The organism is Halobaculum sp. MBLA0147, from assembly GCF_041361345.1.
Lineage (GTDB): Archaea > Halobacteriota > Halobacteria > Halobacteriales > Haloferacaceae > JAHENP01.
Genome location: NZ_JBGKAD010000001.1, coordinates 1,954,844 through 2,012,514, shown reverse-complemented (window position 1 = coordinate 2,012,514; position 57,671 = coordinate 1,954,844). Strand labels below are relative to the sequence as shown.

Here is a 57,671-nt window from a genome sequence, read left to right as displayed (position 1 = left end):
GGCCAACCAGGTGAAGTCCGACCTCGAGGAGATCGGCTTCACCGTGAACATCAACCAGTTCTCGACGTTCTCGTCGTACCTCGACTACACGGACCAGGGGAAACACGACGCCTGTTTCCTCGGCTGGTACACGGACAACGCCGACCCGGACAACTTCATGTACGTCCTCCTGGACCCGAAGGTGGAGATGGACGCGGTCCCGGACGGCCAAGACTGGGTCAGCCGCGACACGGAGGGGTACAGCACCCTCAACGCGGCCGGCTGGGCCAACACGGAGTACATGCAGAAGGTGCGTGAAGCACAGTCGACGTACGACACCGAGACGCGCAAGCAGCTGTACCAGGAGGCCAGCCAGATCGCCCACGACGAGGCGCCGTGGCTGTTCCTCGACTACGCGCAGACGCTGCGCGGGATCCACCAGAGCGTGAACGCGGACTCGTTCACCGTGAGTTCCGTCGGTGGCCCGTACCTCGAACAGGTCGAACTGGAGGAGTGAGGACCGACCGCCCGCGGTGAGCGGGCCGAGCGGAGGCGCTTCGCTGCGGCGGGGGGACCGACCCACTCCGACGGCGGCGGGGGGAGACGACCCACTCCGACGGCGGCGGGGGGACCGACCCACTCCGACGGCGGCGGGCGGAGACGACGCACCCCGACGGCGGCGGGCGACGACGACCGCCCGCCGCGGGGTTGAAGTACACGACGACGGCAACCACACGACAGTAGATGGTCTCGAAACGCTTCGTCCTGCGACGCCTCCTGTTGTTGGTCCCGGTGTTGTTCGGGGTGGCGACGCTCGTGTTCGGGATCCTCCACTTCGCCCCGGGGGACCCCGCACGGGTGATCGTCGGGCAACGCGCCAGCGCCGAGCAGGTCCAGCAGGTCCGGGCGGAACTCGGACTGAACGACCCGCTGTGGGTCCAGTACGTCCGGTTCCTCGGCGACGCGGCGACGTTCGACTTCGGCGAGTCGTACCAGATCGCGAAGGGCGACCCCGTCCGCGAGGTGATCGCGGACACGCTCCCGGTGACGATCGAACTCGCTCTGTTCGGCCAGTTCTTCGGCATCGCGCTGGGGATCCCGCTGGGTGTCCTGTCGGCGGTGAGACAGGACACACTGTCGGACCACGCGACCCGGATCGGCGCCTTGACGGGAATCTCCGTCCCGATCTACTGGTCGGGGCCACTCCTGATCCTCCTGTTCTCGACGTACCTCGGGCTGTTCCCGGCCAGCGGTCGGATCGGGTCGACGATCTTCCTCGACGACTCGTGGCGACTGTTCGGGATGGAACTGCCGTTGACGGGGCTGGTGACGGTGGACACGCTCCTGTTGGGCGAGTTCGGCGCGTTCGCGTCGGCGGCCAGACACCTCCTGTTGCCGTCGCTGGTGATCGGGGTGTACTCGATGGCGCTGATCTCGCGGATGATGCGCTCGTCGATGTTGGAGGTGATCAGACAAGACTACATGCGGACCGCTCGCGCGAAGGGACAGGGCGCGAAGATCACCGTGATGAAACACGGGTTCCGCAACGCGCTGATCCCCGTCGTCACGGTGATCGGGATCCAGTTCGGCTCGCTGTTGGGCGGGGCCGTTCTGACCGAGACCGTGTTCGGCATCGCGGGCATCGGCACGATGCTCGTCGAGGCCATCGGCGCGACCGACTACCCGCTCGTCCAAGGTACCGTTCTCACGTTCGCGCTGCTGTTCACGCTGGTGAACCTCGGCGTCGACGTGACGTACAGCTACCTCGACCCACGGATCGACCAGTGACACGCACACACTCTCTCGCCGCGACGACCGACGGGGACGCCGAGGTGGCGGCGCCGAGCCGGGCGAACAGCGAGGCAGACGGACCGCTCGGACGGCGGACGGACACGGAGGCGCCCGACCGGAGCGGACGGCAGACGGGCACGGCGACGAACGATCAGCGGGGGCAGCCGACGACTCCGGAGACCGGCGGGAGGAAGAGATGAGCACGGACACACACGACGGCGGGACCGACCACGAACGTGGACTGATCGACCGTCTCCGTGCGTCGCCGTTCCTCTCGGAGTTGCTCGCGAACCGCCTCGCCGTGACCGGGTTGGCGATCATCCTCGGGATCGTCCTGATCGCCGTGGTCGCCCGGGTGACGCTGAGTTACGACGCTTTGACCGCCTCGCGGCTCGGCTCCACGGTGGTGTCGGACCGCGCGCCGCCCGGCTGGCTCGGGCCGGCGCCGGTGGACCAGCAGTTGTTCGGGACGGACGCCAGCGCGCGGGACGTGTTCCGGCGGTCGATGTACGGCGCGTGGCTGGCGATGAAGTTCGGCACCGTCGCCGTCGGTGTCTCGACGGCTGCGGGTGTCACGCTCGGCATCGTCGCCGCCTACTACAGCGACGTGGTCGACAACGTGATCATGCGGACGATGGACGTGCTGTTGGCGTTCCCGTCGCTGCTGCTCGCGTTGGCCATCGTCGCCATCTTCGGCGCCGGACTGTGGAAGGCGACCATCGCCCTCATCATGGTGTACACCCCGCGGTTCGCGCGTGTCGTTCGCGGAGCGGCGCTGAAGGTGTTGGAAGACGAGTACGTGGAGGCGACGGAGGCGCTCGGGGCGTCGGACCCGCGAGTGCTGGCTCGGCACGTCTTCCCGAACACGCTCGCGCCGATCACGGTCCAGTCGACGCTGAACTTCGGGTTGGCGATCATCGACCTCGCGGCGCTGTCGTTCCTCGGGTTCGGCGCGCAGGCCGGTGCCCCGTCGTGGGGGTTGATGCTGTCGCGTGGCGTCGAGAACGGCCTCCTGACCGGCCAGTGGTGGATGTCGTTCTTCCCGGGGTTCATGCTCGCCGTCACCGTGCTCGGGTTCAACCTCCTGGGTGACGGGATGCGCGACGCACTCGACCCGCGGATGCGGGACGCCGTCGACTGATCACGACCGTGTCTCGCTCCGACACTCCCGTCTCCGACCCCGCAGGGAGCGACGGCGGGGATCTGCCACCGCTCCGGACGGCCGTCCGCCGTCGGCTCCGGCTGTTCGCGAGCGGGCTCGTCGTCGGCGTCCCGGCGGCACCGCTCGGCGTGGCCGTGTTCGTCTTCGGTGCCGGACGCGGCGTCGTGGACGCGCTCGCGGCGACGTTCGCCGTCGGCTCGCTGGCGCTCGGGTTCGGCGTGCTCGGCTGGTCGGGGTCGATCCTCTCTGGACGCGGCATCGAGGCCGCACAGCGACACCTCGACACGGACACCGACTGGACGGAACGGAAGAGTCGCCGCGCCATGACGCGGATCTGTGCCTTCGGTGTCGGCGTGATGGTCGGCGTCTCCGTCCTCGAGGCGGTACTCGCCTGAGACGGGCGGAGACTGCCGCGAGGCGACCGCTCGACGGGACCTACTGGAGGTTGCCGGACGAGAGCTCTCGGTGGCTGCCGGACGAGAACCTTCGGCAACCGCTCGGCGAGAGTCGCCTCACTCGCCGTTGAGTTCGTGGAACTGATCGAGGAGCGCCTCCGTGTCGTCGTCGCCGTCGAACGTCACTTCGCCGCGGTACTCGTCCCGCTCGTCGTCGAAGTCGGCGTCGACACGCGTCTTCTCCGCCCGCCGCTCGTGTTCGTCCTCGTCGTAGGCACCCATCGACATGGTACGACTTCACTTACCACTACCCGGACATAACCTTGTCGCCGATTACCACGGGGAACGTAGGCGTACGGAGAGCACGGGAAGGGGGTCACGACGCGGCCGACACTCGCCCGTCGAGTCGTCGGACTCACCGTCCGTCGGGGGGTCGTCCGTCGCGAGTGGACCGTCGCCCCCGGCGGAGACACGGCGACGTGCCCGCAGAGTGTCCTACCGCTCGAGTTCGCGCGGATCGGCCCGAACCCACGCCTCGTCGTCGCCGTACCGCTCGGCGACCAACTCCTCGGCGCGGCGTAGTTCCGCGTCCGTCCACGTCTCCTCGGGCGGGTCGCCGGCCCACGTCGCGAGGGTCTCCTCTAAGGTGGTCACCACCTCGTCGCGGTCGGTGTCGACCAGCTCGTCGATCCCGCCGACGCGCTCGCGGAACGCGGCCGGTGTCGTCTCGGGGGCGGCGAAACAGTCGAGGTGTGCCTCGGCGTCGACGGAGACGGAGATCGAGCCGTGTTGGACGACGGCCTCGCCGCGGCGGTTCTGGGCGTTGCCGGCGAGTTTCCGTCCGGCGCCGCCGTCCGCGACCACGTCGTGGGCGGGGTTCAGCTTCCGGAGGTAACACGCCGGCTGGTGGAGAGCCGGGCGTTCGGCGTCGACGTAGTCGGCGTCGACACCTAACGCGCGCAACGCGGCGAGGATTGGCTCGCACAGGAGGTGGTACGACGCCATCAGGTCGTCCGGTAGCTCCGCGGCCGGTGCGACGATGGAGTACGACACGTCGCCGTCGTGGTCGTGGTAGATCCCGCCGCCGCCTGTCGCTCGCCGGGTCACGTCGACGCCCGCCGCCTCGCAGGCGTCCCAGTCGACCGTGTCGGGGTGTTGGTGGCGACCCAGAGAGAGACACGACGGCTCCCAGCGGTAGAGTCTGATCGTCCGCGGCCCGCCGGCTGCGGCCGTCTCCGCGGCGACCTCGTCGAGTGCCATCTGTGTCGCCCCGTCGCGCGACTCCTCGCGGAGCAGTCGCCACTCGCGGTCCGCCAACGGTCCCGGGTCGGTCGACATACGTTCCGGTAGCCCACAGGTGGGCAAGTGGGTTGCGACGCGCGAGTCACTCGGACGACACACCTCGTGACGCACGCGGCGGCGAGGACACCCAGCCGGAACGACGACGAGCGTACCCCGAGGACGCGACCGTGAGTCCCCGGACGACGCGACGCTCAGTCCGTCGCCGTGTCCGGAGACGCGTCCTCGTCGAGTCCGTCGGCGTCCGTAGTCGCCGCGGCGCTCGTCGCCGACTCGCCGTCCACTCGTTCGGCGTCGTCGGCTCGTTCGCGGTCGTCGACTCGTCCGTGGTCGTCGTCCCCGGCGGCGACACTCGTCGCCTCGGTGTCGGTCTCGTCCCCCGGGTGGTCGCCGAGCGGGAGACACAGCGCCACCTCGCTGCCGCGCGGCTCTCGCTCGCTCACGTCCAGCGAGCCGCCGACTGCGGTCACCGTCCAGTGGGCGAGCCACAGTCCGAGCCCGCTCCCGTGTCGGAGCGGCCGCTCGGAGCCGTCCTCCAGTGTGCGCCGCTCCATCTCCGGGATGCCCGGCCCGTCGTCGCGGACACACACCCGGACGGTGTCGTCGTCCACGTCGGCCACCACCGCGACCGTCGGCTCCGCACGGTCGTTGTGTTCGACCGCGTTCTCGACGAGGTTCGCCAGCGCGGTCTCGTAGGCCGCCTCGCTGCCGACGACCGCCCGGACGCCGGCCGGGACAGTCACCGAGACCGTCGCGTCTGGGTGCGACTCGCGGAACTCCCCGACGACCCGTTCCGTCGGTGGTCCGAGCGCGATCGCGACCGGGTCCTCGTGGTACTCCGCGAACGACACCATCTCGCGGGCCTTCTCGCTCACGTCGACGAGTTCCGTCCCCGTCGTCCGGATCGTCCGTGCCGCCTCGACGGCGGCCTCGTCGACCGCCGTCGACTCGATTCGCCGCGCGTGACCGACGATGAGGTTCATGTCGTTGCTCAGGTTGTGTCGGAGCACGCGGTTCGCGACCTCCAGCCGTTCGCGCGAGGCGTGGCGCTCCGTCACGTCGCGTGCGATCACCGCGTGACCGGCGGTCCGCCCTCGCTCGTCGTCCAACGCCGTCACGCGGAGGTCGTACACCCGCCGCCGGTTCTCGATCACTGCCGAGGCGAGTGTCCCGTCCAGTGCCGTCACGTCGGCGTCCTCGCTCGGGAGGTACGGGTCGATGGACTCGCCGACCGTCGGCGGCGGGTCGAGCGCCCGACGGACGATCTCGTTGACCTCGACGACGGTCCCCCGCTCGTCCGTGACGATCAACCCGTCGCCCACGTCCCGCATCGCGCGTCGCTGCGCGGCCGGCGCCCGGTCGAGCAGGTCGAACTGGAACAGCGCCAGTGCCCAGACCGTGCTCGTGAGCGTGAACGCCAGCGGTGTCGTGTCGAGGTTCGCGACGGGACTGACACCGAGCGTGTACGAGAGGTTCGCGACCAACGGCGGCACCGCCCCGGCGGCCAACAGCGACGCCTGTGTCGTCAGCAACGACGACTGCGACCGGATCAGTCGCCCCACGAGCAAGACACCGATCCCGACCAGCACGTACGAGTACGCCGCGTGGACGAAGAACGCCGGCCCGAGCGTCACGTCGACGACAACCGACGGCGGGGTGTCTGTCCCACCGGCCACGAGCGTCGCTGCGGAGCCGAACACGGGGAGCGACTCGCCGAGTGGGGCGATCCGCGGCGCACCGAACAGTAGTTCGTGGCGGCCGTCCGTGACGGCCAACAGCGCCACGACCGTCGGTTCGACGGCCGACACCGCCAGCCACCGTCGGTCGAGTCGGTCACCCTCACCCGCGTACTGCAACGCGTACAGGAACCACAGCGTCGGGACGACCGCACCGACGGCGATACCGACACGGAACCACGTGATCTGCCGCGTCGCGTCTGCGAACCCCCACTGGACGCCGTAGGCACCCGCCCACAACGCGAGTGCACCCATCATCACGACGAACGTCCGTGTGTACGGTTCACGTCGGGTCCGTGCCGCGAGGACCCCGAGGACGGCCGAGAGGCCCGCCGCCGCGAACGCCGCTACCGAGTACCCCGTCAGTGTCCACCCCATCGGCGTTCGCACAGACACGCTGGGGCACACTTCTGTGTTCGGTGTGTGTCGTCACTGTACACACCCGTTCGGTTCCGGGTGAGGCCGTGGCTGGAGCCCCGCCGTACAAGTCGCCGCCGTCCCACAGGTCTGGTATGGCCACACACGACGCCGAGCAGGTGACGCTCGCACGACTCCCGTCGGGGGTCGCCGTCGAGACGACGGTCCACACGTACGGGGACGGCGAGCCGACGGTGTACGTCCAGGCGGCCCAGCACGGCCGCGAGATCAACGGGACGGCGGTGTGTCGACGACTCCACGACCGCCTCGCGGCGGCATCGCTCGACGGGACGGTCGTCGTCGTCCCGGTCGCGGACCCGCTCACGTTCGACCGCGTGAGCTACACGACGCCGGAGGGGTTCGACTCCGTGAACCCGAACATGAACCGCTGTTGGCCGGGCGACGACGAGGGGACGATCCACGAGCGGATGGCCGCGGCGCTGTGGGCGTACGCAGGCGAGGCCGACGCCGTCGTCGACCTCCACACCGGCAGTCCGGACATGCTCACCCACACCGTCTACCGACAGGGTGACGACGACTGCCGGCGGTTGGCGGAGGCGTTCGGGACGGACCTCCTGTTGGCGGAACCGGCCGGCGAGGACGCCGACGAGGAGTGGGCCGCCCGCGACTTCGGCGGGAAGTTCCGCGTCGCCGCCACACGCGAGGGAATCCCGGCGATCACCCCCGAACTGGCACACAACAAACACCTCGTCGAGGCGGCGATCGAGACCGGCGTCGCCGGGACGGAGCGCGTGCTCCGCGAACTCGGGGTGTTGGCCGACGACGGCGACGTGCCAGCGTGGGACGGCACCCGCGCCCGCAACCACCTCGGACGCGTCCAGGCGGCCGACTCCGGGCTGTTCCGCCCCGACCCCGACTTGGAACTCGGTGACACCGTGGCGGAGGGGGACCGCGTCGGGGAAGTGTTCGATCCGACGACCTACGAGACGCTCCAGACGGCGACCGCCGAGCGTGCGGGTGTCGTCTACTCGATCGCCCGCGAGGCGACGGTGACGGCCGGCCAGACGCTCGTCGGGGTCGCCGTCGAACTGTAGCGCCCCGCTCTCGGGTCGAGTGTCGCGTCTCGACGGCCGCGTCGAGTGTCGCGTGGTCGCCCACGTCGAGTGTCGCGTCTCGACGGCCGCGTCGAGTGTCGCGTGGTCGCCCGCGTCAGGTACCGAGTCCCTCGAAGAAGCCGATCCCCTCGGCGCTGGAGGTGACGAGCGGGACGGCGGCGAGGCCGGCGAGGACGCCGACGCCGACGAGGTACGCGAGGAACCCGACGTACCAGTCGAGCCCGAACAGCCCGGGTGTGCCGGCCAGGACGGTGCCGAGCTGTGCGCCGGCGGCCTGCGACAGCAGCGCCACGACGAGTGCCGCCATCCACGCCCCGGGGAACACCCGCGCGACGGCCTCGAGGGACCGCCCGGAGACGAGGTGGCCGACGGCGAGCCCCACGCCCGCCGGGACGTAGAGGAACCCACACCCCAACGCCACCGCGACGAGTGTCGCGCCGCGACCCAACCCACCGACGGCACCGACGAGCGTGAATCCGCCGACGAGGGCGAGTGTCCCACCGAGTGCTCTGGCGTGGCCGACCTGTCGCCCGACGACGTGGGCCGCCAACGAGAGCAGCACGACCGCGGCGCTGGCCGCGAGGAAGAACAACTCGTACAGTCCCGCCGCGCCGATCGGTGTCACTGTCGAACGGCGCTACGGCCGATGTCGTATAAACGCTACTGCCCCCAGTATCGTCGTAGATAACGTCCCCCGGGTCGTCCGGGGGCTCGTAGGGTCGATCTCCGTCGATCCGGGGGTCGTATGGGTGATCGCGAGTCGACGGAGACGGTCACCTGGGATGCGGTGACCGATTCTCGAGTCCCCGCACGGAGCACGGTTCCAGACGGACCCGTCGTGAGACCGAGCCCACCCGCCCGGCCGCGGGCTCGGAGCACCGCGGCCGAGATCTCGGAACCACCCGGTGACACGCCAGATACGACCACTTTCGAGAAAAGACCACACCCCACCAGCCGATCTTTTTCTCTGTCTTGTGTATGTTCCTTCTGTGAAGACTTAACTACCCCACTCCCGTCCGTAAGCTCGATGTCGGCACGACAGACATCCGCACACACGGCAGAGACGGAGACCGACCTGCGAGCACAGTTCGACGCGGACTTCGAGACGGACGACGAGATGAAGGCGATCGAAGACCCGTCGATGAGCTGTACGGTGCTGTGCTCGACGGGCTGCATCTGAGCGGTCTCGCGACACCGAGCCACCACTCGACGCGGACGTGACGCGAGCGAGCCACCCCGGTGGGGCACTCCCGCCGCGGGCCACTGCGGTGCGACGCGGACGACAGTTCTCGACGATGGACACAGCGTGTGACGACGTGACGACGGACGAGGCATCGGTGTTCGACGACGAGACGCGACGCGACCTCGCCGGGCGAGCGCGGTCGCTCGCGGCGCGACTCCGCGACCCGGACGCCGCGGTCCCCGCCGAGACGGACGGACCAGACGCCGACGCGGCCCTGTCTGCGTGGCGGGAGTCGGTGGGTGGCGAGGCGGCGTTCCAGACGCGACTCGATCGACTCGGACTCGACGAGGCGACCTGTCGACGCCGGATTCGGCGGCGACGACTGGCTCCGGACGAACCGCTCCCCGACTGGATCGCGACGGTCGAGGCACTCGCGGCACACGTCGCCGACACCGATCCGGCGACGCTGCCCACGCGACTCGACGAAGAGACGCCAGACGCCGGGCCGACGACGCTCCCCGGTGACGGAGACCGCTGGTTCGGGCGACTGTCGGCGGCCGTCGCGACGTTCGCTCGCGAGCGCCTCCTCGCCGACGACACCGCGGCGGCGGTGTTCGACCGGTCGAGTCTCGGTCCGGCAGCCGAGTGGCTCCGCCTCCGATTCCAGCACCACTTCGTCCGGCCGCTGTACGTCGAGGCGAAGACGTTCGTCGCCCGTCGGGACCGAGCGCGTGCCTTCGCCGATCCGGACGACGTCGACGATCCGCCGACGGAACACTACGAGGCGTTCGTCGCGGACCTCTTCGACGGGGGGTTCGTCGACTGCTGTCTGGAGTACCCGGTGATGGCGCGACTCCTCGCGACGCAGGTCCGCCAGTGGTGCACGCAGTTCCGCGAACTGGCCACACGGATCGAGACGGATCGCGAGGCACTCGCGGAGACGTTCGGCGGCACAGTCGAGGGAGACGCCGACGGAGCCGACGGCACCGGGACCGAGCCCGGCGCCGAGGGAGCCGGCGACGGCGACGCGTTCGGGCGGGTGCTCGCAGTGCGTCCGCTGGCGGACGACACACACCACGACGGGCGCGCGGTGACGGCGGTCACGTTCGCGAGCGGGACGGACGACGCGTCGACGGTGGTGTACAAACCGCGCTCCGTCGAGCCGGAGGCGGCGTTCGCGGAGTTGCTCGATCGGCTGGACGACACACTCCCGTCCCCGTCGTTCCGCACCCCGACACACCGCTCGCGGGACGGGTACGGCTGGGTCTCGTGGGTCGACGCCGACGAGTGTACCGACGAGGCGGCGGTCGACCGCTACTACCGGCGTGCGGGCCGCCTCGCCGCCGTCGCGTACCTGCTCGAGTTCACCGACTGTCAGTCGGAGAACCTCCTCGTCGCCGGGGAACACCCGGTCCTCGTCGACGCCGAGACCCTGGGGCACCCACACGTCCGCGTCGGACGACGACCGCGCCGCCGCTCGATGGCCCCGTTCGAGACGGACTCCGTCCTCTACACGACGCTGCTCCCGTTCGACGTGGCGAACTCCGCAGTCGGGGAGCTGTCCGTCGCCACCGCGGGGATCGGTGTCAGTGACGAGGCGACGGTGTTGAGCGACGTGACGGAGCCACGGGTGCGCGCACACGGGACCGACGTGATGCGTGTCGACGAGACGCCAGTGACCGTCGAGTCGGACACGACGCTCCCGACAGTCGACGGGGAGCCACGGCACCCGTCCGACTACCTGGACGCGCTCGTCGACGGGTTCGAGACGGCGTACGACCACCTGTCGGCGGCACACACGGGGGAGAGTGTGTCTGGGGACTCGCCGACGGCAGACACGTCGAGTGGCAGGTCTGGAGACTCGCCGACGGCAGACACGTCAGACACCGCGTCGCTCTCGGATCTCTCGGAGGCGGTCTCCGGGTTCGACACGCGGGTGCTCTACCGTCCGACGGTGCGGTACGCGTCGCTGTTGCGCTCGCTGTCGGCGCGCGACTGTCTCCGCAGCGGCGCGCGGTTCGGTGCGACCGTCGAGGAACTCGCGGCACCGCTGTGTGACGACTGCGTCGACGACCCGGTCCCGTGGGGGATCTACGAGGCAGAGCGTCGGGCACTGTGGCGACTCGACCCCCCACGACTCACCGTCCCGGCCGGGGAGACGACGGTCCACCACGACGGGGAGCCACTCGACGCGAGCGTCGACACGGCCGGTGTCGACCGCGTCCGCGACCGCCTCGCGGCTGCCTGCCCCGCGGACAGACGCGAGCAGGTGGAACTCCTCCGTGCGTCGTTCGGTGCCTCGCCGTCGGACGTGTCGACGCGAGTGCGTGCGACCGACACGGAGCCGCGACCCGTCTCGGACGAGCGACTCCGCGAGACGGCGAGCCGACTGTTCGACCGGGTGCTGTCGGCGGGGACCGTCGGGCCAGACGGGGTGCCACACTGGAGTTCGCCCGCGCCGACCGGCGAGCGTGACCGACTCACACTCCGCCCGACGGACGAGTCGTTGTACGCCGGTCGGCTCGGTGTCGCGGTGTTCGCCGCGGCGCTGGCGCGCGTCCGTGACGACCGCCGCGCCGAGACCGTCGCGACGGCGGCGCTCGAACCGATCCGGACGAGGATCGGGTCTGAGGAGGTCCCGCCGTCTGTGACCGACCACGGCGGGACCCGAGGACTCGGCGGCGTCGTCTACGGCCTCGCCGTCGTCGGCGACCTCCTCGACGACGCCACGGTGATCGACGACGCGATCGCCGCGGTCGACGCCGTCGGACTGGCTGATCACGGGGCCCTCGACACGCCCACCCCGGGCGCCGACGCGGGCGAGCCGCGCGACGGCACGCTCGGGGGGAGCGCCGACACGGCCGACGACGGACCACTCGCAGACACGCCGCTCGCCGCCCCCGAGAGCGTGGACGCGACGGACGGGCTCGCCGGGACGCTGTCGGGACTGCTCGGCCTGTACGAGCGCCGGTCGGACCCCCGGGTGTTGGCGGCGGCCCGGCGCTGTGGCGAGGCACTCCTCGACCGTCGCGTCGCGGCGCCCGACGGGACGCCGGTGTGGGACACCGGCCGCGGAGACCGGCCACTCTTGGGGTTCGCACACGGACTGGCCGGCGTGACGTACCCACTCGTGCGACTGAGTGCGGCGACCGACGACCCGCGGTTCCGGCGGGCGGCGTTGCCCGCGCTCCGGTACGAGTCGGCCGCCTACGACGAGACGGCGGCGAACTGGCCCGACCGTCGTGCCGTCGGGTCGGCGTTCCCGGACCGCTGGTGTCACGGGCGGACCGGGATCGGACTCGCGCGACTCGCGGCGGCGCGGTACGCCGACGACGAGCCGGTCGTCCGCGACGCGACCCGCGCCGTCGAGGGCTCTCTCGGGACCGGACTCGCGGGTGTCGACAACCTCTGTTGTGGGACGGCGGGCCGCGCGTCGCTGCGGCTCGCCGCCGCCCGTGCGGACGCGCTCCCGGCCGCGACACGCGGTGCGGCCGACGGCACCGCTCGCCGCCTCCTCGGCGGGACACTCGCTCGCGCCGACGCGGTCGGCGCCTACTCGCTGCCGGCCGAGACGGACGCCGTCACGGTCCCGTCGCTGTTCGACGGACTCGCAGGGATCGGGTACGCCGCACTGCGCGTCACCGCACCCGACACGCTCCCGTCGCTGCTCTCGTGGGCGTAGGTGGGTCGCGGCGGCGCGTTCCGTCGACCCCCGGGGGGTCTGGGGGTGATTGCGGGTCGACGGAAACAGTTACGTGGGATGGGGCAGTACGGGTGCTCAAGTGCCCGGTCAGGGCACGGTTCCAGACGAACCCGTTGTGGGGTTGAAGCGCGACCGCCAGCCCACCCGGAGGGACGTGGACCGCCGGTTCCAGACGAACCCGTTGTGAGGTTGAAGCCTCAAAAAGGGGACGGCAGATATCGATCAAGCGACTGGTTCCAGACGAACCCGTTGTGGGGTTGAAGCCGGCTCACGCCCTGGGCGCGTCGCGATCGGCCAGAGTTCCAGACGAACCCGTTGTGGGGTTGAAGCCCGCTCCACACGGCGCAGTCCGTCGCGCCCGATCTCGTTCCAGACGAACCCGTTGTGGGGTTGAAGCCTCAACAGCGACCATCCCCACGCCAGTGGCCCGGTTCCAGACGAACCCGTTGTGGGGTTGAAGCGGTGTTTCGGCGTACCACATGGGGTACTTAAAGCCCCGTTCCAGACGAACCCGTTGTGGGGTTGAAGCGACTGTAGACGGCGACTGTCTCCTCGTCGGGCGGGCGTCCCAGACGAACCCGTTGTGGGGTTGAAGCGACGTACTCGTCGCGCAGTGCGGTCATACCGTCGTCGTTCCAGACGAACCCGTTGTGGGGTTGAAGCTCGTCGTCGTCGGGGTCATCCAGTTCCTCACCGGGAGTTCCAGACGAACCCGTTGTGGGGTTGAAGCATAAACCGCTCCTCGTCGGCTTGGGACCACCGGAGGGGTTCCAGACGAACCCGTTGTGGAGGTGAGGCAGCCAGAAGCGGGGCGGCCGCGAGACGGTGGAGCGCTCCAGCCGACCCCGTCACGGGAGCGCCCCCGACACGACTCGTCCCGCGACCGACGGCACGCAGCGCCGGTGATCAGGCCTCGTTGGCCCACGCGACGGCGGCCGACAGGGAGTTGAACGTCTGGATCTCCTGGGACACGTCGAGGTTCGCGGAGACGGCGTGGGCCTTGATCCCGTCGGAGACGAAGGCGATCCGCTCGATGTCGGCCTCCTCGGCCTTCGCGCTCCACTCCGTCGCCAGGTGCTCTTGGGTCTCGCGGCCCAGGTTCACCCCGTCGCCGAACTCCGTCACCGCGCCGGAGATCCCCGCCCGCGAGGCGTGGTCGAGCCACTCGGACTCGACGGCGTCCATCTCTTCGACCTCGCCGTCCCACGCGGTCAGATCCTGCACGACGACCTCGCCGTCGATCTCGTGACTGAACGCGAACGGGACACCACTGGACCGCGTCGAACCGACTGCGCTGGCTCGTGACATACACGGACCGACGCACCACGGCACCCTACAACCCGGTGCTAACATGTTCGTCCCACTCGTCGACAGCATCTAACAGAGAAGAGACGGGAGGATCGGACACCGCCACACGGACACCGCCGGTCACCGCGAGCGCCGACACACGAGGCGGATACACCGACGACCGGGGAGCGGCTCGTGTGCCGGTAGAGACTACGAACGGGCTTTTAGCCACCGGTACGCTCTTTGTCGAACGATCCTACGCACCGCCGATGCCCTCCACAGACAGACGAACGGTGCTGACAGCCGCGGTACTGGCGGTGAGTGGGACACTCGCCGGGTGTAGCGGTGTGACGAGCGGTGGATCGACCGAGGCGACCGGCGGCGGTGCAGAGTCGGGGAGCGAGTCGACCGGAGCGACCGGGACCGAGAGCGGGCGGATCGCACTCGAGTCCGTCGTCACGGCCGGCGACCTCCCGTCGGGGACGGTGCCACTCCGCCGCGAGGGGACGGTCTCGCTGGTCAACTTCTTCGCCACGTGGTGTGGCCCGTGTAAGGAGGAGATGCCGGCGTTCCGGAAACTGCGTGCGAAGTACGACCCCTCACAGCTCCACATGGTGTCGGTCACGCCACAGGTGGACGAGGCGGCCATCGAGGCGTTCTGGGAGGAGTACGACGCGACCTGGCCGGTCGTGAGCGACGCGTCCCTCGCCGCCACACAGCGGTGGGACGCGGACAGTTACCCGACGAACCTCCTGTTCGAGCGGGACGGCGAGCCGGCGAGCGACACGGTGACCTCCGGGTGGCGCAGCGGTGTCAACGCGCGGTCGTTCGAGGAACTGGACGAGCTGATCGCACCACTCGTCGAGGAGGGTCGGTCGTGACCGGGCTGACCCTCGCCACGCTGGTGCCGCTCGCCTTCTCCGCGGGGGCGAGTACGTTCTTCGCGCCGTGTGCGTTCCCGTTGCTCCCGGGGTACCTCTCCTTCTTCGCCGAGCAGTCGACGGGCGCGACCGCACCCGACGGCGGCGACGTGGCGAGTCGGAGCGCCTCGCCGCTGGCGCGGGCCGGACGAGCGCCGCTGGAACGGCTCCAGCGGCCGGTCGCACGAGCGCTCGTGATCGGTGTCGTCGCCAGTCTCGGGATGGTGGTAGTGTACGGCGTCCTCGCGGGCACCGCGGTGACGGTGGGTGCACGGGCGCTGGCCGACGTGTCCGTCTTGGAGCTCGTCGTGGGCGGTGTGTTCCTCGTCGGCGGCGGACTCATGGCGACCGGGTGGACGCCGAAGCGGACTCCCGTCAGTCTCCCGGAACGACGCCGTTCGATCGGCGGCGTGTTCGTGTTCGGTGTCCTCTACGCCGTCGCGGCCGCCGGGTGTACGGCGCCGCTGTTCCTCGCGGTCGTCGTCAAGGGGATCTCGGTCGGCCCGGCCGCCGGTCTCGGTGTCGCGGTGGCGTACGGTGTCGGGATGGGGAGTGTGATGCTCGGCGTCGCCGTCGTCTCGGTGTTCGGGTCCACGACGCTGCGTCGTCTGGGCGGGTACACCGGTCGCCTCCACCGCGTGACCGGCGTGTTGCTCGCACTCTCCGGGGTGGCACAGGTGTACTACTACTTCCACGGCTTCGCGGCGGTGGTGCCCGCGTGATCGACCCACGTCGCGTCGCCGCGCTCGTGCTCGTCGCGGCGCTCGTCGTCTCGGCCGGCTGTGCGGCCGTCCAAGACGCCACCGGGGACCGAGCGTCCGACGCGGTCGAGGGGCCACCGCCGGGCGTCTCTACGGAGAACGTGACGGACGCCACGGCGCTGGTCGGCGCTCACGTCGACGCACTGTCGAACCGGTCGTTCACGGCGGTCGTCACGAGTGAGCGACGCTCGCCGGGCGACGAGGAGACGATCTCGGCGACGCGTCAGCGGTGGCGACTCGACCCGACGGGGACGGTCCGTGGGACGTGGTCGTTGCGCGTCCGCGAGGCTCCGTCGAGTGAGGGAGACGACGCGGCGCCACAACGCCCCACGCGGATGGTGTCGTGGCGCTCGGGTGACACGACGTACCGCCGGGTCGAGAACGGGAGCGTCACCGTCCGGTCGGTGCCGGTGTCACAGACGCGTGTCCGTCTCGCACCGGCACTCTCGCGGCGGTCGATCGTCGCGCTCGGCGACGCTCGGAACGTCTCCGTCTCCCGGACCACCGTCGACGGCGCCACACGGTACGAGATCACCGGCGACTTGCCGGACACTCGGTTCCGCTCGAACCGGACGGTGACACTCTCCGTGGCGCCGAGCGGACTCGTCAGAGAGATCCACGTCACCTACCGGAGCGAGTTCCGGTCGGCGATCGCCGTCGAGCGGACCGTCCGCTTCACCGCGATCGGCGAGACGACGCCGGAGCGCCCCGACTGGGCCGACGGCACGACGAACGCCACCGGCTGATCGGCGACCGAGCACGGGCTGGGCGTGAGGAACCCGACCCGTCGCCCGTCTCGACACGCTCCGACGAGCCGAGACGGCAGCGCCGACCGCACTCTGTGGCTGTGGTTCGGCGACAGGGTCCGGGACGGTACCCCCGGAACTCACTCGCGGAGTTCGCGCACCCGCTCGACGTTCCACGCGAAGCTCTTGCCGTCCTCGGTGGGCGTCTCCAGTACGAACGGCAACTCACGCAGGTCCGGGTGGTTGACGATCCGGCGCATCCCGGCCTCACCGATCTTCCCCTCCCCGACGTGTGCGTGTTCGTCCTTGTTCGTCCCGCAGCCGTGTTTCGAGTCGTTGAGGTGGAGACAGTGGAGGTGTTCGAGGCCGACCACGTCGTCGAACTCGGCGACCGTCTCGTCGACACCCTCGGGTGTCGAGAGGTCGTAGCCGGCCGCGAACGCGTGGGCGGTGTCGACACAGACGCCCAACGCCTGGTCCGACCGCTCCAACACGGCCGCGAGGTGTTCGAAGTCGCCGCCGAGCTTCGTCCCCGACCCGGCGTCGGACTCGACGAGCACCGTCACGTCGTCGGGCACGTCGAGTTCGTCCAGGGCGCTGGCGGCGTTGTCGAGCCCCTGCTCGACACCCGCGCCGGTGTGGGCGCCGAGGTGGACGTTGACGTACTCGACGCCGAGTTTGGCGGCGGCGTCGACCTCCTTCTGCATCGAGTCGATCGACTTCCGCCGGAGGTCGTCTTTCGGTGTACAGAGGTTGACGAGGTACGACGAGTGGATCACCCACGGGCCGACGCCGTTGTCGGCGGACCGCTCGCGGAACTGTGCGGCCTCGTCGTCGCCGATGTCCGGGTCCTGCCACACCTGCGGACTGTGGCTGAAGATCTGGCCGCAGGTCCCACCGATCTCCACCTGCTCGTCGACCGCGTTGTACGCGCCGCCCGCGATGGACGTGTGCGCACCGATCTGGACGCTCATGCGAGTGTGGTAGAGCGGGACTCTCAAAGCGGCGTCGGTCGCGGCGTGTCGGTGGTCGCGTGTCGGCGTCTCGTCGTCCGACACTCGTCGGTGGCGGAGGAGTCTCTCACCCTCGTCACCGCAGTGCGTCGTCGAACCACGTCCGCGTCGCCGCCCACGCCGTCTGCCGGCCCGCGGCGTGTGCTCCGGGTGTACCACCGCGTGCGACCCGGTCGTCCGGGCCGGCGGGCCGCCACGTCGTCGGCAGGCCGGGCGGTCCGAACGCGTGGCCGGCGTCGTGGTACACGCGGTGGTCGACGGGGAACGTCACGTCGCGGGCGTCACACCGCGCGAGCAGCGCCTCGCCGGCCGCGGTCGCGGGCCAGGTGGCGTCGTCGGTCCCCGACAGCCACAGGACCGGTGTCCGGATCTGCTCGGCTGAGATCGTCGCCGCCCGCCGTCGCTCTCGGTCCGTCGCCGCCACCATCGCGTGGAACGCCGTCCGGCGGTCGCTCGCTCCGCCGGTCGACGACGCGAACCGATCCGGCGGCGCGTCCGGGACCGCCGTCGTCGCCACCGGCTCCCCGTCGCGCGTCCACGGTGCCGTGTCGCCCCCGGCCGGGAACACGTGGAGACTCCCACTGTCGACGACGACGGCGTCGACCGACACGTCCGGCTCGCTCGCCAACAGCGCCGCGAGTTGCCCACCCATCGAGACGCCGTACAGGCCGACCGACCCGGTCGTCGCCGGGTGTGCTCGCAGCCACCGCACGGCGCGCCGGGGGACGGACAGCGGCACCTCGACGGGTGTCTCCGGGAGGTCGTCGACGCCGAGGTACTGCAGAGCGAACGCCACGTAGCCACGCGAGGCGAGCAACGCCGCGTGTCGGCGGAGCGGGACGCCGCCGCTCCCGTGACACAACACCACTGCCGGGTGCGGGCCGTCGCCGGTCGGGGAGTAGCAGTGCCCCGTCGGTGGCTCGACCGGCGTCTCCGACGGACCGCTCGTCCCCGCACCCCCATCCGACCTCCCGGAACGCTCGCTGGGCTCGTCACCGTCGTCTGCGTCCTCCCCACCGCCGACGTGTCGGTGGGTGACTCCCCGCTCGTGGACGACGGTGGTGGTCGTCGTGGCCGTCGCCACCTCCCGTCCCGCCTCGTCGCGGACGACGGCCCGGTAGCGGCGCTCGTGGTCGCCGTGGGGTGCCGTCGGGAACCGTACCGGGTCGCCGTCGACCGGCGCGAGCGCCCACGCGAGTCCCGCAGGCGACGGGTCGGTCTCGTCGGCGTCGACCGGATCGTGTGCCGCGAGGTCGACGGCGCCGTCGACCGGCCGGTACCTCCGGCTCGCACGCCACGTCTGCCCGGTGTGATCCGTCGCCGTCAGGTCGACGACGACCGTCGTCCCGTCGGGGACACCCGTCGCGCGCGGTCGAGCCCGCTCGTCAGCGAGCAGCGTCTCCGGCCCGTCGAGTCGGACCGCCGCTGCCCCGCCCGTCTCCGTCCCGTCGGTGGGTCTCTGCCCGTCCGCCTCGTCCCCGTCGCCGGTGTCCTCGCTCGTCACGCGAACCGTGTAGCGGCCGCGAGCGCAAATATTCTTTGTGTATCCAAGAGAAAACTACTCACTTACAGAGTCGAACGCCCGGGATTTCAACGTTGGGGTCGAACCGGCTCATCCGAACGCTACCGGTCGGTGCTCGCGAGTGGTTCGCGCGTCTGCCGAGCGGCCGCGTCGACCACTCGCCGGTCCGCCGGCGTGTCTCGGGACCAGCGAGTGCCCGTCGCGTTTTTGTCGGCGTGGGGCGTCGGTCGGGACGATGACGGACCCCGACACGCTCGGCGAGCGGTTCGAGACGCTGGAGACGGACCAGTTGCCGGAGAGCGTCGACCGAGCGGCCGTCGAGCGGCTCTCGACGGTCGCGTACCTCCTCGACGAGTGTATCGAACTCCCGGGTGGCGTCTCCGTCGGGCTCGACCCGCTGGTGAGCGCGGTGCCGGGCGTCGGGGACGCACTCTCGACGGGGCTCTCGCTGTACGTCGTCGCGGAGGCGGCGTACCTCGGCGTCTCCTACGGGACGGTCGTCCGGATGCTGGGTAACGTCGCCGTCGACACCGTCGGCGGGTCGGTCCCCGTGGTCGGGATCGCCTTCGACGCGCTGTGGAAGACGAACCGCATGAACCTGGAGTTGCTCGTCGCCGACCTCGCGGACGACGGAGCGGGCGCGGACACGCCGGGCGAGACGGCGGTCGAGGGCGCGACGGGCGAGGACACGGCGACCGGCGACGCCGACGACACGGACACGACCGACGGTCACGGGGACCCGGCGACGACCGATCACGACGACACGGCGACGGAGGTCGTCGAGATCGCCGTCACTGGGCCGGACGAGTGACGAACCGGTCCGTCGGCTCGGCCGATCGACTCCACAGGTTCGACCGAACCGCTATGCTGCTGGCGCTCCTGAGACGACACGCATGACACAGCGACCGGAGGCGGCGGCGGGTGTGGCGGACGCGGATCTCGACGGGACGACGGCGCTCGTGACGGGATCGACGAGCGGGATCGGCCGCGAGGCGGCACTGGCACTGGGGCGACTCGGAGCGGAGGTGTTGGTCCACGGCCGCGACGAGGCGGCCGGCGAGGCGGTCGTGACGGAACTGGAGGGTCTCGGCGCGGACGCGCGCTTCCTCCCGGCGGACTTCGCCGACGTGGGTGCCGTCCGGACGCTCGCGGATGTGGTGAGCAGTCACGTCGACGAACTGGACGTGTTGGCGAACAACGCGGGCGGCTACTTCCGCGAGGGGCGCCTGACGGACCTGGGCGTCGAGTACACCTTCCACGTCAACCACCTCGCCGGCTACCAACTGACGGCGGATCTGCTCCCGGTGTTGGCCGACGACGCGCGCGTCGTCACCACCTCCTCGGCGGCCCACCGCGGCGACCAGATCGACCTCGACGCCGTCGAGTCCGTCGACGACTACAGCTCCTTCGGCGCGTACCAGCGCTCGAAGCTCGCCAACGTCCAGTTCACGGCCGAACTCGGCCGGCGGTTCGAGGCCGCGTCGGGGACCCGGACGGCCAACTGTCTCCACCCGGGCGCGATTCCGGGCAGTGGGTTCTTCCGGTCGCTGCCCGGTCCGCTCCCGCGACTCGTCAAGTCACTCGGGAGACTCCCGTTCGTCACCTCGCCGGCGGACGGCGCGGCGACGTTGGTGTACCTCGCCGTCGCCGACCGCGTGGCCGACACGACGGGCCGCTACTTCGCCGACTGCGCTCCGGAGACCCCCGCGGATGTCGCCCGCGACCCCGAGGCGCAGCGGCGACTGTGGGAACGCAGTGCCGACCTCCTCGGGATCGACGAGCCGCTCGCCCAGGCTGTCGCGACGGACGCGGACGCCGACCCCGCTCGCGCCGACTGAGGCCGGTCGTCCCGACCACCCTGCCCGCGCCGACCGAGGCAGATCGTCCCGACCACCCCACTCGCACCGACTGGGGCCGGCCGTCACGACCGCCCGACTCGTCTCCGGTCGAGGGGCGTTTCGTCCGGCGACGCCAGCGTCTCCCACGGCGAATCGGAACACACTCGGGGCTCGCCGGGGGAACGCGGGTATGGATCTGACCGACCGGCGGATTCTGGTCACCGGCGGTGCAGGGCTCATCGGCTCGCACCTCGCGGCTCGACTCGCGGCGGACAACGACGTGGTCGTCGCCGACGACCTCTCGAAGGGGGCACGCGACCGCGTCCCCGAGGCCGCGACGTTCGTCGAGACGGACGTGACGGACCCCGACGACGTGGCGGCGGTCCTCGACGAGTCCGTCGACACCGTGTTCCACCTCGCGGCGATCACGGACACGAACTTCGACGACGACCGCGTCATGTTCGAGCGGAACACGGAGATGACACACACCCTGCTGGAACGAGCCCGCGAGGTGGGCGTCGACGAGTTCGTCTTCACCTCCTCCTCGACGGTGTACGGCGAGGCGCCGCGTCCGACGCCGGAGGACTACGCCCCGCTGGAGCCGATCAGCGTCTACGGCTCGAGCAAACTCGCCGACGAGGCGCTGCTGTCGACGTACGCCCACAGCTACGGGATCCAGTCGTGGGTGTTCCGGTTCGCCAACATCGTCGGCCCGCGCCAGCGCGGCACCGTCGTCCCGGACTTCATCGAGAAACTACAGGACGATCCGGAGACGTTGACGATCCTCGGCGACGGCCGCCAGGAGAAGTCGTACCTCCACGTCGAGGACTGTGTCGACGCCATCTGTCACGTCGTCGAACACGCCGACGCCACGCTCAACACCTACAACCTCGGGGCGCGGACGACCACCTCGGTCAACCGCATCGCCGACGTGGTGAGCGACGTGATGGGGCTGGACCCCGAGTACGAGTACACCGGCGGGGACCGCGGCTGGACGGGTGACGTGCCGAAGATGCGCCTCTCCGTCGAGAAGTTGGCCGCGCTCGGCTGGGAACCGCCGCGGTCCAGCGACGAGGCCGTCCGACGGGCCGCCGAGGAGCTGTACGAGGAACTGCGCTGAGACGGACGGCAGACACCGCCCGGTTTCTCCGACTCGCTCGCGTGCTCGGCCTCAGGTGCCGGTCCGCTCGTCGCTCACAACTCGACCGTCCGCTCGTCGCTCACCGCGAGATCGGTCGCCGCGAGTTCGCCGCGGATCGTGTAGCTGCCGGCCGGTGGATCGGGCCACTCCCCGTCGAACGTCGCCGTCTCGCCGGGTGCCAATTCGAGCGTACCCAGCGCCTGTCCGAACATCCGACCGGCAGACCACCGCCACACCTCGTCGCCATCGCGCGTCGCGACGAACTCGACGCGCTGTGCGTCGCGGAACTGTGCAGTGACCGGTTCGTCACCGTCGTTCTCGACGGCGAGTGTCAGTGCCAGCGCGCCGTCCTCGTGGCTCGTCGTCAGTGTCGCCGTGACCATACGCATCCGTCCGTCGCCAGCGACAAGAATTCACTGGGTACGTGCCGAAACCGTCGTCCGGCGGAGCCGTCGCTCGCGGGCCGTGGTCGAAGAAGTGTGTCTGGACACGTAGTGTCGGACGAGTCGTCCGACGCGTCTGCCCGATCAGGTGGAGTCGCTGGAGTCGAGACCGGCGGCCGCGGCGGCGTCGAGCAGCCCGTTGCCGGACTCGTTGCTCGCGAGACCGACGTCCTCGGCCGTCGAGGTGAGCGTCGAGCGGACCTCGCTGGCCGTCTTGCCGTTCGCCATCAGGATGCCGGCGGCGCCGGCGACGTGGGGACACGCCATCGACGTGCCGGAGTACTTCTTGTAGTCGCCGGTGATCGTCGAGAGCACGTCGACACCCGGCGCGGCGAGCTCGACCTCGGGACCGGTCGAGGAGAAGTTCGCGAGGGTGTCGCTGGAGTCCGTCGCGCCGACGGCGACGACCTCGCTGTAGGCGGCCGGGTAGCCGACACAGTCCGTACACGGCCCGGAGTTCCCGGCCGCGGCGACCAGGAAGACACCCTCACTCGCGGCGTACTGGACGGCGTCTTTCAGCGCCGAGGAGCCGCTGGAGCCACCCAGCGACATCGACGCCACGTCCCAGCCCTGGTTGGCGGTGTACTCGATCCCCGCGGCGATGTCCGAGAACGAGCCGGAGCCACACTTGCCCAGCACCTTCACGGCGTGCAGCGTCGCCTCCGTCGCGACGCCGACGACACCCTCGGTGTTGTCGACGGCGTCGGCGGTGCCCGCACAGTGGGTACCGTGGTTGTTGTCGTCGTCCCACGTCGCCTTACAGGTGTTGTCGGCGGGCTTGGCGCCGTACCGACAGCCGCCCTTCGTGCTACAGTCGACGAACGACTTCCCGCTCCCGAGGTTCGCCTGCAGGTCCGGGTGGTCGGCGTCGATCCCGGTGTCGATGATCGCGATGTCCGCGCCGTTGCCGGTGTCGCCGTTCGTCCGTGTCACGTCCGCGTCGACACGGTCGATGCCGTACGGCTCCGTCTCGCCGAGTGCCTGCATCGTCCCGTTCTCCTCGACGTAGCGGACGTTCGGGTTGTTCTCCAACCCGTCGGCGGCCGCCTTCGGCATCCGTGCGGTCCCCGCGTCGAAGTCGAACTCCCGTACGACTTCGTCGGACTTCCGGCGGAAGGCCCGTGCCCCGGCGTCGTTCGCGAACCCGACGTTCACTTCGACCTTCTCCCCCGGGTTCGCGGAGGCGAGCCCCGACACGCCCGCCGCGCCGGCCGCCGCCCCGATCGTACGCAGTGCGCCCCGTCGTGACACGTCACTGTCTGACATGCGACTCCGAGTCTGGGGCGACCCCACAAAAGATTTGCTGAATACAATTGCAGCTTTTCCAGATTCGTGCGGATACCTAGTGGTAACGAGAGTATTTTTGCCGTGGTCGAGAGAATACGGATGCCAGTCGAGTGGGTGGTCCGCGGATCAAGTGGAGTCGCTGGAGTCGAGACCGGCGGCCGCGGCGGCGTCGAGCAGCCCGCTCCCGGACTCGTTGCTGGCGAGGCCGATGTCCTCGGCTTCGGTCTTCAGTGTCGTCTCCACGTCGGAGACGCCGTCGGCGGCGAGCAGACCGGCGGCACCGGCGACGTGGGGACACGCCATCGACGTGCCGGAGAACTCCGTCGTCCCGCCGGGGACCGTCGAGAGCACGTTCTTCCCGGGCGCGGCGAGTTCGACCTCCGGCCCCGTCGAGGAGAAGTCCGCGAGGGTGTCACTCGACGTGGTCGCGGAGACGGCGATCACCTCGCTGTAGGCGGCCGGGAAGCCGACACAGTCCGTACACGGCCCGGAGTTCCCGGCCGCGGCGACGAGCGTGACCCCCTTGTCGGTGGCGTACTGGACGGCGTCCTTCAGCGCGGAGGAGCCGCTGGAGCCGCCGAGACTCAGACTCCCCACGTCCCAGCCCTGGTTGGCGGTGTACTCGATCCCCGCGGCGATGTCCGAGAACGTCCCCGAGCCGCCACAGTCCAGCACCTTCACCGCGTGGAGTGTCGCCTCCGTCGCGACGCCGACCACGTCGCGGGCGTTGTCGACGGCGTCGGCGGTGCCCGCACAGTGGGTGCCGTGGTCGTTGTCGTCGTCCCACGACTCGTTGCAGTCGTTGCTGTTGCCCGAGAACGCACAACTCCCCGTGAACCCGCCGGTGCCACACTCGACGAACGCCTTCCCGCTCCCGAGGTTCGCCTGCAGGTCCGGGTGGTCGGAGTCGATCCCGGTGTCGATGATCGCGATGTCGGCACCCTTGCCGGTGGTCCCGTTCGCTCGCGTCACGTCCGCGTCGACGCGGTCGATCCCGTACGGCTCCGTCTCACCGAGTGCCTGCATCGTCCCGTTCTCTTCCACGTACCGGATGTGTGGGTTGTTCTCCAACCCGTCGGCGGCCGCCTTCGGCATCCGCGCGGTGCCGGCGTCGAAGTCGAACTCCCGTACCACCTCGTCCGCCTTCCGGCGGAAGGCCCCCGCTCCACGGTCGTTCTCGAAGCCGACGTTCACTTCGACCTTCTCGCCCGGATTCGCGGAGGCGAGCCCCGACACGCCCGCCGCGCCGGCCGCCGCCCCGATCGTGCGCAGTGCGCCCCGTCGTGACACGTCACTGTCTGACATGCAAGTGTGCCTCTACCACGCAGGCACAAAAGATTTGCCGTATCTGATCGCAGGTTAGTTGCGTTCGTGTGAATCACTACTACTGGCGAGAGTATGTTTCGCAGAGACGCGAGGAAGTAGCGGGCGAGCGGTGTGAGTGGTCGGAGAGTGGCGGACGTGCAGTCGGGTGTCGCCGGGGCCCAGTGTGTGTAGTGGAGAACGCGGTCGGGAGCGAGGAGTCGTGGTGGAGCGAGCCCGCCGTCGGCAGCGGACGGCGAGGCCGTCGGTGTCGTCGGCGGGTTCGTCGGCGGGACGTGGACCGCGAGTTCGTCGGCGGGACGTGGACCGCGAGTTTGCCGGTGTGGACGCGACCCACCGGTTCGTCGGGCCGACGCACACGCCGCGGTGCGAGGTGTCGCGGTCAGTCGTCGTCGCTGCCCAGACCGGCGAGGCGGGCGACGGCGGCCCACAGCCGGGCACGGGCCCACAGCGGCAGGAGGTCGGCGACGGTCGCGAGGCGGGCGACGGGCCCGACGGGGTAGCGGGGTGCAGGGTCGGTCGAACTCGCGGCGGCGACGATCTGGTCGGCGACGGCCGTCGGCGGCACCGACAGCGGCCCGTCGCCGCCGACCGCACCGTAGTCTTCGAACAGCCGGTAGACGCCCTCGTAAGCGTCCGAGCGGTCGACGCCGTCCATCTCCGCCTCCGCGCGGTCGGTGAAGTTCGTCTCGACCGGGCCGGGTTCGACCTCCACCACGTCGACCCCGTACCCCGACACCTCGGCGCGCAGCGCCTGGTCCTGTGCCGACAGCGCCGCCTTCGTCCCGCTGTAGACCCCGCCGCCCGGGAACGGGAGCCGTGCGGCGACACTGGTCACGTCGATCACCGTGCCGTCCTCGCGGCGGCGCATCTCCGGCAACACGGCCCGCGTGAGGCGGTGCGGGCCGAACACGTTCACCTCGTACTGGTCGCGGACGGCCTCCGTGGGCACGTCCTCGACCGGGCCGAGTTGGCCGTAACCGGCGTTGTTCACCAGACAGTCGACCCGTCCCGTCTCGTCGATCATCCGCTCGACGACGCGGTCGACGTGTTCGTCGACGGTCACGTCCAACTGGTCGACACGACAGCCGTCGCGACCCCGGAACTCGTCGAGGTCGTCCGGATCGCGAGCGGTCGCGTACACCGTCCAGTCTTCCTCGAGGAACCGTTCGACGGTCGCACGGCCGATTCCAGAAGAGCTCCCCGTCACCAACACCGTCCGTTCCATGTCCGACCGGTGGAGGCGGTCGGTGTAAGGCGTGGCGGAACGCGGCCGGTCGTCACTCGACGGGTGAGACCGTCGCTACTCGACGACGTCGGCGTCTCCCGCCACTGGACCACGCGGGCGCCGCTCGGTGGTCACCGGGGTGTCTCCCGTCACTCGATCACGGCCGTCGCCCGCAAGAGCGCCTCGCGACCCCCCTCCGCGAGCCGGGTCCGGTACGTGTCGGCGAGGAACAGTCGCTGACGCGGGCGGCCGACCTCCACGGGGACGTTCTCCGTCTCGATCACGCCGTCGGCTTCGAGCCGGTTCTTGTGCCGAGAGAAGGAGGCACTGGAGGCGACGCCGCTCGCGTCGCCCCACCGGCAGAGGTCGTACAGCAGTCGCTCTCGCTCGGCGCCGACGACCAGCGCCGCAGGGACCGGGTGGAACGCCGTCGGATCGTCCAGCGACGCCGCGACGGCGACGGCCTCGTCGAACGCGTCCCGGAACGACTCGCCGAGGTGGTCCGGAGCCGTCGATCGGTACGCCTCGCGAGCGGGGGCGCGGAGTCCGTACACCTCTGCGTCGTCCCACAGCGCGGCACACCGATCCCGGAGGTGACCGAGGAACGCTCCCTCGTGGAACGGCGCCGACGCGGCGTGACTGTCGACGTGTAACAACGGCGCGGCGCCCCCCGGGCCGACGGCCAGCGGTGTCTCGCGGTCGCAGTCGTGACGACGAATCGCGAGTCGGTCTGCCTCGACTGCACTCTGCAACAGCGTCGCGTTCGGGAAGTGGTCGCGGAGCCACGACAGCGGGCCGGTCTGGGCGATCACGCGGAGCCGCGCCGGCACCGCCTCCTCGCGACACAGCGTCGCGAGTGCGTCGAGGTACACCCGCGGCGGGTCGAGCAGCGACACCGCTCCGTCGCCGTCGACGGCCGCCAGCGTCTCGCGGAGTGCAGTCGCCGGCTCGATCGTGTCGAGTGTGGGTCGCTCGTCTGGCATCCGTACCTCTCGATGGACGACACCGCGACAAAATTGGCCAGCATCTGGACAAGTGCAAAACCACTAGCACTAAATCGCACGGCGTGTAGGGACCGGTAGATGAACCTCCGTACGGAGCCGGATCGACTCGTCGCCATCGATCAGGCACGCCAGTCGGCAACGGTCGCGTTACGCCCCGACGAGGCCGACACCGACGACGTAGCGGCCGACGATCTGTACGCCGACCGGTCGTTGTCACTGCGGACGGACCGCACGACGGCGTACGACACGACGACGGCGACGACCGTCGAGACGGACTGGGTGTCGACACCACCCGTCGGTGTGACCGTCGTGGAACCGGCCTCGGGCACGCACACGCAGATCCGGCGCGAGGAGGCAGTCTCTGTCGGCCCGGACACGCTGGTGGTGCTCCGGACGCCCGTCCTGACGCTGCTCCGGCCGGCCGCCGAGGGGACGGTCCGGCGTGGCGAGCGTGTCGCGGTGACGTTCCCGGAGCCGACACGGATCGCGGTCGGCTTCCAGAGTACGGCGGACTTCGCCGAGCGGACGGTACGGGTCACGGAGACGGCGGACGGCGTCGCGGCGGGGATCACCGCCCTCGGGTGTGCGATCGAGACCACGTCGCCGGACCGGACGTGGCCGAACATCCGCTCACACCCGCCGGCACTCGCGTTCGTCGACGACGACCACGAGCAGACCGCGGCACAGTTCGAGACCCCGGACACGGCGATCGAGGTGGTCGTGCCACGGGAGGACGCACTCGCGTACCTGTTGCCGACGGCGCCGCTGGCGCACTACGTCGGCGCGACGGTGCGCGTCGAGTCGGGGGCGACAGCACGTCTCCGTGCCGGCTCGGTCGAGTGGGAGCTCGGCGAGACGCCGGTGGCGGCGGACCAGACGGCCTCGCGGCTGTTGCGGCGGACGTTCTACCTCGACTGTCTCGCACGGAGTGCGAGTCCGTACGGCGACGAACTCGCGAGTCACGACGTTCTCACCGACGCCGGGTTCCAGGCGGCGCAGTTGTACGACGCGAGTGTCGCGGAGCGCGTCCAGCAATACCTCGCGCTCGACGAGGAGACGGCCGAGCGGGTCGACGAGGCGCTGCCGGCGTGGCACCTCGGCGTCCACGTCCAGCCGTCCACGACGAACGCGTTGTCGTTGCCGCACCACCTCTCGCGGCTGGCGGACGTGTACTCGCCGGAGGCGGCGACGCTGGCGTCGATCGCCGAGCGGTACGAGTGGGGCGAACAGCGGCGCGTCCGCGGAGCGGCGGCGGAGGCGAGCGGCCCAGACATGTGGGTGAGTCCCGAACAGCGTGCCGCGACGGTCGGCTGGGAGGCACCACGGCGGGCGCTCGGTGCGTTCAACGTCTGTGGGACGCCGCGGCTCCACCCGTTGTCGGAGACGGAGCTGTCGATCACCGTCGTGCAGGCGACGCTGGACTACCCGGGCGAGTCGGTGGCCGACCACTACGAGGACCGCGACCTCCCGCTGTCCGTCTCCTTCCACCGCGGGATCGAGAGCGAGCAGTTGGCGTCGCTGATGGAGTCGTCGGGTGACCTGCTGCACGTGATCGGGCACCACGAGTCGAGTGCGGGGATCGAGTGTCAGGACGGGTTCTGCTCGCGGACGACGGTCGACGAGTGCGGGTGGGAGGCGTTCTTCCTGAACGCGTGTGGCTCGTACCAGTTCGCGGAGTGGCTGGTCGACCGCGGCGCCTCGGCGGGTGTGGCGACGACGCGGACGGTGTCGAACGACAGCGCGGCTCGTGTCGGCGTGAACTGGGGCCGACTCGTCTCCCTCGGGTGGAGTGTCGAGCGCGCCCTCTCGTTCGCGCGCCAGGTGGACGACCCGAGCGGCTACGTCGCCATCGGCGACGGGGCGTACCGACTGATGCAGTCGGACGCACCGGTTCCTGCAGAAGCGCGTGTCACGAAGTCGGGTGATGATCAGTGGGAAGTCGCACTCACCCACGATGGACCCAGACAGATGGGGATACAGTTCACGAACAGTCTCACTACGAATCCGTACCTCGGGTGCTCGACGGGAGAGTGGGAGGTACCTCGGGATGAACTCGAGGAGTTCCTGGATTCACGGGATAGTCCAGTTCTTCACGATGGGGATCTCCAGTGGGATATGGATCTTTGACCGGAGACGATGGTGGCGGTGTTCCGACGAGCGGTGTGAGTGGCGCGCGAGAAACGCGCGAGGGAGGAGCGAGCGAAGCGAGCGACGAGGCTGGGGAGGGTGAGGTGCTGTGCGGAGCGGTTTCGGGTGGGGCTGGAAGGGGCGATCCGCTCGCGTTCACTGTAGTCGTCTCGGCGACCCCTATCGCGCCGGACGGTGCCGAGAGGCGCGATATGTCGCCGAGCGACCGCGAGCGGATCGGGGCTTCCCGGTATCTCCGTCTCCCCGATGTACCATACCTGAAGACTACCGTGAGTCAGGGTAGAGGGGCCTAGCCGTCGTCGGGCTCGGTCGGGCCACCGTTTCCAGCCCCCGTGTCGAACGTCCCGACGTCCGTGGAGTCGCCGAGCGTCACGTCGCCCACGACCACACCACCGTCGAGTGCGGCAGCCGTGCCGGCACTGGCGAGGAACGCGGTCGTCACGAGCAGCGACACGACGAGACGCGGGCGTGTGGCGAGCGTCGTCTGGACGCGAGCGAACACGGAGCGCATACTCTGGCGTACGTCTCGCGGGATTTTACTCTTGTGTTTGGGCGGCGTCCGGGTAATAAGATAAGCAAGCTATATAAGCTGACGAATATTTGCTCTGTACGAGATGGATACTCACGCGGGAACACAGAAGGAACTGCTCGCAACGTTCCTTCGACGGGTGGACGAGCCGATCGTGACGCTGCCGTCGCGGGGGCTGGCGTACGACTGTGCCGAGGCGCTGGCGGAACGAGACGACCACGGGCCGGTGCAGGTGCTGCTGGGCGAGCACGTCGAGTCGGACCTGCGCTGGACGACGCGGGCGCGGCTGGCCGACGTGCAGGCGTCGGATCGGGGCGCGGTGCGCGTCGGGACGGTGACGGACATCGTCGTCGCGGGACGACGGCGGGTCGCCACGCTGGATCGCGGCGTTCGACCGTCGATCGGCTACGTCGGCCGCTGTGACGCCCGCGGCGTCTACGAGCGGCGGTGGGACGCCGCGGAGTCGGCGGCACTCGACACCTGCGGGTTGGAGACACTGTCGGCGGAGGTCGCGGACGCGTTCGGCCCGACGGCCGCCGAGGTGGCGACGGACGTCGTGTCGCGTCGTGCGCGTGGCGTTCCGGACCCCGTGTCGCTCCTCGTGTGGGTCGGCGCCGTGGCCGAGACGACCACCCAGCGCGTGATCGAGGTCGCCGACCGCCTCGGGGTGGCGAGTCGGCGGACGGTCCACCGACGCGTCGAGGAGTTCCAGTCCGAGGGGTTGGTGCAACCGGTGCCGACGGAGAGCGACGGGTTGGGACGGCCGGAGCGTCGTCTCCACGTCGCCGTTGAGTTGCCCGAGGAACAGCGGACGCCCGAGCCGTTGGTGTCCGCGCTGGCGCAGTGAGCAGGGATCAGAAGAGACTTAGAATCTGGCCCAACGGGCCGGCGTTGAACGTATCCTCGGCACGGTAGCCGTCGACATTAGCGTTGTAGTCGTAGTACTCGGGAACACTGTCGAGATGCATCTGGCGGTTCATGTGGTGGTCGGTGCCGGGGCCGAGAACACGGTACTCTTCAGGTGGCTCTTCACCACGAGCGAGGTACGAGTCTCGAATCTGACAGCGGAGGTGATAGTCGAGGAATTCGGGGAATTCGGCCCAGTCGAGGTCGATCACGACGTGTTCGAGCCGGCCGTCTGGATGCCGGTCCGGATACGGATCCTCTCCTTTCAGGAGTCGGTCGTCACCCTTTCCAGCGTAGTACATCACGTGGATGCCAGACGTAGCCTCAATCTCTGTCTCCGTCTCGTCGAGGTAAATATCGAGTTTGTACTCGCGGTACTCGTTCATCGCGGCACCACGAGGGACACGACCAGTCGCCGGCTGCGTGATGTCTCGGTCGTACTCCCCAGCGAGTTGACGGTAGTAATCCCAGAAGTGCTCACGAAGCTCGTTTTCCTCGCACATCGAGACCAGATCTTGAATCTGTTCAAGACGTTCCGTGTCTAGATACCACGGGACCGTATTGTGCTCACGGTGCTGTGCGACGTACCACTTCGCGTAGTCACGAGCACTGTCGACACTCTCGTTTGCTGTTGCATCTCTTTCAGTTGCATCGTCTGGATACGCATTTTGTTCGTGATACACTACCTCACCGTCGTGGAGGAGTGTGAGCTTGTGAACGGCACCGTCGTTGTCGGTTACCTTGACGCCGATCGCGTCGTTCTCTTCTTTCGCTATTTTCGCTTCCATTTGGATCACCACACCCCCCCGGGATCATCATCAGAGTCAGTATCGTTGCTCCTGTACTGTTCAGCCTCAGACTTGAGTCCGAGGATTTCCAGCACCTGTTCACGGTTGGTGTAGATAGCCTGAAGCGCGGCACCGCTGAGCGCGCCGAGCACGCCACCGAACGGAACGGGAGACTCCTTTCCGAGTTCGGTTGCGCCCATCTTGATCGCTTCACCGGTGCCGGCGTTGCCCATCTTCTCGAAGATGCCGCCTTCGACGGCGACCGACAACTCCTCGACACGAGTCGCGATTTCCCGTTGATTCTCGGCGAGCGCGTTTAGACGTTCGTTCACGCCAGACGCGTCTCCGAGTGACTGAGTGTCGAGGCTCGTCTCGTCGGCGCCGACGCCGCTGATCATATCCAGTGCCGACGACAACCGACCTCTGATCGATCGCTGAATATGAACGTCGGAGTCAGAGAGATTCTGGATGCCGAGCTTTCCGCCACTCATCACACGCTGTGCGGTCTCCTCGGCTTCGCGTTCCAACTCGGGATCGAGATCGATCTCCAGTTGCACGTCCTCTTCGGGGAGCATCGAGAGATCGCCACCGATCTGTCGCGACCCTCCACGGCATCCAACTGCCATCGTGTACCCACAGTTATCGCTACAGGAAAAGTAACTACGGATCAGTTGTACGAACGGAGAGGGTGTATTCCACGTCAGTTAGTGACGAGACCCCTCGATCAGATCGTGTCCAGCACGTCGGGATCGTCGTAGCGTGGGTACATGTCGAGGAACCGGTAGGCGACGACGGACTCGAGTCGGCCGCTCCCGATCACGCGGAACTGTTCGGGTGGTTCCAGCCCCATTCGGACGTAGCTGTCACGGATCTGGCACTTGAGGTGGTGGTCGACGAACGCGCGGAACTGCTCGAAGTCACCCGGATCGACTGGCGCGAGCTCGAGTGTGGCGTCCGGTTCGCGGTCGAGTGGGTCGGTCTCGGGGCCCAGCACTTCGTAGTCGCCGCCGTCGATGTAACTCGCGTACAGCGGTGAGACGGCGTCGACGTACGTCTCTCCCGAGAGGTCTACGTCGCGGTCGACGAGCGTCTCGCGGAGGTCGTCGGTGAACGCCTCCCAGCGGTCGAGGACGCTCTGTGACTGGTGGTCGACCGCGTGATCGTCGTTCGAGAGGTCGACATCGTGGGTCGCAGCGATGTCCTCGGCGACGGCGGAGACCTCGGAGTCGAGGAGATCGACACCGAGGTAGATGTCCGTCCGGTACAGCATGTGGTCCGCACCGGGTGCCTCACGCGGGATCGACATCGCCCGCGGCGTGTCGTCGTGGTAGCTCGCCATCTGCTGGTAGAGATCACCGAGCAGGTCGCGAGCACGCTCGTCCGAGAGGTTCTGGAGGGCCGTCCGGACGGCGTCGAGGCGCTCCGGATGGTACTGCGGATGGGCCGTGTCGTATCCGCGTTCCTTGTAGACGTAGTAGCGGGCGAAACGACGTGTTCCACTGAACCGTTCGTTGTCCTCGTCGGTGCGATCAGTCGGTGCTTCGGCGTACCCATCCGAGACGTGATGCTTGATTTCGCCATCGAACTCCATCTCGATGACGTGCTCTTTACCGGCGTTATCTCGTAGATTTACACCGACTCTCTCATCATTCTCTCCAGTTATGACTGCCTTCATTAGACATTGCCTCCTTCGCCCACACCTTGTGTATCGCGCGTCTGGTAGTCGCTACCAAAGATGGATTTGAGTTTCTCTTCGATGAGTTGGTCGAGGTAGCTCCTCGTATCGTCGACCTGCTGGTTGACGGCGGCAGTGGCGTCGTCGAAGTTCCGTTCGTAGACGGCACCGGCTGCTCCACCGAGTGCACCACCGACGACGGTGCCGACAGCCTGCCCTGCGACTGTGCCGACACCGGGCGCGAGAGCAGTCCCGATCACACCGCCAGCCACACCACCGAGGGCACCCATCGTTCCTTTGCCTGCCTCGACACCGAGTTTCTTGTCGGCACGGTCAGGTGCCTGGAGTTCGTTCACGTCACGACGAGGATTCGTACTTGTGCTCTCGCCACCCTCACTTCTACAGGTCGAAGACGGTTCGTGCGCTCTATACATAGGTCTAGAATAGGTTCAGAATCTGGCCGAACGGGCCAGCGTTGAACGTGTCTTCGGCACGGTAGCCGTCGACACTGGCGTTGTAGTCGTGGTAGTCGGGTAAGTGATCACGTGTCATGTACCGGACCATCGCGTGATCCGTCCCAGGTCCGAGCACACGGTACTCTTCAGGTGGCTCCTCGCCGCGAGCGAGGTACGAATCACGAATCTGACAGCGGAGGTGGTAGTCGAGGAATTCGGGAAAGTCGGGCCAGTCGAGGTCGATCACCACGTGTTCGAGTCTGCCGTCCGGCCGACGGTCGGGGTACGGGTCTTCGCCCTCGACCAGTCGACTGTCGTTCACGTCGGCGTAGTACATAGTGTGGATACCGGATGTGGCCTCGACAGTCGCTCCGGACTCGTCGAGATACACGTCCAACTTGTACTCGCGATACTCGTTCATCGCAGCGCCGTGTGGCACTGCGTCGGTGACCGGCTGCGTAATCGTCGAGTCGTACTCTCCTGCCAACTGTCGGTAGTAGTGACCGAACAACTCCTCTAACTCCTCGGAGGACTGACTGATCGCCTGCCTCACGCGTGTCAGTCGATCAGTATCGAGGTACCACGGAACAGTGTCGTAGTCGCGGTGTTGCGCCACGTACCACTTGGCGTAGTCTCGAGCCCGATCGACACACTCGTTCCCCTCGTGGTCACGTTCCGCTGGATCGTCAGGATACCCATCTTGGTCGTGGAATTCGATGTTTCCATCGAACTCGATTTCTAACCAGTGTTCGACATCGTTGTTGTCCGTTACGTACAGTCCGACCCGCTCGTCATTTTCCCCAGTTATATTAGCACGCATTCTATTTCCCAAGTTCGTCGGCCTGAGAGCTACCGTCACCGGTCAGTTGTCCACGCTCGTCGACACTGTCGGCTTTGATACCAAGAGCCTCGAGTACCTGCTCACGGTTGTTGTAGATTGCCTGTAGAGCGGCACCAGACAGTGACCCGAGGAACTCTCCGAACGGGAGGCCGGACTGCTTTCCAGCCTGTGTCATCCCGATCTTGATGGCTTCACCCGTACCGGCGTCCGCCATCTTCTCGAAAATGCCACCCTCAACGGCCATCGACAGCTCTTCGACACGGTTCGCAATCTCCTGTTGATTCTCGGTGAGAGCGTACAAGCGCTCCTCCACTCCAGACGTGTCCCCGACCTGTCGGACATCCAACTTCGTCTCGTCAGACCCGACGCCACTGATCCCATCGAGCAGAGACGAGGCTTTCCCTCTGATCGACCGCTGAACGTGTACCTCGGAGTCCGAGAGTTTCTGGATGCCGAGTTTCCCGCCGGCCATCACACGCTGGGCGGTTTCTTCGGCCTCTCGCTCCAACTCGGGATCGGGATCGATCTCCAGTTGTACATTCTCCTCCGGGAGCATCGAGAGATCGCCACCGGTCTGCTGGCGGACGTGCGCCAACTCGTGAGCCAGGACGTGCTGTCCCTCCGCGGACTCGGGGTCGTACTCGCCAGCGCCGAAGGCGACGTGATTCCCGACGGTGAACGCTCGCGCATTGATTTGCTCTGCTGCCGCAGCAGCTTTCGGCCCGGTGTGAATCCGTACGTCACCCAACGAGTCGCCCATTCGCTCCTCCACAGCGCGCTGGATCGAGGTGTCCAGCGGCCGACCGGGGGAGGAGATCACCTCACGCACGGAGTCGGGAACGCCAGCCTCCCCGTCGGGACCGCGGCGTCGGTCTCTGTTGACTTTGCCGGTGTTGTCCATCCGGGAGAGACGGTTGAAGTGTTCGATGTCCCAGGGGACGGGCGTCCCTTTCCGGTCGCGGAACCGCTGCATCTTGGTCTTGTGCCCCATCGCGGCGATGGGCATGCCCTCGTCGATCCATCGCAGAACCTGCCCACCGTACCCCTTCTCTAGCCGCTGGAGTTCTTGAAGCTCGTCGACGCTCGAGATCTCCCGGCCGTAGTACTCCTCGATGTCTTCTTTGGTCGTCGGGCCGACCGTAGTCGGGCCTACGTCGGCGCGCGACGGCCACCGTTGCGGGCCGTCGCTCTCCTCGGACTGTCCACTGTCCGTCTCGGTCACCTTCCCTCGATCACGTAGTGCCTGGTGTCCCATCGTCTCCGTTGCTCGACACACCTCTCTCGCTCCGTATAACTGTTGTCCCATCATATATTGGGTATGGTTGATCGGAACTACTACAGAACCAGGCCGATATGGGTGCAACGACCCACCGATGTCCTACGAGTCGAGCCACGCTCACCTGTTGGACGAACTCGACCGCCTCCGCGTCGCGCTCGAACACTACGTCACCGACGGGCGGTCCGAGTCACACACCCTCGACGAGACCACCGATGGGCCCGTCGACGACCTCACCGCACTCTCGATGGCCGTTCCCGACGACGTCCGGGACCGACTCGGTACACGTCGCGAGACGATCTCCGAGGAGCGTGCAGCCACCGAGGACGTGACCCTCCGACTCGAACTCCTACAGAAGCGGTTCGACCTCTCGCGGAACCACCTCGACGTTCTGTTGTTGGCCGTCGCACCCGAAGTCGACGACGAGTTCGGGGAGTTGTACGCGACCACGCACGAGGCGCGGGCGGTCCCGAACCCGACCGTCCAGTTCGTCGAGTCGTTGTTCGGCGTCGACGAACAGGACAGCCTCACGGCCTTCGGCTTGGTGGACACCGACTCGCCACTCCGTCGCCACGGACTGGTGGAGGTCACCCCGACCACAGACAAACCGGGTGGCGACCGGTACCGTGTCGTGGAACCCTCGGACAGAGTCAGGAGCTACCTGAAGGGAACGGGTGGGTTCGATCGGGGACTTGCCGACACGGCACGGGTCGTGACGGCGGAGACGGTCGTCGACGAGCTCCGTCTCGACGCGTCGACCACCGAGCGGGTGGAGCGTCTCCGCACGACACCGGACAGCGAGAGTCGCGTCTACTACTTCCACGGATCGGCAGGCTCGGAGAAGCGGCGTGCAGTGGAGGCCCTGGTTGACGGTGAGCTCCTCCGTGGTGATCTCGACCGACTACTCGACGAGGGACTCTTGGAGCGGTTCCGTCGTGAGGCGTTGTTACAGGACTGCCCCGTTCACCTTCGGAACGTCTCCGCAGCCACGTCAGACCCGGGGGACGCGACGCCGGCGGACGTACCGGACCCCGAGGAGCGCCCGACCGTGGAGGACGTACTCGACACACTCGCGGCACTGGAACGCGACGTGTACCTCACTGGCGAAGAGTCGTGGACGCCCACGTCGGGGCGACGCGACACCGCGTACACCCTCGTCGAGTTCTCAGACCCGTCGTTCGAGATTCGCCGCGACATCTGGGAGGGGTACCGCGACGACCTCGCTGCCGAGGTGGACCCGACGACACTGGCGAGTACGTTCGAACTCACACAGGGGCAGATCGACGACGCGGTCACCACCGCACGGGCGCTCGCCGACGATCCAGACGAACCCCTCTCGTTGGAGACGATCCGCGAAGGCTGTACCGCACAGTCTGCGGAAGGACTCGAGGATCTGGCGGAGAAGATCGAGCCAGACGCCGACTGGGACGAGGTCGTCCTCACCCGTGACACCGAAGCGGAACTGCGCGAAGTCGCGGCGCGAGTCCGCCATCGCGGCACGGTGTACGAACAGTGGGGCTTCGAAGAGCGCTTCTCGCGTGGGACGGGTGTCGTCGCGCTGTTCGCTGGTCCCTCCGGAACGGGAAAGACGCTCTCGGCGGAGGTGATCGCCGCCGACGCCGGCATGGATCTGTACAAGATCGACCTCTCCAGCGTCGTCAGCAAGTACATCGGCGAGACGGAGGAGAACCTCGAGCGCATCTTCGACGCCGCACGCGACTCCAACGCGATTCTGTTGTTCGACGAGGCGGACGCCGTCTTCGGGCAGCGGGCGGGTGTGAGTGACGCCACCGACCGCTACGCGAACGTCGAAGTGAACTACCTCCTGCAGCGGATCGAGAGCTACGACGGCGTGGTGCTGCTCACGACGAACAACGAGTCGCACATGGACGACGCCTTCGTGCGCCGCATCCATCAGACGGTCCAGTTCGAGCGCCCGCAGGAACGGGAACGACAACGGATCTGGCGGGTGATGTTCCCCGAGGACACGCCGACGGAGGGGATCGACTACGATCTGTTGTCGCAGTTCGACATGCCGGGCGGGAACATCCGCAACGTCGCCCAGACAGCCGCGGTCCTCGCCGCGGACGACGATGGGGTCGTCCGGATGAAACACGTCGTCCGCGCCACCGAACGCGAACTGAACAAGATCGGGAAGTTACTCAACCCGCCCGACTTCGGCGAGTACCGTCGCTACCTCCGGAGTACCAGCGACTCCGAGCCGCCGGCCGAGGAGGAGAGAGACGACGAGCCAGTCGACGACGCGGCGACACGCGAGTCGGTCACCCGGAAACTCGGGGGAGACCCGTCGGCAGGCCAGGACGAGTCGGACGAGAACGGTGCGATCCCGTCGGACGGCACGACGAGTGATGATCGGGCGACGGGTGACGAGCGAGCCACGGGGAACGACCGGCGAAACGGCTCGAAGGCCGACAACATGGGCGTCCAGACCGTGACAGAGACGGTCGAGACGGACGAGTGGGCCAAACGGTACCAAGACGACGAGGACGGCGAGAACCGGCCGTCACCGGAGAACGTCGTGATGGGGTTCTTCGACGACCTGCTCGACGGCGACCGCCGAGGAGCTCACGACCGGTTCCACTCCGAGGGATACGCTGATCGGTTCTCCGACCGTGACGCGGCGATGCTGCGGGATCGCCACCGCGGGCTCTCCTCGTTCGAACGGATCGTCGACACCGACCGCCGTGTCGTGCTCCGCTTCGATCAGCGATTCCCGGACCAGTCGGTGACACTGGAGTACGAACTCCGGACGGAACGCGGCCAGTGGCGCATCTTCGACTACGGCCGTGCCGGGAAGCGGTGACGCTCGGTCTGGTTCTCCACCGTCCACGAGTCGGTCGCAGGGTCGGGCACGGCAGTGGCCGACGACGGTCCGATACACACCCGTCGTCGAACTCGACAGACAGAGCGAAGACCGTGAACCGCCTCGGGGGCAAGTCGTTCGAGACTCCTCGGTTCTCGTGATCCCGAACACCTCTGACTTTCGGACGACCCCGAGGCACTCGGCCTGCCCCGCCTGTAGACGAGCCGTGCGACACGTCGAGTAGAGTGGGTGATCACCGTCGCGTCCGCAGTCGACCCCGACTCACCGCCGCGACAGGAGCCCGGCAGCGAGGAGCGTGGCAATCAGTCCGGCGAGCAGGCCGACGCCGGGTGTCTCGACGGCGATCCGCTGGGGCGTCCTCGTGTCGGTGCTCGTCGCCGCGTCGGTCGGTGACGGCGACGCAGAACGGGTCGCGGAGCGCTCCGTCTCGGTCGGTGTCGGGGACGGCGTCGGCGTCGCCGCGGCGACGAGCGGGGTGTGTCGGATGTCGCCCGTAGGGAACCGTCCCTCGTCGTCGTCCACACGACCGTCGCCGTCCGCGTCGAACACGAGTCCAACGTCGACGGGCTCGCCGACGGCCGCGAGGCTGGCGTTCGCGACGAGTCGCCGGTCGACCGCCTCGCCGGCCGGGACGACGGCCGTCGCCACGGTACCGCTCTCGTTCCGGAGGACGAACAGCGCCTGCTCCGGTGCACGGACGCGTGCGGAGACGACGAGCCGCGATTCTCCGTCGACCGGGGTGATCCGAGCGGTCAGGTTCCGGACGAACGGGGGCCGGTCGTCGAGGATCGTGTGGGTCCGGAGTGTGAGTCCCTCGTGTGAGATGCGCAGCGTGACGCGGTCGGTGCGGTTCGTCGGGACCGCGAGCGTCGCCTCGGCGACCGAGACCTGGTCGCCGCCGCGACGAGTGGTGACGCGCCGCCGATCGTAGACGGTTCCGTTCGGACCGACAGTCGCGAGGACGGCTGGGGTTCCGGGCAGGAGGTAGGTGTCGACGGACACCGAGAGTCGCCGTGGGAGCGGATCCAGGTGGGTGTAGGGCGGGTCGTTCAGTGTCCGATTGTCCGCGGACAACCGAACGTCGGGCACTGAGAGACCGAACTCGAGTCGTTTCGTGGCTGCTCCACCGTTCGTCGTGGGCGGGTCGACGACGAGGTCATAGTCCCCCCAGAGTCCACTCAGCACCTCCCCGTCGTGTGTTGCCACGCGAGCGGCGTTGGACAGGTTGACCGCGACGTACACCGTGTCGTTTCGCTCGTCGACGGCGACCTGTGTGTTCGACTCGTTCAGTCCGAGTTCACTTACCATGATCTCCGGAGCGAGGACTTTGTCGACGGCGAACTCGAACGCCGTGCGGTTGCGTGCCTCGAAGAAGCGATCCGTCGGCGTCCGTCCGTCGGCGGTGGTGACCGCGCGCACCGTCGCCGCCGACTCGACCCGGACGAGCAGCGTGTTGTCGGTCGGAACGGAGTCGTCGACTCGTACCGCGTCGGCCCGAATCTCACGCGCGACTCGCTCGCTCTCGTTCAGCGACGAGAACGCCGCCCCGTCGGCTCGGTACACGTCCACCGACACGTTCCCCTCGGCGGTCGGTGTCGGCGTCTCTCCCGTCTCGGCGGTGGCCGGGACGACGGCGCCGCCGAGGAGACCACTCGACAACAGTAGTGCCGTCGTCACGGCGACGACTGCCGGGTTCACACCTCGCGCGACGACGACTCGACGCAAGTACTTTGTGGACGTATCCGAGCTGGTGTTTCTCTACGGTGTGAGATTGTATCGGGCCGGATCGCCGACAAGTTCGAGGACGACCCCACTCGACTCAGAACGCGCGCAGGTCCTCGAGCACGGCCGCGGCGTCGCCGTCTGCGATGGCGGCGCGAGCGCGCTCCAACCCGGTGTCGAGCGAGCCGGCGTCCCCGCGGGCGTAGATCCGGAAGGCGGCGTTGAGCGCGACGGCGTCCGCGAAGTGGTCCTCGCGCTCGCCGGTGACGACCGCCTCGGTGATCGCCGCGGAGTCGGCGGCCACGTCGTCGACCTCCAGGTCCCCCTCCTCGAAGTCCATCCCGTACTCCGGCGTCTCGATCTCGTAGTCGTCGAACGTCGACTCGTCGCTCGTCGCGCCGGCCGACTCCCACTCGGCGACCTTCGTGTACCCCGGGCGGATGTCGTCGTACCCCTCCATCCCCTGGAACATGATGACGCGGTCGAGGTCGTGGTACTGGCTCGTCTCGAACGTCTCGACGATCTTCTTCGCGAACGCCAGGTGGTAGAAGGAGCCGAGGTGGACGCTCGCGTCGGCGGGGTTCGCCAGCGTCTCGATCGTGTTGACGAACGTCCGGACACCCATCGTGTCGCGGCGCTCCCACAGCTCGTGGACCGCGGGGTTGAACGCCGGCTGGTAGTAGAAGCCGAAGCCGGTGTCGTCGACCATGTCGGCGGACTCGCTCGGCTCCAACTCCGTCCGGACGCCGAGTTCGTCGAGGACGTGTTTGTAGCTGTCCTGCTTCTGTGTCGGCACGCGGTCGCCGGAGTGGGCGACCACCGGCGTCCCGGCACCGGCGGCGACGATCCCGGCCGCCGCGCCGAGGATCGCCGTGTCACCCTTCCCGTCGTAGTTGGCGCCACAGTCGACCGGGTCGGCGTCGGGCGCGACCGACTCCACCCGACTGCACATCTCGTCGGTGTACGCCGCCAACTCCTCGGGGTCGTTCCGCTTCCAACGGTTCGCGAGCCAGAACGCACCCAGCGTCGTGTGGTCGGGCTCGCCGGCGAAGATTCGCCGGATCGCCTCCGTCGCCTGCGCGCGGTCCATGTCGTCGGCGGACTTCGGCCCGGAGCCACACACCTCCGTCATCAGTCGCTGCAGCGGCCAGTCGCCGAACCCCTCGTCGCTCGTCTCTGTCGCCTTCGCCATACACGCAGTTGGGCGTGACACCCGAAAAACCGCCCGGTCGCTCCGGCTCGCCGGGAACGACGAGCGGCGGGTCGCAGCCGGTGGGTGACCGGAACTGTGCGGCGGCTCGTGGCGAGTGACGAGGTCGTGACGCGCGACGAGTCACGCACGACGAGCCGTCCCCCGCGATCACCCATCGCCCGTCGCCGTCGCGGTGCCGTTCGGTGTCGGTGTCCCGCTCGGCGACGGCGTCGCGGTCGGTGTCGGCGACGGCGTCGGTGTCTGCGTCGCCCGCTCGCCGCTCACGAGGAACTCGAAGAGGTACGCGAGGAACGCCTCGTTGGCGCCGACGTTGTAGCGAGCGGTGTCCAACACCGTCGCGTCGCCGACGGCGATCACGTTGCCGGTGCGCATCGCCAACGGGAGCTGACCCGTCACGTCGCGCCCCGAACTCCGCGAGCCGGGGGCGGCGCGCAACACCGGCTGGCCGCCGTCGAGTGCAACCACGCGCGCGGCGGTGTACAGCGACACCGGCCCCTCGACGTCGCTCGCCGGGCCGGCGGGCGAGGCCCGTGGGTTCTTGAAGTTCCCGTCGTTGCGGTCGACGTTGTACACGTAGCTCGTCCGGACGGACAGTCCGTAGGCGGCCGTCAGCCGGCTCACTTCGCTCCGTTCGCGGACGATACTCGTCGACCGGAAGTTGGCCTGGACGGAGACGGTCGTCGGCTCCGCGAACAGGAGGAGGCGGCCGCCGTCGGCGGTGAACGACTCTACCGCCGCGACCTCCTCCTCGTCGAACTCCGTCCCCGGATCGACGACGACGTAGCCGACGGCGTCGTCCAGCGCCGTCGCGAGGTCACCCTCCGTGCCGTCGTACACCTCCACGTCGTAGCCGGCTCGGACCAGCGCCTCTCGCATCGGCTGGAGCCGTTCGGGTTCCAGCGCGTTCGCGTGGCTGTCGTCGATCACCACGGTGCCGCTCCCGTCCGTGTCGAGTCGGAGGCCACCGCGAGCCGGCACCGCCGTCACGACCACCTCGTCGGTGTCGTACTCGCTGACGTTCAACTCCGTCGTCCCCGTCGGCGTCGGCGGTTCGGCCGGCTCGGCCAACAGCGCCGGCACCGCACCCAACCCGACGGCGACACCGACCGCGACCACGAGTGCGAGGGCCAGCCGTGGCGCGTACACTCGGAGCGATCCGCGTGCGTCGCTCACGACCACTCACCCCCCGCGAGAGCGGCGGCCGGTGTCGGTGTGGTCGGCGAGGGCGGGGTGCCCGGTGCGGTCGACTCGTTCGTCGGCGTCGCGCCGCCCGCCGGACTCGCGGTGGTGTTCCCGCGCGTCGCCCCGGCGTCGTCACCGGTCGCGGACTGCCGTGCTGCACGCGCCGAGACGGTACGGTCCGTCCCGTCGAGGTACAGTCCGGAGACCATCAGGAACGTCGGGCCGCCGGTGTCGTTGCCCAGCAGGTAGTCGTCGTCGACGACGTGCCGGTCGTCGCTCGTGCTGGCGAGGTACGCCGCCCGCGAGAGGAACCGCGTCGTCCCGTTGCCCGGACGGAGTTGCCGGACGCGGTAGCGGTCCAACTCCGCCGCGGCGGCCGCTCGGCGCACCGCAGTCGTGCGGTCGCCGATCTCGTCGGCCAGCCCGTTCTCGACCGCTTGCCCGCCGGAGTACACCCGCGCCTGTTCGACCTGTGCGCGGCTCAACTGGATCTCGTCGCTCCGGTGGCTGAACACCGCACTGAGGAACGCGCGCTGGAGCGACTCCAACACGTAGAGGAACTCGCGGGTGTCGCTGCCGGAGAGTTTGTTCGGGCCGCTGGCCCCGACGATGTCGTTCGGCTCGACCTGCTGGGGCAGTTGTGCGAGGACGCCGATGCTCCCGACCGTCGAGGCCGGCTTGACCACGATGCGGTCGGCGGGCGCGGCGGCGTAGTACGCGCCGGAGGCCGCCGCGGCGTCGACACTCGCGATCACCGGCATCTCCGCGGCGGTGCGGCGCACACCGAAGTAGAGTCGCTCGCTGGCCGCCGCGGAGCCGCCGCCGCTGTTGACCACCAACACCACCGCCTCGACGGAGTCGTCGTCTCGTGCCCGTTCCAGCGCCGTCGTCACCCGTTCGGCCGTCTCGCCGTCGATGGTCCCCGCGAGTGTGATCACCGCGACGGTGCCGTCCGACGCCGGACGGGACGGCGCCGAGCCGTCGGACAACCCGGCGGCGAGGAACGGCGCCGCGATCACACCCACGACGACCCCGACGGCGACGTACACCGCGTACGACCGCAGCGCACGACGGAGCCAGCTCCTGTTTCTGGTTCCCACGGTACACAGTGACTCGCACCCCAGCCTCAAAAGTGGGTCGGCGTCGTCGGCCAGTGGAAGGCTAGCGGGAGAGGTGTGTCCGCCGACGGAGACTCCGCTCGTCTCCCGGCGGGTCGGACGAGGCGAAAGCGGTAGGTGTCTCGCTCGCCTGTCGTCGGTAATGAGTACCCAGGAGGCCGACTGGCGGGCGGGCCTCGACGAGACGGACGCCGCCCTCATCGACGACTACCAGAGTGACTTTCCGGTGGCCGAGGAGCCGTTCCGGCTCGTCGCCGACGCCCTCGGGACGACGGAGGCGGACGTGCTCGACCGCGTGGAACGACTCCGCGAGACGGGCGTCTTCCGGCGGTTCGGCGCGGTGCTCAACCCGCCGGTGATCGGCTCGTCCACGCTGGCGGCCGTCGCCGCCCCCGAGGACCGCTTCGACGCGGTCGCGGAGACGATCAACGACTACCGGCAGGTGAACCACAACTACCGCCGCGACCACGAGTGGAACATGTGGTTCGTCGTCACTGCCGCCTCGCGAGAACGGCGCGACGAGATCCTGGCCGAGATCGAGGCCGAGACCGGCTGTACCGTGTTGAACCTCCCGATGCTGACGGACTACTACATCGACCTGGAGTTTCCGGTCGTCAACGACGACGCCTTCGCCCGCGAGTCCGTCGCGGAGACGGACGCCAGCGCGACGCGGATCTCCGAGTCAGCGACGGGGGACCTCTCGGAGTTGGAGGCGGAACTGCTCGTCGAGATCCAGGACGGATTCCCGCTCACGCGGACACCGTACCGCGACGTGGCTGCCACGCTCGACGCGCCGGTCGACGACGTGCTCGCGGCCGTCGAGCGACTCCGCGCGGACAACTGCATCAAGCGCATCGGCTGTGTCGTCAACCACGTCGTCACGGGGTTCCGGAACAACTGCATGGTCGTCTGGGACGTCCCCGACGACCGGCTCGACGAGGTGGGCGAACGCGTCGGGGAACTGCCGTACGTCACGCTGTGTTACAACCGCCCGCGCCGCCCGGATCTCGACTGGGAGTACAACCTGTTCACGATGGTCCACGGGCGCGAGGCCGACGCCGTCGACGCGAAGATCGACGAACTCGCCGCCGACTACCTCCCGTTCGACCACGAACGGCTCTACTCGACGGCGACGCTGAAACAGACCGGCGCGCGCTACGACGAACTGGTCTGAACACCGCACGTGGCGTTCTGGAACGACCCCGAGACGTTCCGCCCGGAGCGGTGGCTGGACGGTCGCGACGACACCGAGAGTGGCGTGGAGACGGAACTCACCGACGCCGGTCGTCCGACTGTCGCGTACGCGCCGTACGGCGCCGGGCCACGGAATCGCCTCGGCCGTCGGATGGCAGATCGCGTGCTTCGGACTGCGGTCGCCTCGATCTGCAGTCGCTATCGACTCACACCGGGTGACGATCTCGTCGTTTCCGGCGGGCCGACGCTCACCCTGGACGGTGGACTATCTATCGGGGTGCACGACACGCCTGTGTTCACGGGGTGACGTGGTCGCTCACCCGGTGAGAAATAGTGTCCGCTCCCCGAGACGGAGACCGTGGCATCCGAAGACAACCAGAACCGGACTGTCGACCGACGGGCGTACTTGGCGGCGCTCGGGACGGCTGTCGGAACTGCTGGCTGCGGTGGGCAGAGTGACACCAGTGCGGGTGACGGTGACGACACGGGAGACGGCGGGGCAGCCGACGACGACACGCCAGCCGACACGACCGTGTCGGGGCCGGCAACGTTCCGAGTCGACCTCACCGGACCAGACGACGCGGTCGTGGACGAGCAGTTCACGCTCGAACTGACCGTTCGAAACGTCGGCGGAGAACCTGGTGAGTACAGTGACTCCGTCGCCGTCTCGGAGGGACCAGAACGGGCCGAAGAGAACGTGAGAACGGGTACGCTAGACCCGGGAGAGTCGACCACGGTAGAGATTTCTTTCTCACTCGGACTCGCGGACGACTACCAGTTCGTCGCTCGGGGTGGTGACGAGACGGCATCGACACGTGTCGCCGTCGGCCCAGTGACCGCCGCAGTCGGAGAGACGCTCACCGTCCGTGAGGGTCTCGATGCGACGATCAGTGGTGTCACGTACGAGACTGCTCTGCAGTACACGATCTCCGGTGGCTACGGAAGTTCGGATCGTCCTGGGTTGTACGCCCCTGGCGGTGATCGGGTTCTCGCCGTCGTCGACTTCGAGTTGGAGAACACGACGACGAACGCGGTCACGTTCGGAGAGAATCTCGGTGTCTCCGACGGATCGGTCTTGACGACCTATCCGAGTGGGGAACTGAGCGCGACTACGAGTCGGGACGGTGCCCCGCTCGCGGGTGCGACCCGTATTCGGGCAGGTCAACGGCTCCAGCGGTGGCTCCCAGTTCAGGTTCCACGATTTGCCGTCGAAGATGGAATCGAACTCGGGTGGCAGCGTGACACCGACCAGACGACCCCGGAACGGATGTGGCAGTTGGAACCCAGCGACCTCCCAGCGTTCACCGTGGCGGAGTGGACACTACCCGAAGAGGCCGATCCGGGAACGACCGAGTACACGGTCAGAGTCACGAACGAGGGCGACGCTGACGGCCGGTTCCACGCTGCCGTCGAACGGCGCTCACCCGACGCGAGTGACTGGACGACGATCGAAGTGATCGACGCCGCCATTCCCAGTGGTGCGGATCACACCTTCGAACTCTCTGTCGAGTGGCCGTACACGACTCCCCGCGAGTTCCGCCTCCGACCGGCCGCCACGCGACGAACCGTCGAGTTCACCCCACCGTCGTTGGCCGTCGGGGACCCGCTACCGGTTCCCTTCGGCGCCGTGACCGTCACGGACGCCGTGTCGACCGACAGTGTCGAGATTGCGGCGTACGGAGACAACACTGTGCTCACACCCGACCGAGGACAGTTCGTTCTGATCGAGGTGGAGTACCTGAACGAGGTCGGAACTGACGCGAGTCTTCCCGGTCCCGGTGGGGATACCGTGCAGTTCACGGCTGCCGGTGAGACGTACGACAAGTACAATCCCGGCGGCGGCGGTGACCCAGAGAAGTACGTCCGTCCGGTCGAAGGGCGTGAGTTGAACTACACCCGGATGGTGTACAACGGCCCGTTCGACACTGGGGAGTCCAAGCGTGGCTGGGCGCTGTTCGACGTACCCGACGACGTCGACCGTAGCGAGATGTCGTTCACGTTCCGAAACACCGCCGGGTCGCTCCCGACCGAGGGGACGTGGCAACTGGGCTGAGTCGTCACTCGGACCGTCCCCGTCGGTGAACCGATCGTCGCCGCCGTGCTCCGACCTTTTTTGTCGTATGCGACCACACAGATACTGTGACCACTTCCGACGACCACCCGTTGGACGGACTCGTCGGCCGCCGTTCGGACTTCTTGACCCACCTCGCGGAGACGGCGACAGACAAACGCGGCCTCGTCGCAGCACTCGACTACTCACGGTCGACGGTCGACAGAGCGGTTCGGGACCTGCTCGACGCTGGGCTCGTCACACAGACCGGTGGGAAGTACCGGACGACACCGTTGGGTGAGGTCGCTGTCGCGAGACACCGCCGTCACCGACAGACACTCGAGACGATTCGAGCGGCGAGTGTACTACTGGATCGACTCCAGCCTGGCGAGACACCACCAGATTCGCTCTTCGTCGACGCGACCGTGACACGAGAACACGGGTTCGCCCGGCTCGCTCGCTTACTTCGTGACGCTCACCACTGTCGGTGTCTCTTCTCGACACTCCCAGACACTCGGCTCCTCCGTCTCCTGCACGCGCGCGTCGTCGACGGTGATCTCACGGCAGCCGTGATCGTGAGCGACAGACTCGCAGAGCGACTCCGTCGGGAGTTCCCAGAACTCACGGCTGGTCTCCTCGCGGCCGAGAACTGTCGTCTCCGGCGGGGGACGCCTCCGGCGTACGGGGTAGTCGTCACGGGGGAGTCGAAGGGAACTACCGGTCAGCTTCCGCCGGCGCCTGGGGCTGTGGGTTCGTCCACAGCAGAGCTACCCCCGCACCACGGTGCAGGAGGAGAGTCGGTTGCAGCCGTGTTCGTCGCCGACCCACCCGAGTCGATCACCGTCGTCGAATCGGCCGACGCGACCGCAGTCGGCGACCTCGCTCGACTCTACACCAGCGTGGCGGACGGTGCTGGCGTCGTGGCCGATCCCCCGTCGGCGAGTGGTCCGACCGGGACCGGACTGCGACTCGGCGACGCCGACCGGTCGTTGGCAATCGCTGGTGTCGCGGAGATACCCGGCGTAGGCTCGATGCAGCAACCACCGAGAGATCCACAGACGGCGTGGAGACGTGGCCTCGAGTTGTCGGACGTGTACTACGGGTACGCAGTGCCCCGTCCTGCGCCCGACGACGCGGAGTCGGTCGCAGACACACTCGTCGAGTCGGCACGAAGTGGTGAGAACTCGGTGGTACTCGGACCGCCCGGAACCGGAAAGAGTACGATCTGTCGACGAGCTGCCTGTCTGTGGCTCGGCCGCGAGTACGGCTCCGTCTTCCACCGCCCGACTCGTGTGGCCGCCGACCTGTCGGCCGTCGTCGAACGGGCCAGAGACGCGCCAGACCACTCACTGATCGTCGTCGAGGATGCCGCCGAAGCGGCGTTCCTCCGTCTGTGTACCACACTCTGTGACGAGTCGGACGTGAGTATCGTCGGCGAGGCTCGTCGGACCGACTGGACTCACCTGCTGGCCGAGAACAGGAGCACACCACTCTACGAGACTGCAGAGAGATTGCAGACAGTTCGAGTACCGTCACTCGACGAAGAGACCTGTGCCAATATTATCGAAACGTTCGAGACGGTTACCGATCGATCCGTCCCCCTCACCAGTGCCGACCTCTTCGAAACCGTGGTCTCTGCAGGTGCTGCCGGTGAGATGCTCGTCGCGGCACACACGGTAGTGTCACACGCCGTCGACGACGTATCGGCCGACGACCCGGTCGGCGTTTCGGCGCTCGAAGCCGATGTACGAGATGCATACACAGCAATAGCGGACGCTGGGCCGCTCGCCTCGACCCTCGGTGTGTTCACGGCGGTTCTCGGCATCGCCGGAGAACCCGTAACACGGGCACGGCTCCACGTGCTCGCGACGGAGCGTGTGCCCGGAGACGATCTCACACGTCCAGCGGGCGACGACTCCGTCACGCACGAGGCGATCGATGCGGCGATCGATGCGATCGAGGGACACCTCGTCTCTGCACACCACAGTGACCACACGTTCCGTACGAGACACTCACAGTGGCTCGTCCGGTTCCTCGAGTGTGCACTCGATGTCGACGAAGAGCAGACTGTCACCCGCTTCGAGTGGGCTGTCTCGACACTCGTTGCGGTAGTCGATCGTCCCGACCGGTACGAGACGGTCGCGAACTGGTTGGGCGACGACGAACTGAAACTCGAGCCGCTCACGGAGGCGGCGTCGGTCGACGAGTTCCTCACCGACCTGTTCGCCGTGGGGCTCGAACACGCCTCGCTAGCGCCACTGTTCGGAACGACTGCTGACTCTGGGATCGAGCTTCCCGACGCCTGTGATCCGGCAACCGAACTCGAGTGTCGGTCGTCCCGCGGGAAAATGTGGTACGATTACGGCGCACCAGAACGCGCCGAGCACGAACTCCGCGATCTGTGTGAACGATGTACGACGATCGATGCTCCGTCCGATACACGGACAGAGTACCGTGCCGAAGGGTACCGTGGACTGGGTGAGGTGTTGATCGACCGTGGCGATACAGCCGGGGCGACAGCAGCGCTCGATGCCTCGTTGCAAGCTGCAGACGATGGAGATCATCCGCGCCACGTGGTGAACGCGCTCAACTCGCTCGCCTGGGTAGCGATGACCCGTGGCGCTCACCGTGAGGCAGCGTGTCACCTCCGTGCCGCAGTCGAGCGGGCAGCAGATCTCGATCCGTGTGGCCCCGTTTCCGACACACTGTACTACCGTGCCAAGGTTGCACAGGCTCGCGGTGAGTTGCAGACGGCAGCCGAGCGACTGACCGATGTGATTGCACTAGACCGCGAGTTGGGAAACAGACAGAATCAGTCCTCGTCGGAGAAGCTCGCGGGTGACATCGCCGCCGAGCGTGGGAACGTGTCGGACGCACGCGACCACTACCGGCGGAGTCTCGCTCTCAAACGAGACGTTCGAGACCGATCCGGGATGGCTGCGGTCCTGCTTCAGCTAGGCCGGCTCGCGACACGCGAAGACGACTACGCGACTGCAGAGCAGGTGCTCGAACGGAGTTTGTCGATCGGGCGGTCGATGGAGATGCAGCCACACGTCGCCGACGTCCACGATGCGTTCGGTACGCTCGCGCTCGCGCGAGGTGAGACTGCCGACGCACGTGAACACTTCGAGACGTGTCGGACACTCAGTCGTGAGAGTGAGGATCACCGTGCGGTGGCCACTGCGACGCTCGGTCTCGGCGACGCTGCCAGAGTGAGTGGGGACACACCGACAGCTCGACGCCGGTATCGGCGGGCACTTGCGACGCTCTACGAACTCGATGCAGTGTCGGACGGACTCGACGCCCTCGTGGCACTGGTACGAGTGTGCCGAGAGGTCGGAGACGAGCAGGCTGCTCAAAACTGGCGTGAACTGGGCACTAAGTGGATTCGCGAAACCGGTAGCGAAACGTCCGTCGACGAATTCGAACGTCGACTGGCCTGTGCAGAGGCCACCACCGCGAGGTGAACCGCCTCGGGGGCGAGCCCCGAGGCTCTCGCGTGGACTCCCGTTCCGCCCGTGAGCACTGGCTCAGTTACCTACTCCTTCCGATTGCGAGTCTCGGTCGGTCCCGACCCCGGAGGGATCACGGGTCCGTCTGGACCGACCGGAGGGGGTCGATCTGGACGGCTTCGGCTCACGTATCCGAGTCGCGGAACTCGTACGCCGTCGGACGTGGTCGACGTGTCGGAGTTCTTCGGCGACGAGTCGTTCGAAGAGACGTTCGTCACGTCGACCTCCTCGTCGGTCGACGCACTCCGACGGGAGGACGCGAGTCGGCAGTCGAGTCCAGCGTCGTTCGCGTCGGAGTGACCACGACACGTCTCGGTTCCACGTCTTGCTCCCCGGTGACGCGACGCTTTTGAGGCTCGCTCGTGGAGTGTCGGTATGGTCGAGAACGTCGCCGGCGTCGTCGCCGAGCTGGAGCCCGAGGACTTCTACCTCCTCTCCGGGCTCGAGCAGGGGATGCGCTTCTCCGAGTGGGTGGACCTGGAGAAACTGCCGGAGTTCGCGGGGTTGAGCGAGGAGGAGACGGAGTACCGGCTCGACCGCTGTGCGGACCGGGACCTCGTCGAGGGGAAGACGATCCAGTACGACGGCTACCGGCTGGCGTTCGAGGGGTACGACGCCCTCGCGTTGCACACCTTCGCGGAACGCGACACCGTCGCCGGCGTGGGTGCGCCGCTGGGTGTCGGCAAGGAGTCCGACGTGTACGAGGTGTCCTCGTACCGCGAGTTCGCGTTGAAGTTCCACCGCGAGGGGTACACGAACTTCCGCGAGGTGATGGAGAGTCGCGAGTACACCGCCGACCGCGACCACGTCTCGTGGCTCTACACCGCCCGGAAGGCCGCCGAACGCGAACACGAGACCCTGGAGGCGCTGTACCCGGACGTGTCCGTCCCGCGACCGATCGACCACAACCGCCACGCCATCGTGATGGAGAAGCTCCCCGGGCCGGAGTTGGCCGACGCCCGGCTAGAGTCCCAGCAGGTCGTCGGCGTGTTGGACCTGATCCTCCGGGAGATCGCGACCGCCTACCGCGTCGGCTACGTCCACGCCGACCTCTCGGAGTACAACGTCGCCGTCGGCGAGGACGGGGTCGTCGTCTTCGACTGGCCCCAGTCCGTCGACACGGACCACGAGAACGCGGACGAGTTGCTGGATCGGGACGTGGAGAACCTCGTCGGCTACTTCGCCCGGAAGTACCCCAACGAGACGCCCGCCGTCGACACCGACGCCGTCGCGGCCGCGATCCGCGAGGGGACGTTCGAGTCCGTGCGGGAGTTCGCGGAGTGAGGAGTGGCTCGCGGTGTGGTGAGGACGGCGGGATCCGGAGTCGGTGCCCACGCGAACGGCTGGGTTTGTATCTCTCTAGACTGGCAAAAAGTATACAAGCCAGAACGTCAATCGCTAGCTTGATGCCCCCGCTGAGACTGTCCCCCCGCGTGCAGGCTGCCGCCGTCGGCGGCGCGCTCCACGCGGCCGCCGCGGCGATCCTGTGGACACGGTTCGGCTTCGAGAACCTCCTGGTGGCGTTCGGGACGGAGCCGATCTACGCGACGTACGCGACGCTCGGGATGGTACTCGCCGGTGCGGTGCCGGCGGCGCTGGCTCGCTGGCGCACCACTGCGACACCCGTGCTCCTCGTCGGCCTCGCGTTCGTCCTCGCGGCGGTCGGCACGTGGACGACCGCTCGCCGTGGACTGACGCCCGTCGGCCCGACGCCGTTCGGCTGGTACGTGCTGGCGTGGCCCGCCGTCGTGAGCCTCGCCGGTCTCGTCGGAGAAATAGCGTGGCGGACGCGACGGTATCGCCTGGCGTAGGCGACTGGTCGCCCGCCCGTCACACTCCGTGGCTACGAGACTCCGTTAACCCCAGTAGTACCCGTGGGTGTTGTCGATGGCGTACCCGGCCGGGCCGGCCGAGTAGTCGAACCAGCGCCACGAGTTGATGTTCGACGCGAGGTAGTCGGAACCGCCGGGATCCGGACCGAACGCGATGGAACCGCTGTCGCCCGGACCGATGCTGTTGAACGTTCCCCAACGAACACAGTCGCGCCAGTACGTGGTACACGACTCGTTGACGTACGCTCGTTCTTTCTTGCCACGAGCCGTGATCTTCCCGGTCCCGAAGCAGCGACCGACCCCGTACTTCTTGACCTTCTTGTCGTCTTTCATGAACGTGTCGACGCAGTCTTTGCTCATCGTCGACTTGACCGTGTACTTGTCGGAGAAGTCACGTGGGTCCCAGACTTCGTCGAGCGGTGTCGTGTTCGTCGCCTCGATCACCGCGATGTCGTTCTCGTGGTCGACGAAGTGGACCTCGCCGATCTTCGTTCCGTTGTGTCGGGCCTCCATCCCTTCGAGTTGTGTTCCACAGTCGTTACCGTTCGTCGCCGCCTCGGGGACGTGGGCGGCGGTCGCGAGTCGGTAGACGTAGTCGTTCTCGTCGTACATCCGGGAGGTGAGTGTCCCCCGTGCGGAACTCTCCTCGGACGAGAAGTCGACAGAGAGTCCACCGGGCATCTGGGACGTGTCTCCCTTCTGTTTCGGAGTGCAGTCGGTCAACTCCTCCTCGCGTTCTGCGACTTCGACCTCGATGTCGATACCACGCATCCGCTCCGGGACGGCACCGCGTGCATCGCCGAGCGACTCGGACTCCTCGTCGAGGCTCACGATAACGTGAGGTTCGCTGTTGCCGGTCCCAGCATCGAGCCACACCCCGGTGACGGCGTCGCGGACGCGCTCCGTCGCCGTCTCGGCACGGTCGCTCGCCGGTTCCGGGAGGAACTCCCCGTCGAGCCGGTCACGTACGTCTCTGGCCTTCGCGAGGCGGTCGTACCAGTCTGCCGGGACGTACCCCTCCGAGTTCCCCTCGACGTCGTACGCTACGGGGACCTGATCGGACGCCGCACCTCGAACGTGGTCGACGCTCAGAGCCCCCGCTGCTGCGGACGAGATTCCGGCCGCCGACAACACACGGAGGAGCCGACGGCGTGTGAATCGACCGAGTTTACGCGAGTGGATCGAACTTGGCTTGTCTTCGTCGGTCATTGTGACGACCCACACGGGTTGCGTTTGCATTCGAACTACAATCTTCCTAGCTATTTGTCCCGTAATATGTAGTGCATTCATTCAGCGTCGTCACTCCGTGGGACGATTAGACACTCGGGCAGTGCCGACTACACGCCCCCAAGAGCTCGGCGTTCCGACCGTGTCTCGGGCCACGACAGCTTTTAGTCTCGGCCCGCGTCACCACCGCACATGGCGTCCGAACTCGCCACCGACCGCACCGCACGCCCGGCAGCCAGCGGCGAGTTCGGGTTCTTCTTCGGCCGCGTCTGAGAGCGGCGGACCGCGGGGTGCCGGAGACGCCACCTCGCGCGAAACCGCTCGACGCGGCTGCGGTGTCGCGACACTGCCGACGGCGACACCGAGCAGAGAGTGATCGACGGGGCCGAGACCGGCGCGCGGCGACGAGTCGGTCCCGGAACCGCTAACTGACGACGACACACAACACGATCCAACCGAATGCGACGACCACAGACACAGGTCGCGCTGCTGGAGGCAGCGAGTGCGACCGAGACACGGAGTATCGACGACCTCGCCGCGGAACTCGGCGAGAAACCGGAGACGGTGACACAGGCTGCGTTCGAACTCGAGGCGGACGGCCTCGTCAGCCTCTCCGAGACGACCAGCGAGACGGTGACGCTCACCGACGAGGGGCACACGTACGTCGCCGACGGTCTCCCCGAGGTCCGACTGTACCGCACCGCACACGAGGCCGGCGCGGGCGACGACCCCGTCCAGATGGGGCAGGTAATCGGCGCGTCCGGGCTCGAAGGCGACGAGGTGGACATCGCCTTGGCCAACTACGCTCGGAAGGGGTACGGCACCGTCGAAGCCGGCGAGATCACCGCCGACGCGGACGCAGACCCAGACGCGGACGCGGAGGCGGCCGCGCTGGAGGAGCTCGCGGACGCAGCGTCCGGTGGCGACGACGAAGCCGACGACGAGACAGGCGACGACACCGAGACGGACGGCGACTCCGCGACGGAGACAGCCGCCGACGACGAGGCCGACGGCACACGTCCAGCGGAGGCGTTCGACGCCGACGTGCTCGACCGGCTCGACTCCCGTGGACTCGTCGCCCGCACCGAACGCACGAAACGAGCCGTCACACTCACCGACGACGGCGTCGACGCGCTGATGGCGGGCGTCGAGGCGGCCGAGACGGTAGACCGACTCACGCCGGAACTGCTCACCTCCGGCGAGTGGGAGGACGTGGAGTTCACCGAGTACGATGTCGCGGCGGACGCCCCCGAAGTTCGCGGCGGGAAGAAACACGTCCTGCGGGCGTACGCCGACCGCGTGAAGGACGTGCTCGTCGGGATGGGGTTCCAGGAGATGGACGGCCCACACGCCGACGCGGACTTCTGGATCAACGACTGCCTGTTCATGCCACAGGACCACCCGGCGCGGACCCACTGGGACCGGTTCGCGTTGGACGTCGACCCCGCGGAGAACCTCCCGCCGGAGTTGGTCGAGCGCGTCGAGTCGGCCCACCGCGACGGCGTCGGGGAAGACGGCGACGGCTACCACTCCCCGTGGAGCGAAGAGTTCGCCAGTGCGGTCGCGCTCCGCGGCCACACCACCTCGCTGTCGATGCGGTACCTCTCCGGGTTCGCCGGAGCGGACCTGGAGCCGCCGGAACGGTACTTCTCCGTCGAGAAGGTGTACCGCAACGACACCTTGGACGCCACGCACCTGCTGGAGTTCTTCCAGATCGAAGGGTGGGTGTTGGCCGACGAGTTGTCCGTCCGAGACCTGATGGGCACCTTCGAGGAGTTCTACCGGCAGTTCGGGATCACGGACGTGCAGTTCAAACCCCACTACAACCCGTACACGGAGCCGAGCTTCGAGCTGTTCGGCGAACACCCGGAGACGGGGGAGTTGATCGAGATCGGCAACTCCGGGCTGTTCCGCGACGAGGTGTTGGAGCCGCTGGGTGTCGAAGGCGACGTGATGGCGTGGGGGCTCGCCTTGGAACGGCTGGCGATGCTCGCCACCGGTGCCGAGGACATCCGCGACCTCCACGGCACCCTGGCCGACCTGGAGTTCCTGCGGGAGACGGAGGTGCCGTACTGATGCCGGCGGTAGATCAGACCCGACCCGGCGACCGGAGACCGATCCGCGGCAGCGAGCGGTGGCCGAACCGGACCGGCGAACGTCGACGGGACCGGACGAGCGAGGCGAACACGGAGACACACGAGGTGAGCTACTGATGCCAGTCGTCGACATCGACACGGACGAGTTGCGCGCGTTGACCGGCCACGAGGAGAAGAGCGACGAGGCGTTCGTCGACGACCTGTTCGCGCTCGGGTTGGAGTTCGAGGGCGAGACCGAGGACGGCGACTACCAGTTCGAGTTCGGCCCGGACCGGCTCGACCGTCTCTCCGTCGAGGGGGTCGCGCGCTCGCTGCGGTACCAGTACGGCGACGCACGCGGCGTCCACGTGCCGGACACGAACGCCGCCGACTGGGTGATCGAGGTCGAGGAGACCGTCCCCGACGAGCGCCCGTACGTCACCGGCGCGGTGGTCCGCGGCGTCGAGTTGGACGAGTCGGCGCTGGAGTCGCTGATCCAACTCCAGGAGAAGCTCCACGCGACGATGGGCCGCGGACGGGCGAAGGGTGCCATCGGGATCCACGACCTGGCGATGTTGCGCGGAGACCGCCTCGCGACCGGCGGGACGGATCTCGTCGGCGGCGACGCCGAGAGCGAAGAGGCGGACCCGGACCGCGATCCGGCCGACGAGGACCCGATCGAGGCGCCGACGGTGACGACACGCGACGTGCAGTCGGAAGCGGCCGACGACGACACGAGTGCCCGGTCGCCACAGAAGTCGATCACCTACCGCGGGATCGAGCCCGACGGGGACCGCTTCGTCCCGCTCGACCACGAGTCGATGGCCGGGATCGGGGACGGCGGCGCGACACCCGCCGACGTGTTGGCCGACCACCCGACGGGGGAGACGTACGCGGACCTCGTGGCCGAGTACGACCGCTACCCGGCGATCTACGACCGGCAGGGGCTGTTCTCGTTCCCGCCGGTGATCAACGGCCAGCGGACGGAGGTGACGACGGACTCCCGGGACCTGTTCGTCGAACTCACCGGCACGGACCAGTGGACCATCGACAAGATGTGCGTGGTGATCTGCTACGCACTCGCCGCCCGCGGCGGCCGCCTGGAAGAGGTCCGCGTCGAGTACGCCGACGGCGCGACCCACCCGGACGAGTACGGACCGGAGTTGCTCCGCCCGAACCTCGCCGTCGACGAGAAGTCCGTCGCACACGAGCGAATCGAGTCCACGCTCGGGATCGACTTGGAGCCCGACGAGGTCGTCGACCTGTTCGAGCGCTCCGGGTTGGACGCGGCGTACTCGCTGGGCGAGGAGACGGTGTACGACGTGGAGATCCCGCCGTACCGCGTCGACGTGCTCCACCCGACGGACCTGATCGACGACGTGGGTCGAGCGTACGGCTTCGGCGAACTGGAGTCGACGCTCCCCGACGTTGGCACCGTCGGCGGTCGTCACGAGCGCTCGCGGCTGGAGGACGCCGTCCGGGAGACACTGGTCGGACTCGGCTTCGAGGACACGCTGAACTTCCACATGACCGCGCCCGGCCGGAACTACGAGGCGTTCCGACTGGAGCCCGATGGGGACGCGTTCGGGGCGGCGCCGCCCGCAGAGATCACGTCGCCGTACAGCGAGGAGTACACGCAACTCCGGACCTGGCTGCTCCCGTCGCTGACGCAGGTGTTGGAGAACAACACCCACCGGGCGTACCCGCAGGACCTCGCGGAGATCGGCTTCGTCGCCCACCGCGACGACGACGAGGCGACCCACGTCGCGGAGTCGCGCCACGTCGCGGCCGTCCTCGGCCGGACGGACGCCACCTACGAGGACGCGAAG

Annotated in this window: 51 protein-coding genes and 1 CRISPR repeat array (2 of these 52 running past the window's edge); of the genes, 27 read left to right on the top strand and 24 right to left on the bottom strand. The window is 68.2% G+C overall.

The window, feature by feature from the left end:
• From RYH80_RS09555 to RYH80_RS09535, 5 genes are all read left to right on the top strand, one after another.
• Positions 1 to 496, top strand: the 3' end of a protein-coding gene (locus RYH80_RS09555) for an ABC transporter substrate-binding protein (RefSeq protein WP_370903640.1). It extends 1,199 nt beyond the left edge of the window; 496 of the gene's 1,695 nt are visible here — the last part of the coding sequence; its start codon lies beyond the left edge, outside the window; its stop codon occupies positions 494 to 496.
• A gap of 227 nt (positions 497 to 723) precedes the next feature.
• On the top strand, positions 724 to 1,767 hold the full coding sequence (locus RYH80_RS09550; RefSeq protein ID WP_370903639.1) for an ABC transporter permease: 1,044 nt from the start codon (positions 724 to 726) through the stop codon (positions 1,765 to 1,767).
• Positions 1,764 to 1,970 (top strand): hypothetical protein, encoded by a 207-nt coding sequence (locus RYH80_RS09545; protein ID WP_370903638.1) that lies wholly within the window; start codon positions 1,764 to 1,766, stop codon positions 1,968 to 1,970. The genes RYH80_RS09550 and RYH80_RS09545 overlap by 4 nt, the downstream gene beginning before the upstream one ends.
• The gene (locus tag RYH80_RS09540; RefSeq protein ID WP_370903637.1) at positions 1,967 to 2,911 is read left to right on the top strand and encodes an ABC transporter permease; all 945 of its coding nucleotides are present in this window, start codon (positions 1,967 to 1,969) and stop codon (positions 2,909 to 2,911) included. Before RYH80_RS09545 ends, RYH80_RS09540 begins: the two co-directional genes overlap by 4 nt.
• Before the next feature lie 8 nt (positions 2,912 to 2,919).
• A complete protein-coding gene (locus RYH80_RS09535) occupies positions 2,920 to 3,327 on the top strand; it encodes a DUF7268 family protein (protein ID WP_370903636.1) in 408 nt (135 codons plus the stop codon).
• Positions 3,328 to 3,444: 117 nt separating this feature from the next.
• Here the strand turns inward: RYH80_RS09535 and RYH80_RS09530 are convergent, their stop codons facing one another.
• The 3 genes from RYH80_RS09530 to RYH80_RS09520 all read right to left on the bottom strand — a co-directional run bounded on the left by RYH80_RS09530 (position 3,445) and on the right by RYH80_RS09520 (position 6,740).
• Positions 3,445 to 3,615 carry a DUF5786 family protein gene (locus RYH80_RS09530; RefSeq protein ID WP_370903635.1) on the bottom strand — a complete coding sequence of 57 codons (171 nt, stop codon included), beginning with the start codon at positions 3,613 to 3,615 and terminating at the stop codon, positions 3,445 to 3,447.
• A 207-nt stretch (positions 3,616 to 3,822) separates the two neighbouring features.
• Positions 3,823 to 4,665: a lipoate--protein ligase family protein gene (locus RYH80_RS09525; protein WP_370903634.1), complete on the bottom strand. Its 843-nt coding sequence runs from the start codon at positions 4,663 to 4,665 to the stop codon at positions 3,823 to 3,825.
• 155 nt (positions 4,666 to 4,820) lie between these two features.
• On the bottom strand, positions 4,821 to 6,740 hold the full coding sequence (locus RYH80_RS09520) for a histidine kinase N-terminal 7TM domain-containing protein (protein WP_370903633.1): 1,920 nt from the start codon (positions 6,738 to 6,740) through the stop codon (positions 4,821 to 4,823).
• Between the two features lie 134 nt (positions 6,741 to 6,874).
• On the opposite strand from RYH80_RS09520, the gene RYH80_RS09515 reads away from it, so the two are divergent.
• A complete protein-coding gene (locus RYH80_RS09515) occupies positions 6,875 to 7,834 on the top strand; it encodes a succinylglutamate desuccinylase/aspartoacylase family protein (protein WP_370903632.1) in 960 nt (319 codons plus the stop codon).
• A gap of 115 nt (positions 7,835 to 7,949) precedes the next feature.
• On the opposite strand, the gene RYH80_RS09510 is transcribed toward RYH80_RS09515, so the two are convergent.
• A complete protein-coding gene (locus RYH80_RS09510) occupies positions 7,950 to 8,480 on the bottom strand; it encodes a hypothetical protein (RefSeq protein WP_370903631.1) in 531 nt (176 codons plus the stop codon).
• A 402-nt stretch (positions 8,481 to 8,882) separates the two neighbouring features.
• Here RYH80_RS09510 and RYH80_RS09505 point away from each other — a divergent pair, with 402 nt between their 5' ends.
• On the top strand, positions 8,883 to 9,035 hold the full coding sequence (locus tag RYH80_RS09505; protein WP_370903630.1) for a hypothetical protein: 153 nt from the start codon (positions 8,883 to 8,885) through the stop codon (positions 9,033 to 9,035).
• Positions 9,036 to 9,150: 115 nt separating this feature from the next.
• A complete protein-coding gene (locus RYH80_RS09500) occupies positions 9,151 to 12,720 on the top strand; it encodes a type 2 lanthipeptide synthetase LanM family protein (RefSeq protein WP_370903629.1) in 3,570 nt (1,189 codons plus the stop codon).
• Between the two features lie 118 nt (positions 12,721 to 12,838).
• A CRISPR array of direct repeats spans positions 12,839 to 13,539; the repeat unit is 31 nt; unit sequence GTTCCAGACGAACCCGTTGTGGGGTTGAAGC.
• Between the two features lie 108 nt (positions 13,540 to 13,647).
• On the opposite strand, the gene RYH80_RS09495 is transcribed toward RYH80_RS09500, so the two are convergent.
• Positions 13,648 to 14,049 carry a hypothetical protein gene (locus RYH80_RS09495; protein WP_370903628.1) on the bottom strand — a complete coding sequence of 134 codons (402 nt, stop codon included), beginning with the start codon at positions 14,047 to 14,049 and terminating at the stop codon, positions 13,648 to 13,650.
• 248 nt (positions 14,050 to 14,297) lie between these two features.
• Between RYH80_RS09495 and RYH80_RS09490 the strand changes: the two genes are divergently transcribed.
• Genes RYH80_RS09490 through RYH80_RS09480 form a run of 3 tightly spaced genes read left to right on the top strand, consistent with a single transcriptional unit; the run spans position 14,298 to position 16,455 of the window.
• Positions 14,298 to 14,909 (top strand): TlpA family protein disulfide reductase, encoded by a 612-nt coding sequence (locus tag RYH80_RS09490; RefSeq protein WP_370903627.1) that lies wholly within the window; start codon positions 14,298 to 14,300, stop codon positions 14,907 to 14,909.
• Positions 14,906 to 15,670 (top strand): cytochrome c biogenesis CcdA family protein, encoded by a 765-nt coding sequence (locus RYH80_RS09485; protein ID WP_370903626.1) that lies wholly within the window; start codon positions 14,906 to 14,908, stop codon positions 15,668 to 15,670. The genes RYH80_RS09490 and RYH80_RS09485 overlap by 4 nt, the downstream gene beginning before the upstream one ends.
• Positions 15,667 to 16,455, top strand: a complete 789-nt coding sequence (locus tag RYH80_RS09480; RefSeq protein WP_370903625.1) for a hypothetical protein — start codon at positions 15,667 to 15,669, stop codon at positions 16,453 to 16,455. The genes RYH80_RS09485 and RYH80_RS09480 overlap by 4 nt, the downstream gene beginning before the upstream one ends.
• Before the next feature lie 140 nt (positions 16,456 to 16,595).
• Here RYH80_RS09480 and RYH80_RS09475 read toward each other — a convergent pair whose 3' ends face one another.
• Both RYH80_RS09475 and RYH80_RS09470 read right to left on the bottom strand, forming a co-directional pair.
• The gene (locus RYH80_RS09475; RefSeq protein WP_370903624.1) at positions 16,596 to 17,429 is read right to left on the bottom strand and encodes a deoxyribonuclease IV; all 834 of its coding nucleotides are present in this window, start codon (positions 17,427 to 17,429) and stop codon (positions 16,596 to 16,598) included.
• A gap of 115 nt (positions 17,430 to 17,544) precedes the next feature.
• Positions 17,545 to 18,972 carry an acyl-CoA thioester hydrolase/BAAT C-terminal domain-containing protein gene (locus tag RYH80_RS09470; RefSeq protein WP_370903623.1) on the bottom strand — a complete coding sequence of 476 codons (1,428 nt, stop codon included), beginning with the start codon at positions 18,970 to 18,972 and terminating at the stop codon, positions 17,545 to 17,547.
• 253 nt (positions 18,973 to 19,225) lie between these two features.
• On the opposite strand from RYH80_RS09470, the gene RYH80_RS09465 reads away from it, so the two are divergent.
• The 3 genes from RYH80_RS09465 (at position 19,226) to RYH80_RS09455 (ending at position 21,948) form a co-directional block, all read left to right on the top strand.
• Positions 19,226 to 19,801 (top strand): DUF4112 domain-containing protein, encoded by a 576-nt coding sequence (locus tag RYH80_RS09465; protein WP_370903622.1) that lies wholly within the window; start codon positions 19,226 to 19,228, stop codon positions 19,799 to 19,801.
• A gap of 82 nt (positions 19,802 to 19,883) precedes the next feature.
• Positions 19,884 to 20,828: an SDR family NAD(P)-dependent oxidoreductase gene (locus RYH80_RS09460; protein WP_370903621.1), complete on the top strand. Its 945-nt coding sequence runs from the start codon at positions 19,884 to 19,886 to the stop codon at positions 20,826 to 20,828.
• A gap of 190 nt (positions 20,829 to 21,018) precedes the next feature.
• Positions 21,019 to 21,948, top strand: coding sequence for an NAD-dependent epimerase/dehydratase family protein (locus RYH80_RS09455; protein ID WP_370903620.1), 930 nt, complete (start codon positions 21,019 to 21,021; stop codon positions 21,946 to 21,948).
• Between the two features lie 74 nt (positions 21,949 to 22,022).
• Here the strand turns inward: RYH80_RS09455 and RYH80_RS09450 are convergent, their stop codons facing one another.
• The 5 genes from RYH80_RS09450 to RYH80_RS09430 form a co-directional block, all read right to left on the bottom strand.
• A complete protein-coding gene (locus RYH80_RS09450) occupies positions 22,023 to 22,352 on the bottom strand; it encodes a BsuPI-related putative proteinase inhibitor (RefSeq protein ID WP_370903619.1) in 330 nt (109 codons plus the stop codon).
• Positions 22,353 to 22,496: 144 nt separating this feature from the next.
• On the bottom strand, positions 22,497 to 23,678 hold the full coding sequence (locus RYH80_RS09445) for a S8 family peptidase (protein ID WP_370903618.1): 1,182 nt from the start codon (positions 23,676 to 23,678) through the stop codon (positions 22,497 to 22,499).
• 147 nt (positions 23,679 to 23,825) lie between these two features.
• Positions 23,826 to 25,004, bottom strand: coding sequence for a S8 family peptidase (locus tag RYH80_RS09440; protein WP_370903617.1), 1,179 nt, complete (start codon positions 25,002 to 25,004; stop codon positions 23,826 to 23,828).
• A 400-nt stretch (positions 25,005 to 25,404) separates the two neighbouring features.
• Positions 25,405 to 26,250 carry an SDR family oxidoreductase gene (locus RYH80_RS09435; RefSeq protein ID WP_370903616.1) on the bottom strand — a complete coding sequence of 282 codons (846 nt, stop codon included), beginning with the start codon at positions 26,248 to 26,250 and terminating at the stop codon, positions 25,405 to 25,407.
• Between the two features lie 149 nt (positions 26,251 to 26,399).
• Complete coding sequence (locus RYH80_RS09430; protein WP_370903615.1) at positions 26,400 to 27,233, bottom strand: transcriptional regulator TbsP domain-containing protein; 834 nt, start codon at positions 27,231 to 27,233, stop codon at positions 26,400 to 26,402.
• Between the two features lie 99 nt (positions 27,234 to 27,332).
• On the opposite strand from RYH80_RS09430, the gene RYH80_RS09425 reads away from it, so the two are divergent.
• Positions 27,333 to 29,381, top strand: coding sequence for a hypothetical protein (locus RYH80_RS09425; RefSeq protein ID WP_370903614.1), 2,049 nt, complete (start codon positions 27,333 to 27,335; stop codon positions 29,379 to 29,381).
• Between the two features lie 310 nt (positions 29,382 to 29,691).
• Here RYH80_RS09425 and RYH80_RS09420 read toward each other — a convergent pair whose 3' ends face one another.
• Positions 29,692 to 29,913, bottom strand: coding sequence for a hypothetical protein (locus RYH80_RS09420; RefSeq protein ID WP_370903613.1), 222 nt, complete (start codon positions 29,911 to 29,913; stop codon positions 29,692 to 29,694).
• Between the two features lie 103 nt (positions 29,914 to 30,016).
• Here RYH80_RS09420 and RYH80_RS09415 point away from each other — a divergent pair, with 103 nt between their 5' ends.
• Positions 30,017 to 30,778: a transcriptional regulator TbsP domain-containing protein gene (locus RYH80_RS09415; RefSeq protein WP_370903612.1), complete on the top strand. Its 762-nt coding sequence runs from the start codon at positions 30,017 to 30,019 to the stop codon at positions 30,776 to 30,778.
• Between the two features lie 7 nt (positions 30,779 to 30,785).
• Here RYH80_RS09415 and RYH80_RS09410 read toward each other — a convergent pair whose 3' ends face one another.
• The 6 genes from RYH80_RS09410 to RYH80_RS09385 all read right to left on the bottom strand — a co-directional run bounded on the left by RYH80_RS09410 (position 30,786) and on the right by RYH80_RS09385 (position 35,872).
• The gene (locus RYH80_RS09410; RefSeq protein WP_370903610.1) at positions 30,786 to 31,625 is read right to left on the bottom strand and encodes a DUF7958 family protein; all 840 of its coding nucleotides are present in this window, start codon (positions 31,623 to 31,625) and stop codon (positions 30,786 to 30,788) included.
• A 5-nt stretch (positions 31,626 to 31,630) separates the two neighbouring features.
• Positions 31,631 to 32,200 carry a DUF4157 domain-containing protein gene (locus RYH80_RS09405; protein WP_370903609.1) on the bottom strand — a complete coding sequence of 190 codons (570 nt, stop codon included), beginning with the start codon at positions 32,198 to 32,200 and terminating at the stop codon, positions 31,631 to 31,633.
• A 149-nt stretch (positions 32,201 to 32,349) separates the two neighbouring features.
• Complete coding sequence (locus RYH80_RS09400) at positions 32,350 to 33,300, bottom strand: DUF7958 family protein (protein WP_489753326.1); 951 nt, start codon at positions 33,298 to 33,300, stop codon at positions 32,350 to 32,352.
• Positions 33,300 to 33,656, bottom strand: a complete 357-nt coding sequence (locus RYH80_RS09395) for a hypothetical protein (RefSeq protein WP_370903607.1) — start codon at positions 33,654 to 33,656, stop codon at positions 33,300 to 33,302. Before RYH80_RS09395 ends, RYH80_RS09400 begins: the two co-directional genes overlap by 1 nt.
• A gap of 82 nt (positions 33,657 to 33,738) precedes the next feature.
• Positions 33,739 to 34,575, bottom strand: a complete 837-nt coding sequence (locus tag RYH80_RS09390; protein WP_489753325.1) for a DUF7958 family protein — start codon at positions 34,573 to 34,575, stop codon at positions 33,739 to 33,741.
• Position 34,576: 1 nt separating this feature from the next.
• On the bottom strand, positions 34,577 to 35,872 hold the full coding sequence (locus tag RYH80_RS09385; protein WP_370903605.1) for an eCIS core domain-containing protein: 1,296 nt from the start codon (positions 35,870 to 35,872) through the stop codon (positions 34,577 to 34,579).
• 97 nt (positions 35,873 to 35,969) lie between these two features.
• Here RYH80_RS09385 and RYH80_RS09380 point away from each other — a divergent pair, with 97 nt between their 5' ends.
• Positions 35,970 to 38,696, top strand: coding sequence for an ATP-binding protein (locus tag RYH80_RS09380; RefSeq protein ID WP_370903603.1), 2,727 nt, complete (start codon positions 35,970 to 35,972; stop codon positions 38,694 to 38,696).
• 282 nt (positions 38,697 to 38,978) lie between these two features.
• Here the strand turns inward: RYH80_RS09380 and RYH80_RS09375 are convergent, their stop codons facing one another.
• From RYH80_RS09375 to RYH80_RS09360, 4 genes are all read right to left on the bottom strand, one after another.
• Positions 38,979 to 40,415: a hypothetical protein gene (locus RYH80_RS09375; protein WP_370903602.1), complete on the bottom strand. Its 1,437-nt coding sequence runs from the start codon at positions 40,413 to 40,415 to the stop codon at positions 38,979 to 38,981.
• A gap of 121 nt (positions 40,416 to 40,536) precedes the next feature.
• A complete protein-coding gene (locus RYH80_RS09370; RefSeq protein WP_370903601.1) occupies positions 40,537 to 41,631 on the bottom strand; it encodes an anthranilate phosphoribosyltransferase in 1,095 nt (364 codons plus the stop codon).
• Between the two features lie 168 nt (positions 41,632 to 41,799).
• The gene (locus RYH80_RS09365; protein ID WP_370903600.1) at positions 41,800 to 42,825 is read right to left on the bottom strand and encodes a DUF4350 domain-containing protein; all 1,026 of its coding nucleotides are present in this window, start codon (positions 42,823 to 42,825) and stop codon (positions 41,800 to 41,802) included.
• On the bottom strand, positions 42,822 to 43,934 hold the full coding sequence (locus tag RYH80_RS09360; RefSeq protein WP_370903599.1) for a S49 family peptidase: 1,113 nt from the start codon (positions 43,932 to 43,934) through the stop codon (positions 42,822 to 42,824). Before RYH80_RS09360 ends, RYH80_RS09365 begins: the two co-directional genes overlap by 4 nt.
• 160 nt (positions 43,935 to 44,094) lie before the next feature.
• Between RYH80_RS09360 and ahbB the strand changes: the two genes are divergently transcribed.
• The 7 genes from ahbB (at position 44,095) to RYH80_RS09325 (ending at position 52,519) form a co-directional block, all read left to right on the top strand.
• On the top strand, positions 44,095 to 45,126 hold the full coding sequence (gene ahbB / locus RYH80_RS09355; protein ID WP_370903598.1) for a siroheme decarboxylase subunit beta: 1,032 nt from the start codon (positions 44,095 to 44,097) through the stop codon (positions 45,124 to 45,126).
• Between the two features lie 9 nt (positions 45,127 to 45,135).
• Positions 45,136 to 45,453, top strand: a complete 318-nt coding sequence (locus RYH80_RS09350) for a cytochrome P450 (RefSeq protein ID WP_370903597.1) — start codon at positions 45,136 to 45,138, stop codon at positions 45,451 to 45,453.
• A 51-nt stretch (positions 45,454 to 45,504) separates the two neighbouring features.
• On the top strand, positions 45,505 to 47,199 hold the full coding sequence (locus RYH80_RS09345; RefSeq protein WP_370903595.1) for a hypothetical protein: 1,695 nt from the start codon (positions 45,505 to 45,507) through the stop codon (positions 47,197 to 47,199).
• Between the two features lie 86 nt (positions 47,200 to 47,285).
• Positions 47,286 to 50,663, top strand: coding sequence for a tetratricopeptide repeat protein (locus tag RYH80_RS09340; RefSeq protein ID WP_370903594.1), 3,378 nt, complete (start codon positions 47,286 to 47,288; stop codon positions 50,661 to 50,663).
• Between the two features lie 216 nt (positions 50,664 to 50,879).
• Positions 50,880 to 51,008: a hypothetical protein gene (locus RYH80_RS09335; protein ID WP_370903593.1), complete on the top strand. Its 129-nt coding sequence runs from the start codon at positions 50,880 to 50,882 to the stop codon at positions 51,006 to 51,008.
• Positions 51,009 to 51,083: 75 nt separating this feature from the next.
• Positions 51,084 to 51,992, top strand: a complete 909-nt coding sequence (locus RYH80_RS09330) for a serine/threonine-protein kinase RIO2 (RefSeq protein ID WP_370903592.1) — start codon at positions 51,084 to 51,086, stop codon at positions 51,990 to 51,992.
• Positions 51,993 to 52,114: 122 nt separating this feature from the next.
• On the top strand, positions 52,115 to 52,519 hold the full coding sequence (locus RYH80_RS09325) for a hypothetical protein (protein WP_370903591.1): 405 nt from the start codon (positions 52,115 to 52,117) through the stop codon (positions 52,517 to 52,519).
• A gap of 45 nt (positions 52,520 to 52,564) precedes the next feature.
• On the opposite strand, the gene RYH80_RS09320 is transcribed toward RYH80_RS09325, so the two are convergent.
• A complete protein-coding gene (locus tag RYH80_RS09320; RefSeq protein WP_370903590.1) occupies positions 52,565 to 53,749 on the bottom strand; it encodes a hypothetical protein in 1,185 nt (394 codons plus the stop codon).
• Between the two features lie 477 nt (positions 53,750 to 54,226).
• On the opposite strand from RYH80_RS09320, the gene pheS reads away from it, so the two are divergent.
• The 3 genes in view from pheS to RYH80_RS09305 are tightly spaced (each overlapping or abutting the next) and all read left to right on the top strand, a layout consistent with a single transcriptional unit that may run on beyond the window.
• A complete protein-coding gene (pheS, locus tag RYH80_RS09315) occupies positions 54,227 to 55,843 on the top strand; it encodes a phenylalanine--tRNA ligase subunit alpha (RefSeq protein ID WP_370903589.1) in 1,617 nt (538 codons plus the stop codon).
• The gene (locus tag RYH80_RS09310; RefSeq protein ID WP_370903588.1) at positions 55,843 to 55,980 is read left to right on the top strand and encodes a hypothetical protein; all 138 of its coding nucleotides are present in this window, start codon (positions 55,843 to 55,845) and stop codon (positions 55,978 to 55,980) included. Before pheS ends, RYH80_RS09310 begins: the two co-directional genes overlap by 1 nt.
• Positions 55,980 to 57,671 carry the 5' portion of a phenylalanine--tRNA ligase subunit beta gene (locus RYH80_RS09305; protein ID WP_370903587.1) on the top strand. The gene runs 213 nt beyond the window's last position, so only the first 1,692 of its 1,905 coding nucleotides appear in the window; the start codon lies at positions 55,980 to 55,982; its stop codon lies beyond the right edge, outside the window. The genes RYH80_RS09310 and RYH80_RS09305 overlap by 1 nt, the downstream gene beginning before the upstream one ends.

Coding starts and splice junctions, on each gene's coding strand:
- RYH80_RS09450 (WP_370903619.1), bottom strand. CDS start 22,352: ATGGTCACGGCGACACTGACGACGAGCCACGAGGACGGCGCGCTGGCA.
- RYH80_RS09380 (WP_370903603.1), top strand. CDS start 35,970: ATGTCCTACGAGTCGAGCCACGCTCACCTGTTGGACGAACTCGACCGC.
- RYH80_RS09520 (WP_370903633.1), bottom strand. CDS start 6,740: ATGGGGTGGACACTGACGGGGTACTCGGTAGCGGCGTTCGCGGCGGCG.
- RYH80_RS09530 (WP_370903635.1), bottom strand. CDS start 3,615: ATGTCGATGGGTGCCTACGACGAGGACGAACACGAGCGGCGGGCGGAG.
- RYH80_RS09540 (WP_370903637.1), top strand. CDS start 1,967: ATGAGCACGGACACACACGACGGCGGGACCGACCACGAACGTGGACTG.
- RYH80_RS09490 (WP_370903627.1), top strand. CDS start 14,298: ATGCCCTCCACAGACAGACGAACGGTGCTGACAGCCGCGGTACTGGCG.
- RYH80_RS09445 (WP_370903618.1), bottom strand. CDS start 23,678: ATGTCAGACAGTGACGTGTCACGACGGGGCGCACTGCGTACGATCGGG.
- RYH80_RS09435 (WP_370903616.1), bottom strand. CDS start 26,250: ATGGAACGGACGGTGTTGGTGACGGGGAGCTCTTCTGGAATCGGCCGT.
- RYH80_RS09420 (WP_370903613.1), bottom strand. CDS start 29,913: ATGCGCTCCGTGTTCGCTCGCGTCCAGACGACGCTCGCCACACGCCCG.
- RYH80_RS09460 (WP_370903621.1), top strand. CDS start 19,884: ATGACACAGCGACCGGAGGCGGCGGCGGGTGTGGCGGACGCGGATCTC.
- RYH80_RS09415 (WP_370903612.1), top strand. CDS start 30,017: ATGGATACTCACGCGGGAACACAGAAGGAACTGCTCGCAACGTTCCTT.
- RYH80_RS09310 (WP_370903588.1), top strand. CDS start 55,843: ATGCCGGCGGTAGATCAGACCCGACCCGGCGACCGGAGACCGATCCGC.
- RYH80_RS09440 (WP_370903617.1), bottom strand. CDS start 25,004: ATGTCAGACAGTGACGTGTCACGACGGGGCGCACTGCGCACGATCGGG.
- RYH80_RS09370 (WP_370903601.1), bottom strand. CDS start 41,631: ATGGCGAAGGCGACAGAGACGAGCGACGAGGGGTTCGGCGACTGGCCG.
- RYH80_RS09430 (WP_370903615.1), bottom strand. CDS start 27,233: ATGCCAGACGAGCGACCCACACTCGACACGATCGAGCCGGCGACTGCA.
- RYH80_RS09515 (WP_370903632.1), top strand. CDS start 6,875: ATGGCCACACACGACGCCGAGCAGGTGACGCTCGCACGACTCCCGTCG.
- RYH80_RS09330 (WP_370903592.1), top strand. CDS start 51,084: ATGGTCGAGAACGTCGCCGGCGTCGTCGCCGAGCTGGAGCCCGAGGAC.
- RYH80_RS09405 (WP_370903609.1), bottom strand. CDS start 32,200: ATGCTCCCCGAAGAGGACGTGCAACTGGAGATCGATCTCGATCCCGAG.
- RYH80_RS09505 (WP_370903630.1), top strand. CDS start 8,883: ATGTCGGCACGACAGACATCCGCACACACGGCAGAGACGGAGACCGAC.
- RYH80_RS09425 (WP_370903614.1), top strand. CDS start 27,333: ATGAACCTCCGTACGGAGCCGGATCGACTCGTCGCCATCGATCAGGCA.
- RYH80_RS09550 (WP_370903639.1), top strand. CDS start 724: ATGGTCTCGAAACGCTTCGTCCTGCGACGCCTCCTGTTGTTGGTCCCG.
- RYH80_RS09410 (WP_370903610.1), bottom strand. CDS start 31,625: ATGGAAGCGAAAATAGCGAAAGAAGAGAACGACGCGATCGGCGTCAAG.
- RYH80_RS09475 (WP_370903624.1), bottom strand. CDS start 17,429: ATGAGCGTCCAGATCGGTGCGCACACGTCCATCGCGGGCGGCGCGTAC.
- RYH80_RS09320 (WP_370903590.1), bottom strand. CDS start 53,749: ATGACCGACGAAGACAAGCCAAGTTCGATCCACTCGCGTAAACTCGGT.
- RYH80_RS09495 (WP_370903628.1), bottom strand. CDS start 14,049: ATGTCACGAGCCAGCGCAGTCGGTTCGACGCGGTCCAGTGGTGTCCCG.
- ahbB (WP_370903598.1), top strand. CDS start 44,095: ATGAGTACCCAGGAGGCCGACTGGCGGGCGGGCCTCGACGAGACGGAC.
- RYH80_RS09525 (WP_370903634.1), bottom strand. CDS start 4,665: ATGTCGACCGACCCGGGACCGTTGGCGGACCGCGAGTGGCGACTGCTC.
- pheS (WP_370903589.1), top strand. CDS start 54,227: ATGCGACGACCACAGACACAGGTCGCGCTGCTGGAGGCAGCGAGTGCG.
- RYH80_RS09325 (WP_370903591.1), top strand. CDS start 52,115: ATGCCCCCGCTGAGACTGTCCCCCCGCGTGCAGGCTGCCGCCGTCGGC.
- RYH80_RS09465 (WP_370903622.1), top strand. CDS start 19,226: ATGACGGACCCCGACACGCTCGGCGAGCGGTTCGAGACGCTGGAGACG.
- RYH80_RS09500 (WP_370903629.1), top strand. CDS start 9,151: ATGGACACAGCGTGTGACGACGTGACGACGGACGAGGCATCGGTGTTC.
- RYH80_RS09390 (WP_489753325.1), bottom strand. CDS start 34,575: ATGCGTGCTAATATAACTGGGGAAAATGACGAGCGGGTCGGACTGTAC.
- RYH80_RS09455 (WP_370903620.1), top strand. CDS start 21,019: ATGGATCTGACCGACCGGCGGATTCTGGTCACCGGCGGTGCAGGGCTC.
- RYH80_RS09400 (WP_489753326.1), bottom strand. CDS start 33,300: ATGAAGGCAGTCATAACTGGAGAGAATGATGAGAGAGTCGGTGTAAAT.